Annotated in this window: 35 protein-coding genes, 1 tRNA gene and 1 pseudogene; 22 read left to right on the top strand and 15 right to left on the bottom strand. The window is 68.6% G+C overall.

Annotated features, from left to right (window positions below):
• Nucleotides 1-25: 25 nt before the first annotated feature.
• Complete coding sequence (locus SSP08S_RS01535; RefSeq protein ID WP_026178088.1) at nucleotides 26-1,498, bottom strand: NsdA family TPR-like regulatory protein; 1,473 nt, start codon at nucleotides 1,496-1,498, stop codon at nucleotides 26-28.
• A 272-nt stretch (nucleotides 1,499-1,770) separates the two neighbouring features.
• Here SSP08S_RS01535 and SSP08S_RS01530 point away from each other — a divergent pair, with 272 nt between their 5' ends.
• A complete protein-coding gene (locus SSP08S_RS01530; protein ID WP_019065810.1) occupies nucleotides 1,771-2,205 on the top strand; it encodes a hypothetical protein in 435 nt (144 codons plus the stop codon).
• A gap of 155 nt (nucleotides 2,206-2,360) precedes the next feature.
• A complete protein-coding gene (locus SSP08S_RS01525) occupies nucleotides 2,361-3,233 on the top strand; it encodes a spermidine synthase (protein WP_019065809.1) in 873 nt (290 codons plus the stop codon).
• Nucleotides 3,234-3,257: 24 nt separating this feature from the next.
• Here SSP08S_RS01525 and SSP08S_RS01520 read toward each other — a convergent pair whose 3' ends face one another.
• Nucleotides 3,258-3,800 carry a hypothetical protein gene (locus SSP08S_RS01520; protein WP_019065808.1) on the bottom strand — a complete coding sequence of 181 codons (543 nt, stop codon included), beginning with the start codon at nucleotides 3,798-3,800 and terminating at the stop codon, nucleotides 3,258-3,260.
• A 111-nt stretch (nucleotides 3,801-3,911) separates the two neighbouring features.
• Between SSP08S_RS01520 and SSP08S_RS01515 the strand changes: the two genes are divergently transcribed.
• From SSP08S_RS01515 to SSP08S_RS01475, 9 genes are all read left to right on the top strand, one after another.
• Complete coding sequence (locus tag SSP08S_RS01515; protein WP_019065807.1) at nucleotides 3,912-4,616, top strand: response regulator transcription factor; 705 nt, start codon at nucleotides 3,912-3,914, stop codon at nucleotides 4,614-4,616.
• On the top strand, nucleotides 4,613-6,016 hold the full coding sequence (locus tag SSP08S_RS01510; protein WP_019065806.1) for a HAMP domain-containing sensor histidine kinase: 1,404 nt from the start codon (nucleotides 4,613-4,615) through the stop codon (nucleotides 6,014-6,016). The genes SSP08S_RS01515 and SSP08S_RS01510 overlap by 4 nt, the downstream gene beginning before the upstream one ends.
• A 107-nt stretch (nucleotides 6,017-6,123) precedes the next feature.
• Nucleotides 6,124-7,596 (top strand): glycoside hydrolase family 18 protein, encoded by a 1,473-nt coding sequence (locus tag SSP08S_RS01505; RefSeq protein WP_019065805.1) that lies wholly within the window; start codon nucleotides 6,124-6,126, stop codon nucleotides 7,594-7,596.
• Between the two features lie 265 nt (nucleotides 7,597-7,861).
• Nucleotides 7,862-9,160: an ABC transporter substrate-binding protein gene (locus tag SSP08S_RS01500; RefSeq protein ID WP_019065804.1), complete on the top strand. Its 1,299-nt coding sequence runs from the start codon at nucleotides 7,862-7,864 to the stop codon at nucleotides 9,158-9,160.
• A complete protein-coding gene (locus SSP08S_RS01495) occupies nucleotides 9,157-10,137 on the top strand; it encodes a carbohydrate ABC transporter permease (protein WP_019065803.1) in 981 nt (326 codons plus the stop codon). The genes SSP08S_RS01500 and SSP08S_RS01495 overlap by 4 nt, the downstream gene beginning before the upstream one ends.
• Nucleotides 10,134-11,027: a carbohydrate ABC transporter permease gene (locus SSP08S_RS01490; protein ID WP_019065802.1), complete on the top strand. Its 894-nt coding sequence runs from the start codon at nucleotides 10,134-10,136 to the stop codon at nucleotides 11,025-11,027. The genes SSP08S_RS01495 and SSP08S_RS01490 overlap by 4 nt, the downstream gene beginning before the upstream one ends.
• A 41-nt stretch (nucleotides 11,028-11,068) precedes the next feature.
• The gene (locus SSP08S_RS01485; protein WP_019065801.1) at nucleotides 11,069-12,385 is read left to right on the top strand and encodes a glycoside hydrolase family 36 protein; all 1,317 of its coding nucleotides are present in this window, start codon (nucleotides 11,069-11,071) and stop codon (nucleotides 12,383-12,385) included.
• Nucleotides 12,382-14,382, top strand: coding sequence for a beta-galactosidase (locus SSP08S_RS01480; protein WP_019065800.1), 2,001 nt, complete (start codon nucleotides 12,382-12,384; stop codon nucleotides 14,380-14,382). The genes SSP08S_RS01485 and SSP08S_RS01480 overlap by 4 nt, the downstream gene beginning before the upstream one ends.
• A 487-nt stretch (nucleotides 14,383-14,869) precedes the next feature.
• A complete protein-coding gene (locus SSP08S_RS01475; RefSeq protein ID WP_158697119.1) occupies nucleotides 14,870-15,403 on the top strand; it encodes a hypothetical protein in 534 nt (177 codons plus the stop codon).
• 43 nt (nucleotides 15,404-15,446) lie between these two features.
• Here SSP08S_RS01475 and SSP08S_RS01470 read toward each other — a convergent pair whose 3' ends face one another.
• The gene (locus SSP08S_RS01470) at nucleotides 15,447-16,136 is read right to left on the bottom strand and encodes a hypothetical protein (protein ID WP_019065798.1); all 690 of its coding nucleotides are present in this window, start codon (nucleotides 16,134-16,136) and stop codon (nucleotides 15,447-15,449) included.
• A 381-nt stretch (nucleotides 16,137-16,517) separates the two neighbouring features.
• Here SSP08S_RS01470 and SSP08S_RS01465 point away from each other — a divergent pair, with 381 nt between their 5' ends.
• The 3 genes from SSP08S_RS01465 (at nucleotide 16,518) to SSP08S_RS61555 (ending at nucleotide 28,232) form a co-directional block, all read left to right on the top strand.
• On the top strand, nucleotides 16,518-20,141 hold the full coding sequence (locus SSP08S_RS01465) for a laminin G domain-containing protein (RefSeq protein ID WP_439654568.1): 3,624 nt from the start codon (nucleotides 16,518-16,520) through the stop codon (nucleotides 20,139-20,141).
• 121 nt (nucleotides 20,142-20,262) lie between these two features.
• Complete coding sequence (locus SSP08S_RS01460; RefSeq protein WP_019065796.1) at nucleotides 20,263-27,303, top strand: polymorphic toxin-type HINT domain-containing protein; 7,041 nt, start codon at nucleotides 20,263-20,265, stop codon at nucleotides 27,301-27,303.
• On the top strand, nucleotides 27,303-28,232 hold the full coding sequence (locus SSP08S_RS61555; RefSeq protein ID WP_158697118.1) for a hypothetical protein: 930 nt from the start codon (nucleotides 27,303-27,305) through the stop codon (nucleotides 28,230-28,232). The genes SSP08S_RS01460 and SSP08S_RS61555 overlap by 1 nt, the downstream gene beginning before the upstream one ends.
• A 21-nt stretch (nucleotides 28,233-28,253) precedes the next feature.
• On the opposite strand, the pseudogene SSP08S_RS01455 reads toward SSP08S_RS61555, so the two are convergent.
• A pseudogene (locus tag SSP08S_RS01455) lies at nucleotides 28,254-28,541 on the bottom strand (IS701 family transposase); the annotation flags it as partial.
• A gap of 16 nt (nucleotides 28,542-28,557) precedes the next feature.
• Here SSP08S_RS01455 and SSP08S_RS54670 point away from each other — a divergent pair.
• The 3 genes from SSP08S_RS54670 to SSP08S_RS01440 all read left to right on the top strand — a co-directional run bounded on the left by SSP08S_RS54670 (nucleotide 28,558) and on the right by SSP08S_RS01440 (nucleotide 30,168).
• Entirely contained in the window at nucleotides 28,558-28,956 is a 399-nt protein-coding gene (locus SSP08S_RS54670; protein WP_019065794.1) for a hypothetical protein, read from the top strand.
• A gap of 130 nt (nucleotides 28,957-29,086) precedes the next feature.
• On the top strand, nucleotides 29,087-29,515 hold the full coding sequence (locus SSP08S_RS01445; protein WP_158697117.1) for a DUF2247 family protein: 429 nt from the start codon (nucleotides 29,087-29,089) through the stop codon (nucleotides 29,513-29,515).
• 170 nt (nucleotides 29,516-29,685) lie between these two features.
• A complete protein-coding gene (locus SSP08S_RS01440) occupies nucleotides 29,686-30,168 on the top strand; it encodes a hypothetical protein (protein WP_245607813.1) in 483 nt (160 codons plus the stop codon).
• A 46-nt stretch (nucleotides 30,169-30,214) separates the two neighbouring features.
• Here SSP08S_RS01440 and SSP08S_RS01435 read toward each other — a convergent pair whose 3' ends face one another.
• The gene (locus SSP08S_RS01435) at nucleotides 30,215-31,747 is read right to left on the bottom strand and encodes an HAL/PAL/TAL family ammonia-lyase (RefSeq protein WP_019065791.1); all 1,533 of its coding nucleotides are present in this window, start codon (nucleotides 31,745-31,747) and stop codon (nucleotides 30,215-30,217) included.
• A 50-nt stretch (nucleotides 31,748-31,797) separates the two neighbouring features.
• The gene (locus SSP08S_RS58055) at nucleotides 31,798-32,367 is read right to left on the bottom strand and encodes a DUF397 domain-containing protein (protein WP_245607815.1); all 570 of its coding nucleotides are present in this window, start codon (nucleotides 32,365-32,367) and stop codon (nucleotides 31,798-31,800) included.
• On the opposite strand from SSP08S_RS58055, the gene SSP08S_RS58940 reads away from it, so the two are divergent.
• Nucleotides 32,325-32,855 (top strand): ATP-binding protein, encoded by a 531-nt coding sequence (locus SSP08S_RS58940; protein WP_245607812.1) that lies wholly within the window; start codon nucleotides 32,325-32,327, stop codon nucleotides 32,853-32,855. The genes SSP08S_RS58055 and SSP08S_RS58940 overlap by 43 nt on opposite strands.
• On the opposite strand, the gene SSP08S_RS01425 is transcribed toward SSP08S_RS58940, so the two are convergent.
• The 4 genes from SSP08S_RS01425 to SSP08S_RS01410 all read right to left on the bottom strand — a co-directional run bounded on the left by SSP08S_RS01425 (nucleotide 32,762) and on the right by SSP08S_RS01410 (nucleotide 37,527).
• The gene (locus SSP08S_RS01425; protein WP_026178085.1) at nucleotides 32,762-34,189 is read right to left on the bottom strand and encodes a GH1 family beta-glucosidase; all 1,428 of its coding nucleotides are present in this window, start codon (nucleotides 34,187-34,189) and stop codon (nucleotides 32,762-32,764) included. The genes SSP08S_RS58940 and SSP08S_RS01425 overlap by 94 nt on opposite strands.
• Before the next feature lie 91 nt (nucleotides 34,190-34,280).
• Nucleotides 34,281-35,186, bottom strand: a complete 906-nt coding sequence (locus tag SSP08S_RS01420; RefSeq protein ID WP_019065788.1) for a carbohydrate ABC transporter permease — start codon at nucleotides 35,184-35,186, stop codon at nucleotides 34,281-34,283.
• Nucleotides 35,183-36,211: a carbohydrate ABC transporter permease gene (locus SSP08S_RS01415; RefSeq protein ID WP_019065787.1), complete on the bottom strand. Its 1,029-nt coding sequence runs from the start codon at nucleotides 36,209-36,211 to the stop codon at nucleotides 35,183-35,185. The genes SSP08S_RS01420 and SSP08S_RS01415 overlap by 4 nt, the downstream gene beginning before the upstream one ends.
• Nucleotides 36,208-37,527 carry an ABC transporter substrate-binding protein gene (locus SSP08S_RS01410; protein ID WP_019065786.1) on the bottom strand — a complete coding sequence of 440 codons (1,320 nt, stop codon included), beginning with the start codon at nucleotides 37,525-37,527 and terminating at the stop codon, nucleotides 36,208-36,210. Before SSP08S_RS01410 ends, SSP08S_RS01415 begins: the two co-directional genes overlap by 4 nt.
• Before the next feature lie 330 nt (nucleotides 37,528-37,857).
• Between SSP08S_RS01410 and SSP08S_RS01405 the strand changes: the two genes are divergently transcribed.
• Nucleotides 37,858-38,913, top strand: a complete 1,056-nt coding sequence (locus SSP08S_RS01405) for a LacI family DNA-binding transcriptional regulator (protein WP_019065785.1) — start codon at nucleotides 37,858-37,860, stop codon at nucleotides 38,911-38,913.
• 24 nt (nucleotides 38,914-38,937) lie between these two features.
• Nucleotides 38,938-39,717, top strand: a complete 780-nt coding sequence (locus SSP08S_RS01400) for a serine/threonine-protein kinase (protein WP_019065784.1) — start codon at nucleotides 38,938-38,940, stop codon at nucleotides 39,715-39,717.
• Between the two features lie 134 nt (nucleotides 39,718-39,851).
• Here SSP08S_RS01400 and SSP08S_RS01395 read toward each other — a convergent pair whose 3' ends face one another.
• The 5 genes from SSP08S_RS01395 to SSP08S_RS01375 all read right to left on the bottom strand — a co-directional run bounded on the left by SSP08S_RS01395 (nucleotide 39,852) and on the right by SSP08S_RS01375 (nucleotide 43,553).
• On the bottom strand, nucleotides 39,852-40,472 hold the full coding sequence (locus tag SSP08S_RS01395; protein ID WP_019065783.1) for a restriction endonuclease: 621 nt from the start codon (nucleotides 40,470-40,472) through the stop codon (nucleotides 39,852-39,854).
• Nucleotides 40,473-40,639: 167 nt separating this feature from the next.
• Nucleotides 40,640-40,712: transfer RNA gene (locus SSP08S_RS01390), tRNA-His, on the bottom strand.
• Nucleotides 40,713-40,794: 82 nt separating this feature from the next.
• On the bottom strand, nucleotides 40,795-41,397 hold the full coding sequence (gene orn / locus SSP08S_RS01385) for an oligoribonuclease (protein WP_043259216.1): 603 nt from the start codon (nucleotides 41,395-41,397) through the stop codon (nucleotides 40,795-40,797).
• Nucleotides 41,398-41,586: 189 nt separating this feature from the next.
• Nucleotides 41,587-42,855: a GlxA family transcriptional regulator gene (locus SSP08S_RS01380; RefSeq protein ID WP_019065781.1), complete on the bottom strand. Its 1,269-nt coding sequence runs from the start codon at nucleotides 42,853-42,855 to the stop codon at nucleotides 41,587-41,589.
• 377 nt (nucleotides 42,856-43,232) lie between these two features.
• A complete protein-coding gene (locus SSP08S_RS01375) occupies nucleotides 43,233-43,553 on the bottom strand; it encodes a hypothetical protein (protein WP_019065780.1) in 321 nt (106 codons plus the stop codon).
• A 313-nt stretch (nucleotides 43,554-43,866) separates the two neighbouring features.
• Between SSP08S_RS01375 and SSP08S_RS01370 the strand changes: the two genes are divergently transcribed.
• Nucleotides 43,867-44,394 (top strand): universal stress protein, encoded by a 528-nt coding sequence (locus SSP08S_RS01370; protein WP_019065779.1) that lies wholly within the window; start codon nucleotides 43,867-43,869, stop codon nucleotides 44,392-44,394.
• 120 nt (nucleotides 44,395-44,514) lie between these two features.
• Nucleotides 44,515-45,087, top strand: coding sequence for a GPR1/FUN34/YaaH family transporter (locus SSP08S_RS01365; protein ID WP_019065778.1), 573 nt, complete (start codon nucleotides 44,515-44,517; stop codon nucleotides 45,085-45,087).
• Nucleotides 45,088-45,175: the final 88 nt, after the last annotated feature.

Below are 45,175 nucleotides of genomic sequence, written 5' to 3'. Positions count from 1 at the left end.
CCCCCACCGGCCGCCGGTAAAAAGACTACGCAGCCGTCCGAGGCAGACTGGAGTGCCTCTCCAAAAACGCAGACACCCCCGAAGCCCGCCGATGAGGCAACAGCACCCGCGCAGTCCCCGCCAACATCGTCTGAATCCGCGACGACTGCACCAGGTCCAAAAGATCAAGCACCCGCATCCCCGCAGTCGCCGCCTCGTCGGGCCGCCCCCCGCGCGCGAGATCATCGGCAAGCTCAGCCGTGTACAGCGCGATGTTCCGCGTGAAGTGCGGATCCTGAAGCTGGGCGGCACGCCGAGCGTGCCGCGAAGCCCGCGGCCAGTCGCCCAGCGTCGACCAGCACTGCGCCTCGAGCCCCTCCAGCTCGGCCTCTCCGTAGAAGCTCATCCACTCGGGGTCGGCCTCCGACTGGCCCCGCTCGTAGAGGGCCTGCGCGCGGGCCAGCGCCTGTTCGCAGCCGGTGCGGTCGGCGAGCCCCGCCCAGCCGCCCGCCTCGCGCAGCGCGAGCAGCGACATCAGACGGGCCGAGCCGAGGGGGCGGGCGACGCGCTGCGCGGCCTGTGCGGCGCGCACCGCCTCGCGCGGGCGTCCGGCGTCCCGCGCGAGGAACGCCGTATTGCAGAAGGCGTGTGCTTCGAGGCCCGCGTCGCCGGTCACCCGGGCCGTGGCGAGGGCTTCCGCGTAGTGCGAGCGGGCGTCGTCGAAGCGGCCGGAGTCGTGGGCCAGCCAGCCCACGGAGATGGCGAGTTCACCGGCTCCGGAGTGCAGTCGCTCGGCGACGGACTGCCGGGTGGTGCCCGCGTCGAGCAGGGCGTAGGCGGCGCGCAGCGGGGCCGCCGCGCGCCGGTAGAGGCCGTCGGCGCCGTGCCGGTCGTCGAGCAGCCGGATTCTGCGGACGGCCTCTTCCAGGGCGCCCGCCTCGCTCGTACCGGGACGGCGGACGGAACGTTCCGCTGCCACGGCGTCCAGTGTGAGCCCGAGCGGGCCCAGCGTGCCGGCGGCCACCGTGACGGTGCCGCCCCTCATGAATGCGCGACGCAGCACGTCGCTCTCCTCGTGGTTCTCGTGGTTCTCGTGCGTGTCGTACGGGTCCGGTGTGTCATACGGCTCGTACGCCCCTCGCGTCTCATCCGGCCCACCCGTCTCGCCCTGGGTGTATGCCGGGCTCGTGAGGTGTGCGGGGGGCGCGTCCTCGGCGGTGCGCGCCCCGCGTCCGCGTACGGACGAGCGGGGCGCGAAGCCGAGGTCGGCGAGCGTGCGGCCGGGGAACATGTGCAGGAACACCCGTTCGTACGCGTAGTTGGGGCAACGGATCTCACCGGCTTCGACGCGGCCTACGTAGCGCGCGTCGCAGCTGACCCGCTCGCCGATCTCGCGGGCGGACCGGCGTACGGCCGCGGCGAACTCCGCCGGTGAGCGCTGTCCGCGCAGCCGCCGGAAGGCGAGATTGGGTCTCGGTGGTTGGGGGGACTGGGGCGGGGTCACCATTGACGACGCCATGGCCGGGTCCTCTCGTGCGAACCGTCGAACCATGCCGGATTCAGGGTGACTTGTGTGAGTGACGCCCTGTTTCCAGCGGGCAAGAACGTACCTGCTGTGCACGACCCGCCACGCAGGGTTTGGCTACAAACCGGATATCTCATCCGGGATCTGCCATGAACTGCCATCCTTTGCGGCGGACTTGTGCCGTAGCCGTTGACGCTTCGACGCGTTGAACTCCATGGATCCGGGAGCCACCCGACTCCCGACCCGCTCGTCCAAGGAGGGGTTCCGTGGTGGAGACCGGGATGGAGACCAGTCAGAGCGTCGATCCTCGAATGCCGAGCGCGGAGTGCAGTGCGCCACCTTTCGCGGACTCCGCCTGCGATCTGGTGACCGTGCCGACGCGGCAGGGCCTGGAGGCCGTCGACATCCTGCGGCGCGGGGCGGGCGACGGGGTCGGCCCCGTGCTGCACGACGACGGCGGCGACACCCTCGGCTTCCTGGTCCCGCCGGGCACGGCGGCGGCCTGGGACGTCCCGGGCAGCACCTGTACGGAGACCCACGGCCGGGGCCTGCGTCTGGCCCCCGACCCCGAGCCCCCGGTCGAGGGCTCCGACTGGCTGCTGCCCCCCGGGGACGCGGACCTCGCGACCGACCCGGCGGTCCTGCGGGCCGCGCTGGACGAGGCGGCCCGGTTGATCGAGGCGGCGGACGGCTGTCGCTGAGCGCGGGGCGCTCCGCTGGGAGCGTGGTGATCAGTCTGCGGGCCGGTGGGGGGCTGGTCGCGCCCAGGCGGCGGAGCCGCATATCGACACAGCCCCGCGCCCCCATGGGGCGAGGATGCCGCGCAGTACCGTTCCCGCCCGCCGATAATGGGCCAATGGGAAAGTCCAGGAACACCCGGCGAGGTGGTGCCGGCTCCGCCGAAGCCGTCGTCGAGGCCGTCGACGGCGGGCTCGCCGAGCTGATACCCGACCGGGACCGCGCGCGGGCCTGGACCCTGTTGATCGACGGGGCGCCGCAGTCCTACGTCGACCTCGGCGACCCCGCGTATCTCTCCTTCGAGTACCAGCGCCGCCTCGGCCACGTCATCGACCTCGCCGCACCGGCGGGCAAGCCGATCCAGGCCGTGCACCTGGGCGGAGGCGCCCTCACGCTCGCCCGGTACGTCGCCGCCACCCGCCCCCGATCCACCCAGCAGGTCGTCGAGTTCGACGCGGCACTCGTCCAACTGGTCCGCCGCGAGCTGCCGTTGGACCCGAACGCGCGGATCCGGGTGCGCTCCACCGACGCCCGCGCGGGACTCGCGAAGCTCCCCGAGGGCTGGGCGGACCTGGTCGTCGCGGACGTCTTCAGCGGCGCCCGGACCCCCGCCCACCTCACCTCCACCGAGTTCCTCGACGAGGTACGCCGCGCGCTCAGACCCGGCGGGATCTACGCCGCCAACCTCGCCGACGGCCCCCCGCTCGCCCACCTGCGGGGCCAGATCGCCACCGTGGCCGCCCGGTTCACGGAACTCGCGCTGATCGCCGACCCGACCGTGCTGCGCGGCAAACGGTTCGGCAACGCCGTCCTCGTCGCCTCCGACCATCCGCTGCCCCTCGCCGAACTCACCCGGCGCGCCGCCTCCGACCCCCACCCCGGCCGGCTCCAACACGGCCGCGAACTCACCGACTTCACGGGCGGCGCCGTACCGGTGACGGACGCCGCGGCGGTCGCCTCACCGGCACCGCCGCCGTCGGTGTTCCGCTAGGCGGCGCAAAGCGCCTCAAAAACCTCAGTAGTTGCCCACATCCACCCGCGGCGCCCCGTCGTGCCACGTGCAGATCACCGACACCTTGCCCGTGCCCTTGGTGAACTCCACCCGGAGCCACGAGTCCGTCTTCCACACCTGCATCGACCAGCCCGTACCCGGCGTCGCCGACACGAGCGTCACATAGGCCGGATCGGTGTCGAGTTCGAGCACCACCCGCCCGCCGTCGGTGTCGTAGCTCTTGACCTGACCGGAGGTGGAGACGGAGGGGGACGGGCTCGCCGTCGGCGTCTTGGTGGGGGTCGGACTCGGGGTGCGGGTCGGTGTCGGGGTGCTCGACGGGGTCGGGGCCGCCTCGGCCCGTACCGTCGGTTCGGCGGGCGGTGTCGCCTCCTGAGCGGTCGCGCCGGCCGCCGTGATGGGCAGGGCGCGCGGTGGGTCGTAGGCCGTGCCCGTCATGACCGTGTGGACGCCCCACCAGGACAGCGTGACCGCCGCGCCGGTGGCGAGCGACCAGGCCAGCACGTGCATGAATCCGTTGACGAGTCCTCTGGGCATCGCGGCCATACTGCCTCACGCGCCCCACGGGTGTCGCGGTGATGGCCATCGCTTTGTCCACAGGGGGGAGTTGTCCACAGGCCCGGATACGGTTCGCCCGCATGGGCTACGGTGCGGCGCATGGCAAGTGTGCTCGTGGTCGAGGACGACCAGTTCGTACGCTCGGCCCTCATCCGGCATCTGACCGATGCCGCGCACACGGTGCGCAGTGTCGGTACGGCACTTGAGGCGCTGCGCGAGGTCGCCCATTTCCGTTTCGACGTGGTCATCCTGGACCTCGGACTGCCCGACCTGGACGGGTCCGAGGCACTGAAGATGCTGCGCGGAATCACCGACGTACCGGTGATCATCGCCACCGCCCGGGACGACGAGACGGAGATCGTCCGCTTGCTCAACGCGGGCGCGGACGACTACCTCACCAAGCCCTTCTCCGTCGACCATCTGTCCGCCCGCATGTCCGCCGTTCTACGGCGCTCCCGCGCCACCACCGGCGAGGCGCCCCCGTCCTCGGTCCTCCGCGTCGGCGGACTGACCGTCGACCCGCTGCGCCGCCAGGCCGACCTGGACGGCGTCCGACTCGACCTCACCCGCCGCGAGTTCGACCTCCTCGCCTTCCTGGCCGGCCGCCCCGGTGTGGTCGTCCCGCGCAAGGAACTCCTCGCCGAGGTGTGGCAGCAGTCCTACGGCGACGACCAGACGATCGACGTCCATCTGTCCTGGCTGCGCCGGAAGTTGGGGGAGACGGCGGCCCGGCCGCGCTATCTGCACACCCTGCGGGGTGTCGGCGTGAAGCTGGAGCCACCGGGAGCGGAGTCGCTGCGATGAGGTGGGCACTGGTCAGGGTCTGTCTGGCGATCGCGGCCATGGTCGTCGTCGCCTTCGCGGTCCCGCTCGGGCTCGTCATCAAGGAGATGGCCCGCGACCGCGCGTTCTCCAACGCCGAGCGGGAGGCCGCCGCCGTCGCCCCCGCGCTGTCCATCACCACCGACCGGGACCAGCTGGAGAAGGTCGTCGCCTCGGCGGGAGCGGACTCCGGGATGGCCGTCCACATACCGGCGGGGGAGGGAAAGGCCGCCCTCGACATCGGCCGGCAGCGCGCCGTCGGTAAAGACATCGCGACCGTACGGAAGCTGGGCCGCGCCTCCACCACCGAGGTGCCCGGCGGCTCCGTCCTGCTCCAGCCGGTCGCGCTCAGCTCCGGCGAGATATCCGTCGTCGAGGTGTTCGTCCCGGAGTCGGAGGTCAGCAACGGCGTCGGTACGGCCTGGGCGGTGCTCGCAGGGGTCGGCATCGCGCTGATCGTCGGTTCCGTCGCGGTCGCCGACCGGCTGGGCGTACGGATGGTGCAGCCCGCGCAGCGCCTGGTCGAGGGCGCGCACGAACTGGGGGAGGGGAAGCTGGGGGCGCGGGTGCCCGAGGAGGGGCCGACCGAACTGCGGCTGGCGGCGGTCGCGTTCAACTCCATGGCCGACCAGGTCGTACAACTGCTCGCGAACGAAAGGGAGTTGGCGGCCGACCTGTCGCACCGCCTCCGAACCCCCCTCACCGTGCTGCGGCTCAACGCGGCCTCGCTCGGGGACGGTCCGGCCGCCGAGCAGACGCGGACCGCCGTCGCGCAGCTGGAGCGGGAGGTCGACACCATCATCCGGACCGCGCGCGAGGCCAAGCCGCAGACCGTGGCGGCCGGGCCCGGCGCGGGGTGCGACGCGGCCGAGGTGGTGCGTGAGCGGATGCGGTTCTGGTCCGCGCTCGCCGAGGACGAGGGCCGCAAGGTACGGGTGGCCGGGGTGGAGCGTCCGGTGCGGATACCCGTGGCCCGCGCCGACCTGGTCGCCGCTCTCGACGCCCTGCTGGGCAATGTGTTCCGGCACACGCCCGAGGGCACGGCCTTCGCGGTCGACGTGCACAACAGCGAGGACGCGGTGATCGTGCTCGTCTCGGACGCGGGCTCCGGCATACGCGACCCCGAGGCGGCGATGGCCCGCGGGCGCGGCTCCGGCAGCGACGGCTCGACCGGGCTCGGCCTGGACATCGTGCGCAGACTCGCCGAGTCGACGGGCGGGGACGTCCGGATCGGCTCCTCGATGCTCGGCGGCACGGAGGTGCGGATCTGGATCCAGCTGGACGGGCGGGTGCCGGAGCGCAAGGGGCACCGCGGGGCCGTACGACGGCGTCGGCGGGGCAGATTGGTCTCTACCTTTAACCGTTCCCGATCCCTCCCTTAAGCGCGCCCTAAGATCGCCAACCCCTGCCCGGATCAGGCGCTTTGCCCGATTCCGGATCGCTAGCGTGCTGCCGCACCCCACCCCCGTACGGCGAAGGCAGGCACGCGATGAGCACCCACCGGCGCAGGATCAGCAAGAGAAACAAGGTGATCGGCGGAGCGGTCGCCGCCGCGGTGGTCGGCGGCGGCGCGATCCTGCTGACCGGCGTCGCCCAGGCGGCGAGCGTCGGCGCGGCCTACACCAGGACCAGCGAGTGGTCGACCGGGTACACCGCCCAGTACGTCGTCACCAACACCACCGGTGCCAGGAAGGCGGACTGGACGCTGCAGTTCGACCTGCCGTCCGGTTCGAAGCTCAGCTCGCTGTGGAACGCCGAGTCGAGCGTGAGCGGGCAGCACGTCACCGTGAAGCCGCCGAAGTGGGACACGGACGGGCTCGCGGCCGGCGAGTCGGTCACGGTCGGCTTCGTGGTCAACGGCACCGGCCAGCCCACGAGTTGTCTCATCGACAACGCCAAGTGCTCGGCCGACGGCACCGCGACCCCCGAGCCGACCGGCCGCCCGACGGGGACCCCCACGCCGACGCCGACGCCCACCGCCACCGTCAAGCCGACGCCCACGCCCACGCCGACTCCGACGGCCACGCCCACCCCCACTCCGACCCCGACCCCGAGCGGCGGCACCACGGCCGCCGGAGGCTTCGCCCCCTATGTCGACACCTCCCTCTACCCGGCCTTCGACCTGCTCGGGAACGTCACCGCGACCGGAGTGAAGAACTACAACCTCGCCTTCGTCCTGGACGGCGGCGGCTGCACCCCCAAGTGGGGCGGGGTGACGGACCTCGCGAGCGACGGCGTGGCCTCCCAGATCGGCGCGCTGCGCGCCAAGGGCGGCGACGTACGGGTCTCCTTCGGCGGCGCGGCCGGCTCCGAGCTGGCGACGACGTGCGGTTCGGTGAGCGCGCTGGCGAGCGCCTACGGCAAGGTCGTGGACACGTATGGCCTCACCAAGGTCGACTTCGACATCGAGGGCGCCGCGCTGCCCAACACGGCGGCGAACACGATCCGCGCCCAGGCGATAGCCAAACTCCAGCAGCAGCACCCGAATCTGGACGTCTCCTTCACCCTCCCGGTGATGCCCGAGGGCCTTACTCAGGACGGTGTGAACCTGCTCTCCAACGCCAAGTCCAACGGCGTGAAAATCGGCACGGTCAACATCATGGCGATGGATTACGGACCGGCCTACAGCGGAGATATGGGAACGTACTCAGAGCAAGCGGCTACAGCGACTCAGGCCCAAGTCAAGAGTGTTCTCGGGCTCTCTGAAAGCGCTGCATGGAAAGCGATTTCTGTCACTCCGATGATCGGTGTGAACGACGTGTCATCGGAGGTCTTCAAGGTCGACGACGCGACCCAGCTCGTCGCTTTCGCCAAGGCGAAGGGGCTCGGCGGCGTCTCGATGTGGTCCGGGGCCCGCGACAAGCAGTGCGCGGGAGGGGCCAAGCCCACCGCCGACGCGACCTGCAGTTCGATCGTGCAGGCCCCGTCCGCCTTCTCCAAGGCCTTCTCCGCCTTGCAGTAGTCGCCCCATGTGCCCCGGGAGCCCCTCGCGGCTCCCGGGGCCCCAGTCGCCCCGCAGCGGACGTATGGCCACTCGGCTGTACGTCCGCTTCTCTTGCTGGTGCGTGTCGATTACGTTTCGACAAATGAAGGCGGCGGGTGTTGACGCATGACCAGACATGGGACTGTTATTACGCCACCGTGTTTGGTCGCGTTGGTTTCTGGTCGGTTACGACGACCTGGGGCGTGGCGCATTCCGGCCGAACCCTGTCCGTCAGGAGCCGTTCATGCCCGACTTCTCCCTCCCCGCCGCGAGCCGCCGTTCCGTCCTGCGCGGCATAGGCGGCGCCGCCGTCCTCGGAGCCGGTATCCCCCTGCTGAGCGCCTGTGGCAGCAGTGGCAGCGGGTCCGACTCGAAGACCGTGACGCTCGGGTCCAACGCGTCCGACGCCGTGCCGAAGAAGGCGTTCGCGAGCGTCTACGCGGACTTCAAGAAGACCTCCGGCATTACCGTCAAGGTCAACACGAAGGACCACAACACCTTCCAGGAGCAGATCAACTCCTACCTCCAGGGCACGCCGGACGACGTGTTCAACTGGTTCGCCGGGTACCGCATGCAGTTCTTCGCGGCCAAGAAGCTCGCCACCCCGATCGACGACGTGTGGGCGAAGATCGGGGACAACTTCCCCGACGCCATGAAGAAGCTCAGCAAGGGCGAGGACGGCAAGTACTACTTCGTGCCGCTGACCACGTACCCGTGGGCGATCTTCTACCGCAAGAGCGTCTTCGCGGCGAAGGGCTACACCGTCCCCACCACCTGGGACCAGCTGGTCGCGCTCTGCAAGCAGATGAAGAAGGACGGCCTCGTCCCGATCGCCTTCGGCGACAAGGACCAGTGGCCGGCGATGGGCACCTTCGACCAGATCAACTTCCGCCTCAACGGCTACGACTTCCACAAGGCGCTGATGGCGGGCACCGAGTCGTGGACCGACCCCAAGGTCAAGGCGGTCTTCGACCACTGGTCCGAGCTGCTCCCGTACCACCAGGAGGGCTTCATGGGCCGCACCTGGCAGGACGCGGCACAGGGCATCGTGTCGAAGAAGTCCGGCATGTACCTGCTGGGCTCCTTCGTGGCGCAGCAGTTCACCAACAAGGCCGACCTCGACGACCTCGACTTCTTCCCCTTCCCGGAGGTCAACTCCGCGTACGGCCAGGACACCGTCGAGGCGCCCACCGACGGCTTCATGGTCAGCAAGGCCCCGAAGAACCACGACGGTGTCGTGAAGCTCATGGAGTACCTGGGCACCCCGGCCGCCGAGGAGCTCTACCTCAAGACCGACCCGAGCGTGGTCGCCGCCTCCAGCAAGGCCTCCACCGCCGCGTACTCGCCGCTCCAGAAGAAGGCGTTCGACATGATCGGCGCCGCCAAGAGCCTCACCCAGTTCATGGACCGTGACTCCCGCCCGGACTTCACCTCGACGGTGATGCAGCCCGGACTGCAGAAGTTCCTCCAGAACCCCAAGGGCGTCGACAGTCTGCTGTCCTCGATCGAGCGCCAGAAGAAGACGATCTTCGCCTCCTCATGATCTCCGAGACGACTACGACGAGCCCGGAGGCGGAAGCCGTTCCGCCTCCGGGCCCCGCGCCTGCCAAGAAGCGGGTCCCGAAGGGCGCCAAGCGCCTGCTGACCCGCCGTGACCGCATCACGCTCGCCTTCATGGCGGGCGTGCCGACGGTCCTGCACGTGGCCCTGGTCTGGGTCACCGCCCTCGCCTCGATCGCCCTGGCCTTCACCAGCTGGGACGGCATCGGCTTCGACTCGATCAAGTGGGTCGGGCTGGACAACTTCAAGCAGTTGTTCACCGACAACCCGCAGTTCTGGCCCGCCCTCGAGCACAACATCATCTGGTTCGTCGTGCTCATCCTGCTGCCGACGCCCTTCGGCCTGTTCCTGGCCGTGCAGCTGGACAAGAAGATCCGCTTCAGCCGCGTCTACCAGACCGCGTTCTTCCTGCCGGTCGTCATGTCCCTGGCGGTCACCGGCTTCGTCTGGCAGCTGATCTACAACCCGGACACCGGCCTGATCAACAGCCTCATCGGGGCCAACAAGCCCGGCCACTACATCGACTGGATCGGCGACCCCAAGCTCAACCTGTGGGCCGTCCTGATCGCCGCCTCCTGGCGGCACGCCGGCTACATGATGATCCTGTACCTGGCCGGCCTCAAGGGCGTCGACCCGTCCCTGCGGGAGGCCTCCGCACTGGACGGCGCGAACGAGTGGCAGACGTTCAAGAACGTCATCTTCCCGACGCTGCGCCCCACCAACACGGTCGTCCTGGTCGTCACGATCATCGAGTCGCTGCGCGCCTTCGACCTGGTCTTCGTCTTCAACAAGGGCGCCCAGGGCACCGAGCTGCTGTCGATCCTGATCACCAACAACATCATCGGCGAGTCCAGCCGGATCGGTTACGGCTCCGCGATCGCCGTCGTCCTGCTGGTCATCTCCCTCGCGGTCATCATTCCGTACCTGATCGCGACCTTCCGGAAGGAGCGGCGCGCATGACCACCCCCACCGCCGCGCTCGGCGTGAAGCAGCGCACCCCGCTCCGCCCCGCCCGGGTCCTGCTGCACACGTTCCTCGTCGTCACCTCGCTGGCCTGGCTCGCCCCGCTGCTGTGGGCGGTCTACGCGGCCCTGCGCCCGTACGCGGAGACCAGCAACAAGGGTTACGTCTCCTGGCCGGACACGCTGAACCTCGACAACTTCAAGAACGCGTTCCAGCAGTCCGACATGACGCACTACTTCGTCAACACACTGATCATCGCGGTCCCGGCCGTGCTGCTCACGCTGCTGCTGGCGTCGATGGTCGCGTTCTACGTCAGCCGGTTCGACTTCCGCTTCAACATCGCCCTGCTGCTGGTGTTCACGGCCGGCAACCTGCTGCCGCAGCAGGTCATCATCACCCCGCTGTACCGCCTGTACCTGCTGATCGACCTGCCCGGCATCACGATGAGCGGCAAGCTCTACGACTCCGCGCTGGGCCTCGTCCTCATCCATGTGGCGTTCCAGTCCGGCTTCTGCGCCTTCGTGCTCAGCAACTACATGCGGATGCTGCCGACCGAGCTGACCGAGGCGGCCCTGGTGGACGGCGCGTCCGTGTGGCGCCAGTACTGGCAGATCGTGCTGCCGCTGTGCAAGCCGGCGATGGCGGCCCTGGCCACCCTGCTCTCCATCTGGATCTACAACGACTTCTTCTGGGCGATCGTGCTGATCTCGACCGGCGAGAACATGCCGATCACCTCCGCCCTGAACAACCTCTCCGGCCAGTACTTCACCGACCCCAACCTGGTCGCGGCCGGCGCCCTGCTCACCGCGATCCCGACCCTGATCGTGTACTTCGCGCTCCAGCGCCAGTTCGTCAGCGGTCTCACGCTGGGCGCCAACAAGGGCTGACGCCACTCCGGTCCGGCCCTTCCCGTTGAAAGAGAACCACCGTGCACGACCACCCCTTCACCGCGCTCGCCTCCGTCCCCGTGAATCCGCGCACCGCCCGGGTCCACGAGGAGGGCTGGCAGTCCTGGAGCCCGAGCGGCGCCTACCCCCTCGGGGCGCGCCCGCACCGGCCAGCCAACGCCAACTGGGCGACGGTGTGCTACCGCCCAGGCGCCACCGTCCCGGCCGAAGTCTTCCAGGGCGAGGGTCTGCTCGCCCTCGACCCCGGCGACGGCTCACCGGCCCGCCTGTGGGCGGCGGTCGACCCCACCGGATCGGTCCCGTCGATCCGGCTGTCGGTCCGGGACGGGGTGGCTGAGCTCGCCGCCGACGGTCCGGTGAAGGAGTGGACGGGGACCGGCATCCAGTCGGTGCTGGGGGACTGGGCCGACAGCCTGGCCCTGCCGTCCCCCCGCCCCGCGCCCACGGTCTGGTGCTCCTGGTACGAGTACTTCACCGCCGTCACCGAGGAGGACATCCACGAGAACCTCCGCGCGATGGACACCCTCGACCTCCCGATCGACGTCGTCCAGATCGACGACGGCTACCAGAAGGCCCTGGGCGACTGGCTGACCCTCTCCGGCCGCTTCCGCTCCCGGGCCGGCATGGCCGACACGATCCGCGCGCGTGGCCGCAGGGCGGGCATCTGGACGGCCCCCTTCCTGGTCGACCCGGCGAGCGACCTGGCCGCCGAACACCCCGAGTGGCTGGTGCGCGACCCGGCCGGCGGCTTCGCCCACGCCGGCCGCAACTGGGGCCACGACCTCTGCGTCCTGGACCCCACCCACCCCGGCGCGGCGGCCTACCTGACCGAGGTCTACGCCACCCTGCGCACCGAGGGCTACGACTACTTCAAGGCCGACTTCCTCTACGCCGGCGCCCTGGACGGCGTACGCCACAAGGAAGTCGACGCCATCGAGGCCTACCGGGCCGGGATCGCCCTGATCCGCGAGGCGATCGGCCCGGACGCCTACCTCCTGGGCTGCGGCGCGCCGATCCTCCCCTCCCTCGGCCTCTTCGACGCGATGCGGATCAGCCCCGACACGGCACCGCACCGCCGCCCCGAGGCCGACGACTACTCCCAACCCGGCCAGGACTCCGCCGAGTTCACTGGATTCGCCCGCCAGTGGCAGCACGGCCGCCTCTGGACCAACGACCCCGACTGCCTGATGGCCCGCCCGGCCGTGGAGACCCGCGAACGCTGGGCCGCCCATGTCGAGGCCACCGGCGGCCTGATGGCGTCGAGCGACCGCCTGCTGTCGCTCGACCAGTGGGGCGTGGCGACAACCCGCCGCCTCCTGACGGGAGTTGAACGATGACCATTGCCTACGGCGGCGACTACAACCCCGAGCAGTGGCCCGAGGAGGTCTGGGCCGAGGACATGCGCCTGATGCGCGAGGCCGGGGTGACCATGGTCAGCATCGGCATCTTCTCGTGGGCACTGCTCGAACCGGCCGAGGGCGTCTACGACTTCACCCTCCTGGACAAGGTCCTGGACCTGCTCCAGCAGAACGGCATAGCCGCCGACCTGGCGACCCCGACGGCGGCACCCCCGGCCTGGTTCTTCCGCGCCCACCCGGAGGCCCTGCCGGTGGACCGCGACGGCCGGAGACTGTCGTACGGCAGCCGCCAGACGTTCTGCCCCTCAAGTCCCGCGTACCGTACGGCCGCCCTGCGCATCGCGGGCGAACTGGCGCGCCGCTACGCCGACCATCCCGCGGTCGCGATGTGGCACATCCACAACGAGTACGGCTGCCACAACCCGGCCTGCTACTGCGACGAGAGCGCCGAGGCGTTCCGGGTGTGGCTGCGCGCGAAGTACGGCGACAGCCTGCCGGCGCTCAACGACGCCTGGGGCACGGCCTTTTGGAGCCAGTGGTACTACGACTGGGCGGAGGTCCTGCCCCCGCGCGCGACGGGCGCGGTCCCCAACCCCACCCACCAGCTGGACTGGCGCCGCTTCTGCAGCGACGCGCTGCTGGCCCTGTACAAGGCCGAACGGGACGTACTGCGGGAGTCGGCCCCCGCGATCCCCGCCACCACCAACTTCATGGTGATGTTCAACTTCGACGCGCTGGACTACTGGCGCTGGGCACCGGAGTTGGACGTCGTCTCGAACGACCACTACCTCCGCTCCACGGACCCCGAGTCGGAGATCGACATCGCGATGAGCGGCGACCTGGTCCGCTCGCTGGCCGGTGGCCGTCCGTGGCTGCTGATGGAGCACTCCACGGGCGCGGTGAACTGGCAGCCGGTCAACAGGGCCAAGAACCCCGGTGAGTTGAGACGCAACGCGCTCGCCCATGTCGCGCACGGCGCGGACGGCATCGCCTACTTCCAGTGGCGGGCGGCGAAGGCGGGCGCCGAACAGTGGCACTCGGCGATGCTGCCGCACGCGGGCACGGACAGCCGGATCTGGCAGGACGTCGTCCAACTGGGCGCGGACCTGCGGGCGTTGGCGGAGGTGCAGGGCAGCACAGGCACGGCTGAGGTGGCTGTCGTCTGGGACTGGAACGCCCGCTGGGCCCTGGAACTCCCGTCCCAGCCGAGCGAGGAGGTCCGCTATCTGGACCAAGTCCGTTCCTGGTACGAGCCGTTGTGGCGCTCGGGCATCGCGGTGGACTTCGTCCGCCCCGATGCGGACCTGTCGCCGTACCGCCTGGTCCTGGCCCCCAGCCTGTACCTGGTGGACGACGCCGGCGCGGCCAACCTCTCCGACTTCGCGTCGTCCGGCGGCACACTCGCGGTGGGCTTCCACAGCGGGGCCGTGGACGAGAACTGCCATGTGCGGCTGGGGGGTTACCCCGGGGCGTTCCGAGAGACGCTGGGCGTTCGCTCGGACGAACTGTTCCCGCTCCTGCCAGACGAGTCGCTCGCGCTGAGTGGCGGCGGTACGGCGTCCCTGTGGTCGGAGCGGGTGGCGCTGGCGGGCGCCGACGCGATCACGTCGTACGCGGAGGGCCCGTTGACCGGAATCCCGGCGGTGACGCGGAACGCGTACGGCACGGGCACGACCTGGTACCTGGCCACGCACCCCGACCCGGCGACCCTCGCAGGACTCCTGGACCTCATCCGCCGCGAGGCGGGCGTGGAGCCGGTACGGGTGACTCCGGAGGGCGTGGAGGCGGTACTGCGGCGCGGTGCGGACGCGGACTATCTGTTCCTCATCGACCACGCGGGGACGGGCGCGGAGGTGCCGGTCGCGGCCGGGGCGGTCGAACTCCTCTCCGGGGAGCGGGTGTCGGGTGGCTCGGTGCGGATTCCGCCGGGCGGTGTGGTGGTGGTCCGGGAGAACAACCGGCCTTCGCTCACCTGACCGAATTCTCTTGCGTCTCCTTTTCAACTCCCTTGTCAAAAACCCGATTCGGCTGTCTGGCCGGTTCTTATGCCTGGCAATATGGGTGCCTTGAATCACGGGGGACGGGGAGATCATGGCTGTGGTTCCGCCTGGGCCGGGAGGTCCCATATCCGGTGGGCACAAAGCGGTGTGGATCAGCGCCGGGGCCGTGGTGTGTGCCGCGGTCATCGGAGCGACCGCGACCATTGTCTCCACGCGAAATCAGAACCCTGATCGCGGATTCACGGGTGCCGTGTCCACGCCCTCCAGCCCGGCCTCTTCTTCCCATACTCCATCCCCCTCTCATGCTTCGGCCTCTTCTCAGGCTCCGCCGGCTCCGCATGATCCGACCGCCGCGATGGTCACCCCGAGCGCATCCCCGAAGGAGGCCAAGTGCCATGCCCCGGGGGCCGTTTCGGTCAGTCCGCGCATCGTCACGGCCGATTCCGGGGCCGTACGGAGGGAGGTGGCCGGGGGTACCTACCGGCTCACGGTGAGCGGTTACACCTGGGCGGGTGTGTTCATCCCGCTGCCCGCCTCTCTGTGCGACTACCAGGTCGACCTGGACGCCGTACTCGGTGATCCCGTCGGCTCGGGGGCCGGTGTGGGCTGGGGATACGGGCTGGGGGCCTGCGACACCTGGACCGGTGCGTCGGCCCAGGGATTCACCATTCAGTACGCGAAGTACGAGGACGGTCAGTCGCGGGTGTCGGGGAATGCCGGCTGGTTCGCCATGCCGAATGTGAACGACGGGACCAGGGTTCCGCTGAAGCCGGACAATGCCGGTCACCACTGGATCATTCATGTGGACGGCCGGAGTGTGACGGTGGGAGACAACTACCAGCACCCGATCGGCCCCTACCCGCTGACCGCCTCGGCCGGTTCCACGGGCGCCGCCGCGTCCCTGCCCAAGGACTGCGAGAACAGCGGCATTTTCCTGCGGGTCTTCAATTCCGAAGCGGATTTCTCCGGAATCACCGTGCAGGCCGTCAAGCCGTAGACGGTCTTTGGGCGGCGCCATTTACGGTTTCCGGCCGTCCGGGTCAGAATCCCCCGGGCCCGCGGAACCCCCCGAACCCACCCGGTCCACCGGGCCCGCCGCCGAACATCCCGCCGCCCGGCCCGTGATGGTGGAAACCGTCGAAGAGCGCGTCCGCGAGCAGCATGCCTCCGACTCCCGCGGCGCCTGCGACGAGGGCGGTCTTCCACCACGGGGTGGTGTACCAACCCCCGGGCATGGAACGGCCGTTGACGACCCCGCCGGGGTAGTAGTACGGCGTGTTCGCACCGGGCCGCGCGGACGCGGTGTACGTCTGCCCGCCGACCGTGGCCTGCCCGCCGGCTCCCTGCGCGGGCAACTCGGGCCCCGGGTCGAGCCCCAGCGCGCCACGGGCGGTGCGGATGTGGTGCAGCCCCTCGATGGCGGTCTGCGTCACGAGCCCGTACTGCATGGGGGAGTAGGCGACGGCGAGTTGCCCCTCGGCGGCACGGTGCCGCTCGGCCGCGTCGGCGAGGGCCTGCCGGGCGGCGGTGTTGCCACCCGCGTCCAGCGTGGACAGACTCCCGCCGAGCCGCTCCACCCAGCGCGTGGCCTCGGCGCCCGCGTCGGCGTCGTAGACCTGCTGCGCGCTCCCGGCTCCGTACCCCGAACTCCCCCCGCCCGCCTGCCGTTTGCCGTAGGCGACCGCGCCGCCGACGATCAGGGCCAGTAGCACCAACACGATGAAAAGCATGACGTCCTCCCGTCCGCGCCGGGATCGAATCACCCCGTACGAGAGTGATCAGACGCCCCCGGGCTGAGCGGTCGCTGCGGGTGATCTGAGGGGCGACTGTGAGTCGCGGTGGGTCGGGGAGGTGTTCCTTTGCTTGCCTGAAGGTGAACGAACTAATCCATTGCCATAATGCGGTTCGGTTATTGCCTTACCTTGAAAGATTCCTTGTACATCGATTGAAGTGGCCCTGCCAGGCTTCTCGATCGCCAAGTGTTTGTGATGGGTGTGTCAAAACCACGGGGGTGGGTTGTGGGGGAGTCCGGGGGCAGACGTGTGCGGTCGGTGCGCACGGCGTGGCTGGCTGCAGTTGTTCTGTTGGTTCAACCCGTCGTGGCAGCTGCCATGAATCCGGCGGTGGCCGATGTGCAGGTCGCGGGGTCCAGCGCCGTGACGCCGCTTTCCGCCGAGGCGGCCGCCTCGCAGAAGGCTGTTGCGGACGGTTCTCCGGTCGAGGTCACCGATGACCGCACGGAGTACGAGACGACGTACGCCAATCCCGACGGCACGACATTCACCCGCGACCAGTCGACCGTGCCGGTGCGGGCGCGGCAGAGCGACGGGTCGTGGACGGCGCCCGACCCGACCCTCGTGGTACGGGCCGACGGGACGGTCGGTCCGAAGGCGGCCGTGGTGGATCTGGCGTTCTCCGGTGGCGGCGACGGCTCGGGGCTCGTGGACATCACCAGGAGCGGCAAGTCGCTGCGGCTGGGGTGGCCGGGGACGTTGCCCAAGCCGGCGCTGGACGGCGCGAACGCGGTCTACGCCGACGTACTCCCGGGCGTGGACCTGCGCATGACGGCGACGACCGAGGGCTTCCGCGAACTGCTCGTCGTGAAGACCCCCGAAGCCGCCGCCAATGCGGAGCTGAAGAAGATCTCCTTCTCCCTCCGGGCCGACGGACTGACGGTCGCGCCGACGAGCGGTGGCGGGATGACCGCCGTGGACGAGGACGCGCACTCGGTGTTCACGGCCCCTCCCGCGCTCATGTGGGACTCCCAGGGCGACGGCGCCACCACGGGGACGGCGACCCAGTTGGAGCGGTCGGCCGCGATGACGACGACCGCCACCCCGTCCCCGTCGGTCACCACGGACCCTTCCACCGGCACGAAGGGCGACGGAACGGCGGGGCCGGGCGACGGCGACGCGTCGGCGGTGCTGCCCGTGCAGGTCAGTTCGGACGCGCTGGCAGTGGTGCCGGACGCGACGCTGCTGGGCAACACCGACAGCAGCGCGTTCCCGGTCTACATCGACCCCAGCGTCGGCCTGGACCAGACGGCCCACACCTATCTGCGCTCGGACGGTGTCTCCGACTTCAACTGGAGCAACGGCAGCGACAACGAGGGCAAGGGCACGGGGCACTGCTCCTCGTGGAACGGGTACTACTGCGGTCCCGGCTACACCGAGCGGCTGTACTTCCAGTTCTCGCCGAGCGGACTGGCGGGCAAGAAGGTGCTGTCCGCGACGTTCAGGGCCACCGAGAGCTGGTCGTTCACCTGCGATGCGCGCTGGGTCGACCTGGAGCGCACCAGCAACATCTCGTCGTCCACCACTTGGGCCACCCGCCCCAACAACCTGGGGACGATGGCGACCGCCGACGTCTCGGCGGGCCGGAGCTCACTGTGCGATCCCTCGCAGCCGCCGGCTCCGATCGAGTTCACCGGCTCGAGCCTCACCACGACGGTGGGGAACTTCGCGGCGGGCAAGTTCTCCCGGCTGACGCTGTTGGTGAAGGCCCGGGACGAGACGGACACCAGTGCGTGGAAGCGGTTCCGGGACGACGCCGTGCTGTCGGTGACCTATGTGGGGCTTCCCGCCGTGCCGACCAAGGCCGGCATCGTGCAGAGCGGCGGTGTCACCTGTGAGGACGACTCCACCACCCCTGACGTGATCGGCAGTCCCACCCCCAGCCTGACCGCGAGGGTGTGGACCGCGACGGGCGGCGGCAGCGGGGCAAGCCTGCGCGCCCACTTCTACATCCAGCAGCAGAGCAGTGCCGGTGCCTGGTCGGTGGCGACCGAGCCGGTACGGCCCACCAGCGGCTACGTCGGCAATGGCGTCGTGCTCACCTACCCCTCGCCGATCGCGCTGACCGAGGGAACCCTGTACCGGTTCGCGGTGTTCAGCCGCTCGTACTACGACAGCGGCGACAGCTATCTGGAGTCGCACAGCACGGTGACCACGCAGGACTGGTGCTACTTCAAGGTGGACACCACCGGCCCGAAGGAACCCACGGTGTCCTTCGCGAGCGGAAGCCCCTACTCCGCGTGCACCGCCAACGCGTGTGCTCCAGGGGGCGGCCCGGGCGTACAGGGGCAGTTCACCTTCTCCCCGGCTTCCGGTGACACCAACACCGCCTACGAGTACAAGCTGGCGAGCTCCACCGTCTGGTCGAAGCCGATCTCCGGGAACGCTCCCACCGCGGGGATCACTCCCCAGGTGGCGGGCACGCAGCAACTGCAGGTGAAGGCGGAGGACAGTGCCGGGCGTTGGGGTCCGGCGGCGATCGTGAAGTTCAACGTCGCCGAGGGTAAACCGGCGATCGGCCGTTGGCACTTCGACGACGCGGCCCCGGGCTCCGGTGCGACCACCGCCGCGGACACGGCGACGGAGGGAACCAGGCACCCGGCCACGCTGTACAACACGGGCTCGGGCTGGTCCTCGCTGGCCCGCAGTGGCGACGGCGACCGGTCCCTGTGGCTGAACGACACCTCCGACGCCACACGCCAGACCGGGTACGCGGCCACCGCCACTCCGGTGGTCAACACGCAGTCGTCGTTCACCGTCTCGGCCTGGGCCTACCTGTCGGACACCTCCGACTACCGCACGGTCCTGTCGGAGACCGGCAGCGACGGATCCGGGTTCGCGCTGTACTACTCGCCGGGCGTCCAACGGTGGGTGTTCCTGTGGAACTGGTACGAGGGCGAGGGCGCGAGCAGGGTCCGTAAGTATCTGGGTGCGAACGCCGACGTCGCCGGTGTGCCGCTGAAGTCGTGGACGCATCTGACAGGCGTCTACAACTCCGATGCGCGCACCATCTCCTTGTACGTCAACGGCCGTTTGCAAGGTTCCCCGGTGCAGCTGCCCGTCACCTCGGACGCCAAGGCCTCCGATGGCACCCTGCAGTTCGGCCGGGCCAACTTCAGTGCGGTGACGCCCAGCTATGTGAACTACTGGCACGGCCGGATCGACGAAGTGGCCGTCTGGCAGCGGGACTTGACGGAGGAAGAGAACGGGATCGCCACCGAGGACCGGCTCCTGGACTCCGACGGCAAGGCGAGCACAGAGCTGATGGGAGCGTGGAACCCCGACGGTGCCACGGGCACGACACTGGCGGACTCCACCTCCGGATACGGCCGCACGCTCACGCTGTCCGGCGGGGCCTCCCTCGACGGCAAGGGGATCGTCCTGAACGGAACGGGAGGCGCGGCCACCGCCCCGGGGCCGGTCATCGACGACACGGCCTCTTTCACCGCCACCACCTTGGTCGACGTGGACAGCGACGCCCTGTTGACCAAGCCTGTCGGCTACACGGCCCAGGTCGTCGGCCAACGGGGCGCGGACGGATCCGCTTGGGGGTTCTGGTACCAGCTGACCAGGTTCGGCACCGATCTGGACACCGGCGCGGCGATCCCGGTCGGCAAGTGGTACTTCGGCCGACTGAACAGCGACGGCAGTTTCACCGGCGTGGTCTCCGACGAGAACGCCGAACTCGGCAGCCCGGTACGGATGACCGGCACGTACGACGCCCCGTCCGGCACGGTCCACTTCTATCTCGGCCCCGACGAGAACGACGGCGACACCACCCATCCCTATACGGCGGTGGCCGGATCCGGCGACTTCGCGGCCGGTGAGGGATACGTCGGCGGGGCGTGGGCCCACTACCTGCCAGGAAAGATCACCGACATCAGGCTCTGGGCCGGCGCCATGGCCGACCAGCAGCAAATCGTCGACACCGTCGGGGACTGATCCACTCAAGTCCCCTTGTTTCCACACGATTTGGCGTCCACGGGTGGCCCGCACAGCGGGTCCCGGGACGCGTACTCGGCACGTGTCGTCCCACCCGGCTTGATCGCATGGAGGTCCCGTCATGAGTTCCGGCATGAAAGCCCGCTGGATCCGCAGCGCCCTGATCCGCGGTGTGCTGACGCCACGGCGTGCCCAGGCACGGGGGCGGAGCGCACAACGCGGCCGGATCCCGGTGGTCGCGGCGTTGTCCATGGCACTGATGGCCTCGGCCGGGCTGGCGGCGCCGGTTGCCCAGGCCGCAAGTACCGGTCTGGGCAAGCCGGTTGTGCCCAAGCAACGGGTCGACAAGGTACGGACGAACTCCGATCCGGGCGCGAAGCAGGCCCGCGCCCGGATCGCGAGAACCAAGGCCGCCAACGCGGCCCAGGCCAAGCGAGCACGCACCCCACAGCACATCGCATGGCCCACCGCCGCCGCGACGACCAGGCAGATATCCGGGCAGGGCACGGCGGCGAAGCTGACGGCTGGAGGACTCCCGGTCACGGTCGCCCCGGCCAAGGGGACCGACACCGCGACCGGCCAGGTCCAGGTACGGGTCTTCGGCCAGCAACAGGCCAAGGACGCCGGCGTCAAGGGTGTACTGCTGACCGCGGCGGCCACCGAGCCGGGTTCCGCCCAACTGACCGTCGACTACTCGGCGTTCGCCGCAGCCTACGGCGGCGACTGGGCGGGCCGCCTGCGCCTGGTCCAACTCCCCGCCTGCGCCCTGACCACTCCGCGCAAGGCCGGCTGCCGTACCCAGATCCCGCTCGACTCACGTAACGACACCGGCGGGCAGACCTTGACGGCCAAGGTCGGTCTGGGAGAGGTCGGCGACACGGGCCGGACATCGCAGACCTCCCTGTCGGCCGCCGCCACGGCCTCCTCGGCGACCGTGCTGGCCGCGACCGCCACCGGGGAATCGGCGTCGGGCTCCGGCAACTACGCGGCCAGCAAGCTTTCGGCGTCGTCCAGTTGGGAGGCGGGCAGCGCATCGGGAGCGTTCACCTGGTCGTACCCCCTCAGCACTCCGCCGTCGGCCGCCGGCCCGGCCCCGGACCTTTCACTGTCGTACGACTCGGGAAGCATCGACGGCAGGACGGCGTCGACGAACAACCAGGGGACGCAGGTCGGCGAGGGCTTTGAGGACGTCGGGTCCTCTTATGTCGAGCGGTCCTACGGCTCGTGCGACGACGACGGCCAGGACGGCAAGTACGACGAGTGCTGGAAGTACGACAACGCCTCGCTGGTGCTGAACGGCAAGTCGACCGAGCTGGTCAAGGACGACACCAAGGGTGTCTGGCGGCTCAAGGACGACGACGCCTCCACGGTCACCCACTCCACCGGTGCCGACAACGGCGACGAGGGAGACTCCGGCGTCGACGGTGCGGGCGAGTACTGGACGGTCACGACCGGCACGGGCACGAAGTACGTCTTCGGCCAGAACAAGCTGCCCGGCGCGGACACCCAGCGCACCAACTCCGTATGGACGGTACCGGTGTTCGGCGACGACTCCGGCGAGCCGGGATACGCCGACGGAACCTCGTTCGCGGGCCGCGCGCTGAACCAGGCCTGGCGCTGGAACCTGGACTACGTCGTCGACACGCACGGCAACGCGATGTCGTACTGGTACACCCCAGAGACCAACTACTACGCCAAGAACGGCGCGACCACCGGCACCGCCCAGTACACGAGGGGCGGTTACCTCACCAAGATCCTCTACGGTCAGAACAAGGACACCCTGTTCACCGGCACCGCCTCGGACGAGGTCACCTTCGGCTACGACGAGCGGTGCACCGCGTCGGACTGCTCCTCGCTGACCTCCTCGACCGCCTCCAACTGGCCCGACGTGCCGTTCGACTCGGTCTGCGCGTCCGGAGCGGACTGCAACGCGAGCGGCCCGTCGTTCTTCACGCGTAAGCGGCTGACCAGCGTCGAGACCGACGCCTGGTCGGCAACAGACAGTCGTTACACGGCAGTTGACTCCTGGGCGCTCACCCAACAGTTCCTGGACCCCGGCGACATCGGGAAGGGCGCCGACAAGACCCTCACCCTGGCGAGCGTCCGGCACACCGGCAAGAACGGCACCGCCATCACCCTGGACCCGGTGACGTTCGCCTACCAGATGAGGCCCAACCGGGTCGACTCGTCCTCCGACAACATCCTGCCGCTGAACCGGCCCCGCATCACGGGCATCGTCTCCGAGACCGGCGCGATCACCAGCGTGACGCTGTCCGACCCGGAGTGCGTGGCGGGCTCGAACATGCCGTCGTCCGAGGACAACGACACGATGAGCTGCTACCCGACCTACTGGCACAAGAACGGCGCCACCGAAGCCACCCTGGACTGGTTCAACAAGTACCGCGTGCTGGACGTCATCACCTCCGACCCCACCGGGTACGGCCAGACGACGGAGAACCACTACAGCTACTCCGGCCCGGCCTGGCACTACTCCAACGACCCGCTGACCCCGGCCGACGAGCGCACCTGGTCCGACTGGCGCGGCTACCGCACGGTCACGTCCGTCAAGGGCGCCGCCGGCACCACCCAGTCCAAGACCGTGTCCGTCTACCTCCAGGGCATGGACGGCGACAAGAAGAAGGACGGCACGACCCGCTCGGTCTCCGTCCCGGGCGTCGGCTTCACGGGCCTGACCGTGCCGGACCAGACCGACTACGACCGTTTCTCGGGCTTCACCCGTGAGCAGATCACCTATAACGGCACCACTCCCGTGTCGGTCACGGTCAACGACCCCGGGTCCCAGCTGACCGCCAGCCAGCAGAAGTCGTACGCCAACATCGAGGCCTACTTCATCCGCACCTACAAGACCCAGACCTCGACCTACCTGACGGCGGCCTCCGCCTGGCGAACCCGCAGCGTGACGACCACGTACGACACCTACGGCATGCCCACCGCCGTCTACGACGCGGGCGACACGGCCGTCACCGGCGACGAGACCTGCACCCGCACCTGGTACGCCCGCAACGACACACTCGGCATCAACTCCCTGGTCTCCCGCACCCGGGTGGTCGGCCGCGCCTGCACCACCGCCGAGACCGACCTGAGCCTTCCCACCTCGTCTGCCGGCCGCGGGGACGTGCTCTCCGACACGGCCACGGTCTACGACAGCACCACCGCGACGGCCTGGACGGCCTCGCAGACGCCGACCCTGGGCGACGCCACCTGGACCGGACGCGCCTCCGCCTATCCGGCGACGGTCACCAGCGGCGAGCGGTACCCGACCTCCTGGCAGACGGTCTCCAAAGGCACGTACGACACTCTGGGCCGCACTCTGACCGCGACCGACGCGACAGGCGACGTCACCACCACGGCCTACACCCCGACCACCACCGGGCCGGTCACCAAGATCACGATCACCAACCCCAAGAGCCAGAAGAGCTACACGTACCTCGACTACGCCCGCGGCTCGGTAGTGATGTCCTACGACGTCAACAGCAAGTTGACCGAGTCCACGTACGACGCCCTGGGCCGAGTCACAGCCGTCTGGCTGCCCAACCGCTCCCGCGCCGACGAGTACGGCCCCAACTACACCTACGCCTACTCGGTCACCAACAGCGCCACACCGTGGGTCTCCACCTCGTCCATCCGTGCCGATGGCGTCTACAACACCAGCTACACGATCTACGATTCGTTGCTGCGCCCACTTCAGACCCAGTCCCCGACGGCGAACGGCGGCCGGCTGCTGACCGACACCCGCTACGACAGCCGAGGCCTGGCCTACGAGACGTACGCCGACGTCTTCGACTCCTCCGCCACTCCCTCCGGCGCGTACGCGCAGGCCGTCTACGGCGGGGCACCCAAGCAGACCGACATCGTCTTCGACGGAGCCGAGCGTCCGACCACCAGCACGCTGTACGTCTACGGCGTCAAGAAGTGGTCCACGACCACCAGTTACACCGGTGACTCCACCGCCACCACCGCCCTCGCGGGCGGCTCCGCGGTACGCACCATCACCGACGTCTTCGGCCGCACCACCGAACGCCGCGACTACGCGGGCACCGACCCGGCCGACACCGACTACGGCGCGGGCGTCGGCGCCGCCTCCACCAAGACGAAGTACAGCTACACCCGCGACAGCAAGCCCGACACCGTCACCGGCCCGGACAACACCAAGTGGTCATACACCTATGACCTGTTCGGCCGCCAGCTCACGGCGACGGACCCGGACGAGGGAACGACCACCACCTCGTACACCGACCTTGACCAGATCGCGACCACCACCGATTCCCGCAACTCCACGCTCCTCTACGGCTACGACGTACTCGGCCGCAAGACGGACGAGTGGCAGACGTCGAAGACCGACGCCAACAAACTCGCCCACTGGGCCTACGACACCCTGCTCAAGGGCCAGTTGGACTCATCGACCCGCTATGTGGGCGGGGTGTCCGGGACGGCCTACACCAAGAAGGTCACCGCTTACGACACCCTGAACCGGCCCACGACCACACAACTCGTCCTGCCGTCCAACGACCCGATGGTCAGTGCGGGAGCGATCGCGGCCACGACGAGTTTCTCGACGCACTACAACCTCAGCGGAACCCAGCAGTACATCTCCGAACCCGCGGCCGGCGGCCTGTCCGCGGAAACCGTCAACATCGACTACGACGCGGTCGGCCTGCCCACCGCCGTCAGCGGCACCAGCGGCTACCTCCTCGGGGCCGGCTACTCCGCCACCGGCCAGACCAACCAGCTCACCCTCGGCACCTCCTCGGCCGCCGGCACCAAGAAGGCCTACATCACCAACGCCTGGGAGGAAGGCACCGACCGCCTCAAGCAGTCGGCCGTCACCGACCAGACCCACAACTACGAACTGCAGGAACTGAACTACGCCTACGACGACGCGGGCGACGTCACCTCCATCACCGACCCCACCACCCTCGGCGGCACCGCCGCGGCCGACTACGAGTGCTTCACCTACGACGGCCACCAACGCCTGACCGAGGCATGGACCCCCGCCACGGCCGACTGCTCCGCAACGGGCCGCACCACCACGAACCTCGGCGGCGCATCCCCCTACTGGACCTCGTACAGCTATACGGACAGCGGCCTGCGCTCGACGGAGAAGACCCACACGTCAACCGGCGACAGCACCAAGAACTACTGCTACAGCAACGCCACTCATCCCCACGCGCTGACCGCCACCACGCTGTCCCCGTGCACGGGAGTCACCGCCACCTACGTCTACGACGCCACCGGCGACACCACGACCCGCCCCAACGGCACCGACACCCAGTCCCTCACCTGGACTTCCGAGGGCCAACTCGACACCCTCACCGAGAAATCCAGCACCGGCACCACGAAGAGCACCACCAGCCACGTCTACGACGCAGACGGCACCCTGCTGATCCGCCGCAACGCGAGCGGCGAGAGCGTCCTCTACCTGGACGACGGCACCGAGGTCCACCTCGACACGTCCACGTCCACCGCCAAGTACTGGGCGCAGCGGTACTACAGAGTGGGTGGCCAGACCATCGCACTCCGCACCAACAAGACCGGCACCCAGACGCTTAGTTGGCTCGCCGGCGACCAGCACGGCACCAGCAGCCTCTCCATCGACGCCACCACCCAGGCAGTCACCAAGCGCTACATGACCCCGTTCGGCGCCGCACGCACCGGTGGCACCGGTGTCTGGGCCGACGACAAGACCTTCCTCGACAAAACCACCGACGCCACCAGCGGCATCACCTACATCGGCGCCCGCGAATACGACTCCACCACTGGCCGCTTCCTCAGCGTCGACCCCGTCCTCGACACCGGCGACGCCCAATCCCTCAACGGCTACACCTACGCCGACAACAACCCCGTCACTGGCAGCGACCCCACGGGGCTGATGAATGAGGGCGGATCAAACGGCGACGGAGGGAACAAGCAGTGCCCGCCCTTCTGCAGCGCCGACGGTCAGCCGCATGGCCCCAGTACTTCCACCGGGGGCAGTAACAGGAATCCCGACGGCAGCCGCGGCGGCGGCACCGCCTCCTCGAACAGCCAGGGCAACGTCAACGGAGGTGGCGGTGGCGTCTCGGGCTGGGTCAGTGATGTCGCCAAAACCTTCGTAGGCCAGGCCAAATCGACCGTCGTCGCCATCTTCCAAGCCCCCGTTCAGCAGATCCTCACGGACAAGCACTGCTTGGTCGACGGCGACGGCTGCACAGACCTGCTCACCCAGCTGCTCATGAGCTCCAATCCGGCCCTCGCCGGCGCGGTAGCGGTGACATCGCGCGGCGAGGAGATTTACGGCGACTACGCGGCCGGCAAGAGCGCCGAAGGCACCGGAAAGCTGCTATTCGACATAGCCCTGCTCCTGGGAACGCGAGGCGTCGGCGCCGAGGCCGAGGGCGAAGTCGGCGTAAGCAAAGTCATTCCGTGCAGTTTCACCCCCTCCACTGCGGTCCTGATGGCGGACGGCAAGACCAAGCCCATCGGTGACATCAAGAGCGGCGACAAGGTCGAGGCCGCCGACCCTGCTAACGGCAAGCACCAGGGCCTCCATACGGTCACGGCCACTCACGTCAACCACGACTACGACCTCGTCGACGTCAAGATCCAACTGGTCGACGGAAAGACGGAGACCGTCCACACCACGTCCAAGCACCCCTTCTGGGACGACACCCTCCACACTTGGGTCCCCGCCGGCCAACTCCTCGCAGGCCACGCCCTCAATACCGCCGACGACCACCACGTCCACGTCACCGTCGTCACCCCACGACCCGGCGACCGCGACATGTACAACCTCACGGTCGAGGAACTGCATACGTACTATGTGCTGGCCGGGACAACACCGGTCCTGGTACACAATTGTGCGGCCCGCGGGAAGATCGGTCGGCAGCTTGATCCGGGCCAAGCGGACGATCTGGCAAAGTGGATGGGTTACGCAAAGACAGGTCAGAAGTCCGCCGGAGGGTCGATGATCTGGCGCGCGGGCAAGGGGGCGAGCGGGCCGGCATTCATTGCGGAAGACATGACAGGGCACTTGGGTGGGATCTTTAAGGGGGCCAAGAAGGCGAGTGACCTTCTCAGTTCTGGAAAAGTCCTCCGCTCGGGTACCTTTGGGATTGGCGATCTTGGGGGCGGGAAGTACGGATTGAGTTGGATTGGAGAATAGTGAAGCAGCTGATAATCCGAGTCGATGAACCAGGTGGTGAGACCGACCTCCAGGCAGGCTTCTCTTCGGTCTCTCTCTCCGGCCTCGATGGAGGCATGAGCCTGGATGAATATGCGCGCATCGAGGGGCTCTTCATTGAGTTGTTCAATCGAACCCTTGATGGAGTTGGGGCTGAAACCGTGGTTGTTGCGGAGCCTACCTTGGATGGGCCAGCGCCAGCGTGGATTCAGAAGCTCCGTAATGGCTCCGGACTTACAAGAAAGCAAGCGGAGTCTATTCTCCGAGGGATGCTTCGCGGAAACCGGGTGGGTTGCGTGATGGAAGTCAAGGAACTTCCAATGCGCATAAGTGTAGGATTTGATTTCGGTCTGACCGTCGATTTGGCTGAAGAGCTCCTCGGATTCATCGAGGAGCTGCTTCCGACCGGTCTTCACGTTGCTCTCGCGCAAGAGTTTCCGGCCGTCGGTCTGGAGACCAGGGTGGCCGATGACAAATTCTGGAGCGAAGCGTTCTCTGCTTTTCCGTCAAGCAAGATTCTTATCATTGAGAAATTTGCCTACGGGAGGTTTGGTGAGAACTGGTACTGGGCCCTTCCTGGCGACCTAAGCGCCGTCCGCGGAAGAATCGGTGAAAATTCTCTAGTGATGCTGGTGGAGTTTCCAGATTTCGAATCGTTCGTTCCTGGAAACTATTTTGACGAGCTCACCATTGAGTCCGTAAATCAGCTGGATGTGCGTTATTTTCGATTTTCCGACAACCAGCATGATTTGTCGGTCAGGCCACTGCTCTCCACTGAATTCTCTGCTGATCCCGCGCTCTGGGATGCGCGAATCTGGCTCGTCCCGGCCAATCTGGATTTTGCAGGAGAGAAGCACACGGCAGTGCTGCCTGATCGGGACGGGAGAATTCAGGCACGATGGCTCGCCTAGTACTCCAGCTGTAAATCACGATCATGCTTGGGTCGCCGCTTGGCGTTTGTAGTGGCTCAGCTGGGAACGGACTTGATGACGAGGTCTCCAGTGGGACCAGCGAAGCCAGTGGCTGGCCTCGTGGACGGGGCGGGCGATGAGGGCCATGAAGAGCCGCTGGATTTCGTTGCAGGTCATCGGAATCAGGTCGTCGGAACCGGGACGGAAACGATGCTCGTCGGGGCGGACGACGGCCAGGAAGGCATGGGCGAGCGTGGCGAGGGTGACCCAGCGGGACCAGGACGTGCAGCGGCGGAGCTGATGCTCGTCCGTCCTGATCGACGTCATGGAAGCCGGACACGACGTCATCACCGGCAGCGCCCACCAGCACTCTCCGGGATGCTCTTCCCTGGTGATGGACGGGGCGTGGCTGTGGCGCCAGGACTTCCCGCACTACGTGGAAATGCACTACGTTTCGCTGCCCGGGGCGTTCATCGAACACGTCCGCAGCCTGAACTATCAGATGCCCGCCGTCGCCGTCGCGCAGTTCGCTCCGCACTACAACGAGACGATGCCCCTGGTTGGCTGGGCCTCGGCTGTCCCTTGGCGATCGACTGCGACCACGCTCGCACCTGAACCACGAGCAGTGACCAGCAAAGCCCAGTTCGAGGCGGCGATGCTGGCCCAGGGCCGAGACCGACCGCACGGCGGTTGGGGCAGGCCACACAAACCGCGGAGAACATAGGCTCCACCTGCCAAGAGCGATCTACAGCTGGAGTACTAGTTGATCGCGGCGGGAGCGGAGACCTGATCACTCATCAAAGATTTTTAATCGGCGGATCGATGAACGGAATCCCAGACAAACCATGAACGCGATGGCCAAGTTCAATATCCCAGGCGGCTTTGTTGCGGATCGAGTGGATCTGACGACCGGGGAAGTCGCTTACGGGAAGCGTTGGGGGTGGGTGGATGATTCTGCCATCGTGCAGATCTACATGCGCAAAATGCAGGCCGGCCGCCCGCTGCTCAACGTGGAGGAAAGGTGGGCGCTCGCGCTCTCGGAGAAGATCCGGTCCGGGGATCTTCCGGACATTTCGTCTGAGGACCTGGGTGACTCCCGCGAGTTGTCCGCCGGGTGGATCTACCTGTCGCTGGCCTGGCTCTATCAAAGCGGCCTGAGCGAGCAGAAATTGTTCGACGTTATCGAGGAGTTGTATTCGGATTTTGAGTACCCTGAGGAGATGGAGGGCTTCGCGGAATATATTCCTCCCCTCCTGGCGGTAAGGGAGGCATTCCTGGAATGACCGAAAGGCTGGAGGCCTTCCTGAGGCACTCGGAGGATCTGTATCGGCAATGGTGAATGAAGTGGATCTTGCCGGATGAGCCCCACCAGCAAGGTTCCTCAGCGGCGCAGCGCCCCCTCCGCGCCCTCGATCACCCGCAATGCCTTCCCCGTGAAGAGGTCAGACGCTCAATGGAAATCTCTTTCTCGTCAAGTCCCGACTATGTTGACCAAGGGCGAGAGCGTGCGCAGGGAGGCGATCTGGCTGCTGTATCCAGAGCTGATCTGGAGTGGTACTACTTCCTCGGGCGTCTTTCGATCTCTCGCTCCGGTGTTGAGATCGGCCCCCCGTGGGGTTGGGCACCGCTGTTCTATGCAATCCACTGCGTGCGGCAGGTGATGGTTTTCGCGCAAGGGGGGAACGCGCTAGGGAAGATCGACTTCACCGAGAATGATGAATTCATAAGCTTCCACCTGGAGCAGGGCGGCCTCCGTATGGTGCCCACCTACCTGGAGTCCGAACTGTATTGTTCCGTCGATGAATTCGTGACGGCTGGCGTGAAGTTCATCCGCGAGGAGCTGGAGCGGGTGGTGACGGAATATCCCTCACTTGCAAATAACCGGCATGTGTGCGCGCTGTCGTTGGAGGCAGGTCTGGAGTTTCCGGAGGCGTAGGGAATTATTCTTACGAAACGCGAGTCCAGAGCACATGCGGGGTGCTTCAGTGACGCAGCGCCCCCACCACGCCCTCGACCACCCGCAACGCCTCCCCGCTCCGCACCAGTTCGGCGATGTGCTCGATGTCTGCGTGGAAGACCCGGTCCTCGTCGACAGTCGGGACGGTCTCGCGGATCCTCGCCCGCAGTGCCCTCGCCGCCGGTGAGGGTGTGAGCGGTGCGAGGAGGTCGAGGGCCTGGGTCGCGCACATCAGCTCGATTGCGATGACGTAGGCGAGTTTGTGGGCCGCGCGGTAGGCCTTCAGGGCGGCCAAGTAGGCGTTGCTGACGGCGTCTTCCTGGTTGGCGGAGGTGGTGATGCTGTCGGCGGATGCCGGGACTGCCATGCCCCGTAGCTCCATCGTCAGGGCGGCGGCCGTGTACTGGGCGATCATGTAGCCGCTGTTGAGGCCGGGCTTGGGGGCCAGGAAGGCGGGGAGTCCGCTGAAGTTGCTGTTGACCATGCGGTCGGTGCGGCGTTCGGAGACCTTGGCGAGGACGGTCATCGCGTTGACCATGGTGTCGGCCTGGATGCCGACGTAGGTGCTGTCGCAGTTGGCGCCGCTCAAGGCCACCCCGTCCTCGCCCTCGGGGTGGATGACAGGGTTGTCGCCCACGGAGTGCAACTCCTCGACGATGACCTCCCGGGCCTGTGCGAGCGCTCGCTTCGCTCCGCCGTGGATCTGGGGGACGGCGCGCAGGGAGAGGCTGTCCTGGAGGCGGTGGTCGAGGAACTCGGTGCTTATCGCGCTGGATGCGGTGAGTCGTCGTAGGTTCTCCGCGACCGCGGCCTGCTCGGGGTGGCGCTTGCGCTCCTGCAACCGGGCGTCGTAGGCGCGGACCGTGCCCTTGAGGGCCTGTACCGACAGGCTCGCGGCGATGTCGGCGGTGGTTGCCGCGAGGCCGGCGTCGTGGGCGGCGAGGACGGCTATCGCGGTGACGGAGTGCGTGCCGTTGGTGAGGGACAGGCCCTCCTTGCAGGCGAGCCGGGTCGGTTGTTCTCCGATGCGGGCCAACGCCTCGGCACCGGGAAGGAGTTGGCCGTCGTACGTCGCCCTGCCCTCGCCCAGGAGTACGAGGGCCATGTGGGCCTCGGGGGCCAGATAGCCTACGGAGCCCTCGCCGGGGACGTGCGGGGTGACGCCGGCGTTGAGCATGCGGCGGATCAGTTCAAGGGTCTCGAAGCGGATGCCGGAGTAGCCCTCGCCGAGGCCGACCAGTTCCATGAGGGCGATGGCTCGGACTATCTCGGTGGGCAGGGGTTCCCCTACGGACACGGCGTGCGAGCGGACGATGTTGCGCTGGAGCTGCTCCGCGTCCGCCGGGTCGATGACCTCCGTGACGTTGTCGCCGAAGCCGGTGGTGACGCCGTAGACGAGGCGGTTCTCGGCGAGGAAGCGTTCGACAAGCGCGCGGGACTTGCGCACGCGGTCGACGTAGGTCGCGTCGAACGCGACCCGCGCGCCGTGACGGGCGACCGCGACGAACTGCTCGACGGTGATCGGCTCCTTGCCCAAGGTGACAGCGGTCACGGACATCTCCCCGCGCTTGGCATGCATCCATTCACTTGCCTAGCGAATGAATCACTTTATTTGGAGCTTGGCAAGGGAGGGAGGGACTTCACCGCGTGGAGGAGGGCGGCGAGGGTGTGGGGTGCGAGCGTGGCGATGCGGTGGGGGTGGTCGCTCTCGCGGAGGTGGATGTGGGGGCCAGGTGTCGCTGCCGCCAGCTCCACGCACTCGCCCTCGCCGCCGGTGCTGCACGACGACTTCTGCCAGACGAGGTGGAGCATGGCGGGTCCTCTCAAAGGGCGTACATGACGTGTGTGTGCGGAGTAGGCGCCGGCTTCGAACGGGTAGACCTGGACGATCACGTTGGGGAGTCTGGATACCTCCATCGGCCTCACCAGTTGCCTGCGCATGACCGCCGGGCCGATGGTGTCGTTGAACTCCTCCCACCACCCTTTGCCGCTCTCCCGGGCCATCGCCATGATCCCGTCGAACAGCGGGCCGGGCGGGCAGCCGTACTCGCGCAGCAGCTTGTAGAGGCGGTTGCGTGACACGTCGATGCGGCCCGCCTCGATGTCGCTGATCCGGGTGCGGTCGGCGTCGAGCAGTGCGCCGGCCCGGTCGCCGGACAGCCCGGCGCGGTGGCGCAGCTTGCGGAGTTCCAGGCCGGGTCGCCGCCGACGTCTCCCTCGTCTTCCCGACCCACCCCGCCTGGGTCCGCACCGCCCGCGAGACGGTTCGCACGCTCCTCGCCACATCTCGCCGTCCCGAACTCATCGACACGGCCCTGCTGTTGACCTCGGAAGCCGTCACCAACGCCATCAACGCCTGCAAGCTGGAGGGCAACCTAACCCCCGTAACCCTCTACACAGGTTGGTCCAACCCACACAGCTTCCGCGTCCTGGTCCACGACGAGGCCCCGGGCCTCCCCACCTGCCGTACCCCCACCCCTCACCGACGAGGACGGTCGGGGCATACAGCCCCGCCGGGGCGCGGCACGTCCCCTAGGCGTGCCGCGCCCCGTCCCCCGGTGTCCCCCGTCGGTCAGGCCTCACCCACCGTCGGCAGTACGCCCGTCCGAGCCGCCTCCCCGTACCACCGCGCGCTCGACTTCGGGGTGCGGGCCAGCGTCGCGTAGTCGACGTACACCGCGCCGAAGCGCTTCTCGTAGCCGTACGCCCACTCGAAGTTGTCCATCAGGGACCAGAGGTAGTAGCCCCGCACGTCCGCGCCGTCCGCGATGGCCTGCCGTACGGCCGACAGGTGGCCGTGGAGGTATGCGATCCGCTCGGGGTCGTGGACCCGGCCCTCCGGGTCCGGCTTGTCGTCGTAGGCCGCGCCGTTCTCCGTGACGTACAGCGGCAGGCCCGGGGCCTCCCTCGTGTAGCGCGTGATCAGGTCGTAGAGGCCCGTCGGGTCGATCGTCCAGCCCATCTCCGTGCGCTCGCCGGGGGTTTGGAGGAACGCCACGTCGTCCGCGCCCGGCCAGGGGGAGTACGCGCTCGCGCCGTGGCCGTCCGCCCGCGGGGCCGGCCCGCTGGACTCCGCCGCCTCCACCAGCGTCGGCGTGTAGTAGTTCAACCCCAGTGCGTCCAGCGGCTGGTGAATCAGTGTCAGGTCGTTGTCGAGAACGTACGACCAGTCCGTGATCGATCGCGTCGCGTCGAACAACGACTGCGGATACGAGCCGTGCAGCATCGGGCCGTGGAACACCCCGTTGGCCAGGTCGTCGATCTTCCGGGCCGCCGCCAGGTCCGCCGGTGACTGCGAAGCGGGCCTGACCACCGACGAGTTGAGGCTCACCGCGATCGCGTTGCGGGCCGGGATCGCGGACCGGAGGGCCGAAGTGGCCAGCCCGTGCGCCAAGTTCAAGTGGTGGGCCGCCTTCAGTGAAGCCGCCGCGTCCGTGCGGCCCGGCGCGTGCACCCCGGAGCCGTAGCCCAGAAAAGCGCTGCACCACGGCTCGTTGAGCGTGATCCACTGCTCCACCCGGTCGCCCAGCGCCTCGCCCACGATCTGCGCGTACTCGGCGAAGCGGTACGCCGTGTCGCGCTCCGGCCAGCCGCCCGCGTCCTCCAACTCCTGCGGCAGGTCCCAGTGGTAGAGGGTGAGGGCCGGCTTGATGCCGACCGCCAGCAGCTCGTCGACCAGACGGCGGTAGAAGTCCAGGCCCACCTGGACCGCCGGTCCCCGGCCGGTCGGCTGCACCCGCGACCAGGAGACCGAGAAGCGGTACGCCGTCAGGCCCAGGTCCGCCATCAGCGCCACGTCGTCGCGGTAGCGGTGGTAGTGGTCGACAGCGATGTCACCGTGCTCACCACCGGCCGTACGGCCCGGCGTATGACTGAAGGTGTCCCAGATCGAGGGCGTACGGCCGTCCTCCCGCACCGCCCCCTCGATCTGGTACGCGGAGGTCGCGGCGCCCCAGAGGAAGGCGGGAGGAAAGGTCACGGGGGTCACGGGCTCAGGCATGGAAGCGCTCCCATAAGGGGTCGTGGAGACCATTGAGTAGGCGGAGGGGGAGGGAGGGGCCGAGCCGGCTGTGCCCGGCCCCGGGCGGGCGTCAGCCCTTGACCGCGCCCTGCATGATTCCCCCCACGATCTGCTTGCCGAAGAGCAGGAAGGCGATCAGCAGTGGCAGCGTGCCGAGCAGGGCGCCCGCCATGATCACCGACTGGTCGGGGATGTAGCCGGTGCCGAGGGAGTTCAGGGCGACCTGGACGGTGGGGTTCTGCTGGTTGAGGGCGATGATCGGCCAGAGGAAGTCGTTCCAGGCCATCACGAAGGTCAGGAGGCCGAGCACCGCCATCGCGGGGCGGGCCGCCGGGAAGACCACGTGCCAGACCACCCGCAGACTGCTCGCGCCGTCCACTCTCGCCGCCTCGATCAGCTCCGTCGGCAGCGCCTGCACCAGGTACTGGCGCATGAAGAACGTACCGAAGGCACTGACCAGGGTCGGCAGGATCACCGTCTGGAGGTGGTTCGACCAGTGCAGGTCCGCCATCCACAAGTACAGCGGTACGACGGCCAGTTGGGGCGGGATCATCATCGTGCCGATGGTCAGCAGAAGCAGGGTGCTGGAGAACTTGAACTTCAGCTTGGCGAAGGCGAAGCCCGCCAAGGTGGAGAACAGCACCGTGCCGATGGTGATCGTGCCCGCGACGACCGTGGAGTTGAACATCGCGGTGCCCATGCCGGCCTGGTCCCAGGCCGTCTGGAGGTTCTTGAACAGGTTGCCGCCGAACCACAGCGGCGGCGGAGTCTCCGCGAGCCGCGTGTTGGTGCGCGAGGCCGCGATCGCCGTCCACACCAGCGGGGCCAGCGAGACCAGCGCGAAGACCACCAGGACGACGTAGGTCAGCGGGCCCGCGTGCATCTGCTTGCCCGCGCCCATCACCCGGCGGCGCGGGGCGCGTGCCGCCGGTACGGGCACCCGGTCCTGAGGGAGTGTCAATTCGCTTGTGGTCATTGGGACTTCCTCAGCCGTCGGGTGAACAGCAGGTTGATCGCGGCGACGATCAGCAGGATCAGGAACATCGACCAGGCGATCGCGGACGCCTTGCCGAGGTTGCCGATGATCCAGCCCTGGTCGTACATGTACAGACCGAGCGTCTGGTACTGGTGCTCGGAGCCGCCCTTCGAACCGCTCACCCCGCCGAACAGCAGGGGCTCGCCGAAGAGTTGGGTCGCGCCGATGGTGGAGACGACCACCGTGAAGAGGATGGTGGGGCGGAGCTGGGGGATGGTCACGTGGCGGAACTGCTGCCAGCGGTTGGCGCCGTCGATCGCCGCCGACTCGTAGAGGTCGGCGGGGATTGCCTGCATGGCCGCCAGATAGATCAGCGCGTTGTAGCCCGTCCACCGCCAGATCACGATCGACGACACCGCGAACTGCGAACCCCACGTGGATTCACGCCAGTTGACCGGATCGACCCCGACGAAGTGCAGCAGCCAGTTGACCATCCCGCCGTCCCACGAGTACAGCAGCGTGAAGACGAGGGTCGCCGCCGCCACCGAGGTGGCGTACGGAGTGAGCATCACGACCCGCCACACGGTCGAGCCGCGCAGCCGGTAGTTGAGCAGATGCGCGATCCCGATCGCCATCAACAGCTGCGGCACGGTGGAGATCAGACCGATGGTGAACGTGTTCTTCAGGGCGTTCCAGAAGAAGTCCGAGGACAGCAGGTTCCGGTAATTGTCCAGCCCCGCCCACGACTTGTGGTCCAGCGACGACAACTGCACGTTGTGCAGCGAGTACCAGGCCGTGTAGAGCAGCGGGATGAGGCCGAAGGCCCCGAAGATGATGAAGAAGGGGGAGATGAACGCGTACGGCGACGCCTTCATGTCCCAGCGGTACAGCCGGCTCCGCCACGAACTCGGGCCGGGCGGCGGCGTACCGCGACCGCCGGCCCCGCGGGCCGCGCCCGGCTGGTGGCCGGGCGCGGCGCCGGAGCCCGGCGCGGGGTGTGCGAGGGCCTGCTTGGAGCTGCTCACTGCCCGAGCACGTCCTTGATCTCCTTGGTGGCGGCGCTCCATCCCTGGGCCGGGGTCTTGCCCTTCTGCTCCACCTGGAGGATGCCGATGTCAGTGATCGCGGTACCGATCGGCTGGTCCTTGATGCCGAAGGTCTGCACCGGGATCGTCTTCGCCGAGTCGGAGAAGATCTGCGTGATCGGCGCGTTCGAGAAGTAGGCCGTCGTGGCCGCGGCCGGCTTCAGGTTCGGGTACGCCGCCGGGGTGGACGGGAAGCTCGCCTGCTTGGCGAAGACCTTCTCCTGCTGCTCGGGCGCGGTCAGCCACTTCGCCAGCGCGACCGCGTCGGCCTGGTGCTTGGACGCCGTGGGAACACCGAGGAACGAACCGCCCCAGTTGGCCGCGGTCGGCGCCGCCGCCACGTCCCACTTGCCGCTGCCGGCGGTGCCGGACTTCTCCTGGATGTAGCCCATCATCCAGGCGGGGCAGGCCACCGTCGCGAAGCTCGCGTTGGCGAAGCCCTGGTCCCAGGTCGGGTCGAACTGCTTCAGCTTCGCCGACATGTTGCTGGTCGCGACCGCCATCGCCGCGTTCCAGGCCGCCTTCACACCGGTCGACTTGTCCCAGATGACGTTGCCGTCCTTGTCGTAGTACCGCTGGCTCTCGCCGCCGATGGCCGCGTTGTAGACGGACGACGCGGAGTCCACGAACTTGGTGCCCTTGGGCGCCTTCTTCATGTAGTCCTTGCCGACGTTGACGTACTTCGACCAGTCGCCCTTCCACAGATTGGCGAGCTGGGTGCGGTCGGTGGGCAGACCGGCCTTCTGGAAGAGGTCCTTGCGGTAGCAGATCGCCATCGGGCCGGTGTCGGTGCCGAGACCTATCTGCTTGCCGTCCTTGGTGGTGGCCTGGGCGTTCTTCCAGGGCAGCCACTGCGACTTGTCGACGTCCTTGCCGAGGTCGACGAACTTGTCGGCCTGCGTCTGCACGGCCTCGGTGATGTTGCCGACCTCGATGGCCTGGATGTCGTCGGTGCCCGCGCCGGCCTGGAGCCGGGTGAGGACCTTCGGCCAGTACACGTCGGTACGGGTGGTGACGTCCTCCTTGATGGTGATGTTCGGGTGGAGCTTCATGTACTCGTCGTACAGACCGGCCTGCTTGTAGCCGAAGACGCCGAAGGTACCGACGGTCAGCGTGGTCTTGCCCTTGCCGCTGTCGCTCGCGTTCGACGAAGTGCCGTCCGAGTCACTGGAGCAACCGGCCAGCACCCCCGTGGTCAGGGCGGCGACGGCCGCGAGGGCCATCAGCCGATGGGACCGTCGGGTACTCGTGCGCATTGCGTCCTCCTGTTGCCTGACGTGCCGACCCCCCGGCCAACTGCATTGTTGGGCCCGTTAGTTCACGCTGCGGCTCGGGCGGGGAACGTGCGGGATGTGTATGTGTCAGGTACCGTGGGAGCGCTCCCACCGGTGATGTGTTGAAGAGTCGTCGGTTCGCGCGGGGGTGTCAAGGGACCGGACGCGGAGAGATGCGTTCAGTTATTCGTCTGTTAGCTAACTGTGCGGGAGGCGGGGATTCGGCCGGAGGCGGGACCCCGCACGCCCCTCTTCCCTGATCAGGACTGTTACATTCCAGGCCAACGGGTGGGTCGACAGGAGGCGGAGCCAATGGCAAGCCACGGAGCGCGGGGCCGGAGCGGCGGCCGGCCGACCTTGGAGGAGGTCGCGGCGCGCGCCGGAGTGGGCCGCGGCACGGTCTCCCGGGTGATCAACGGTTCGCCGCGGGTCAGCGACGCGACCCGCGCGGCCGTCGAGGCGGCGGTCGCCGAACTCGGCTACGTCCCCAACACGGCCGCCCGCGCCCTCGCCGCGAACCGCACCGACGCCATCGCCCTCGTCGTCCCCGAGCCGGAGACCCGCTTCTTCGCGGAACCGTACTTCTCGGACATGCTCAAGGGCGTGGGCGCCGAACTCTCCGAGACCGAGATGCAGTTGCTGCTCATCTTCGCGGGCAGCGACCGCGAACGGCAGCGCCTGGCCCAGTACTTGGCCGCACACCGCGTGGACGGCGTCCTTCTCGTCTCCGTCCACGCGGACGACCCGCTGCCGGACTTGCTGGCGCAACTGGAAATCCCGGCGGTGATCAGCGGCCCGAGGTCGGCGGCGGAGACCTTGACGTCCGTCGACTCGGACAACTACGGCGGCGCCCGCTCCGCCGTGGAGCACTTGCTGTCCCGGGGCCGCACCCGCATCGCCCACATCACCGGCCGCCTCGACGTCTACGGCGCCCAGCGCCGCGTCGACGGCTACCGCGAGGCGCTGCTCGACGCGGGCCACGAGGTGGACGAACACCTCATCCAGCCGGGCGACTTCACGGAGGAGGGCGGCCGCCGGGCGATGAAGGAACTGCTCGCCCGCCGCCCCGACGTCGACGCGGTCTTCGCCGGCTCGGACGTCATGGCGGCCGGCGCCCGCCAGGTCCTCCGCGAGGAGGGCCGCGTCATCCCCGACGACGTCGCCCTCGTCGGCTACGACGACTCCGCCATCGCCCGCCACATGGACCCGCCCCTCACCAGCGTCCGCCAGCCCATCGAGGAGATGGGCCGCGCGATGATAGACCTCCTCCTGGCCGAGATCGCGGACCGCCGCCCGGCCACGTCCCGGGGGCTGGAGCGCCGACAGGCGGTACTGGCAACGGAGTTGGTGACGCGCGCGTCTTCATGAGGGAGCGGTCGCTCGGCCAAGCTGATGTCCGTGACTCCCCATCCCCTCCTGGCCGTCGCCGAAGTCCCCGCCGTCGAGCCCTACCTCCGCACGGTGGGCGAGGTGTTCCGCTCCTTCCGCGAACAGGACTCCGGCTGCGTCTCGTACGGCGTCCACCTCCCGGACGGCGAGCGGTGGTTCGTGAAGGAGGCGACAACCGCCGCCGCCCAGGCCTCACTTGACCGTGCCTGGGTCTTCCACCGGGCCGTGCGGCACCCGGTGATCGTCCCGCAGCTGCACCGGATCGCTGTGGCGGGCGGCCGTACGGCGACGGTCATGCCCTGGCGCCACGGGGAGTCCCTGTACGGTCCTGCCCGCGCCCGCTTCCGCGCCCTGCCCCTCGCGTCCGTCCTCCAGGCGATCGACCGCGTCCTGGACGCGCATCTCGCGGTGGAGGCGGCGGGCATGGTGGCGGTCGATCTCTACGACGGCGCGTTCCTCTACGACTTCTACGGCGACGCGCTCCACCTCATCGACCTCGACGAGTACCGCCCCGGCCCTTTCGCCCTCGACGAGGACCGCCTCCCGGGTTCGGCCCGCTTCATGGCCCCGGAGGAGTGGCACCGGGGCGCCCGCATCGACATCCGTACGACGGTCTACGCCCTCGGCCGCAGTGCCCATGTCCTCCTCGACGGGGGTGAGCGGTGCGCCTGGCGCGGTACGGCGGGTCAACTCGCCGTAGTGGAAAGGGCGACCCGTGACGATCCGGCCGAACGGTTCGCGGGCGTACGGGAGTTCACGGACGCGTGGCGCGCTGCCGTCTGAGAACCCCGTTGCACCGGGCGGCGAATGGAGGGGCGGGGGAGGACAGGACCGTGGCCATTTCCCCCGCGTGTGCCGGGCCCAGGGGGACGAGATCCAGCCGGGCGGTGGTGATGGGTTCGGCGTCTGTCGTGGGCTCACAGCATCCAGGGGGCGGGGCCGGTGCGGCTGGCCCAGGCCGCGAGGGCGTGTTGGTCGAAGAGGCGGATGCCCATGGACTGGGCGTAGTTCGTGGCGGGCTTGGTGAAGCGTGAGGTGGTGACGACGGCGGCGACCTGGGCGCCGTGGACGTTGTAGCAGGTGCCCCCGAACCGCTGGAGGTCACCGGAGCCGACGGTGGTCGTCGGGCCGTAGCGCTTGCACTGGATGACGATGCGCCGTCCGTCGGGCGCGTTCGCGACGACGTCGGCTCCGAGGTCGCCGGCGCCTCCGGTCCGGCGGGCGTCGCTGCAGCCGTCCCGGTGGCAGAGGTAGGCGATGGCGTCCTCGAACTGGCGCGGGTCCATGACGTGGTACCGGGCGATCTCGGTGGACTGCGCGGCGCGGACGCGGGCTTGCTCGGCCTCGCGGGCCTGGCGCGCGCTGCGCCGGCGGACAGTCAGGACCCCGCCGCCGACGAGTGCCAGGGCGGCGACGGGTTGCACGGCGGGTGTCGTCGCGACCCAGCCGAGCAGGGCGAACAGCAGGCCGACGCCCGCGATCCCGACGAAGACGACGACGAGGAAGGTGTCCCCGGGCTTGGCCTTGGCGCGCGGCATGGATGTCCTTCTCTGCGGGGGGACGCTCTGTGCGTACGGGCATGATGGACGCTGCGCGCGCGTCGCGAACTCGGTGTGACTGTCTTGTGACAACCGGTGGTGTTGGCAGGGTGCGGAAACGGATCAAGGGCCGACCCGTTGCTACGGGTCAGCCCTTGATCTTTGAGGGTGAGTGACGGGACTTGAACCCGCGACTTCCTGGACCACAACCAGGTGCTCTACCAGCTGAGCTACACCCACCATGCCCGGTCGTTCACTCTGCGAGTTTCCGACCGGCCGAGAAAAAGTGTACAGGGTCCGAAGGGGTGCTCGCGCACGGCTTTTACGGGGTGGGCTGGACGTGCTTCGCGGCGATCGTGCGGGCGGTGTCGGAGTCGGGGCCGGGCTGCGGGACGAAGATCGCCTCGCGGTAGTAGCGCAGCTCCGCGATGGACTCGCGGATGTCGGCGAGGGCGCGGTGGTTGCCCTTCTTCTCGGGGCTGTTGAAGTACGCCCGCGGGTACCAGCGGCGGGCCAGCTCCTTCACCGAGGACACGTCCACGATGCGGTAGTGCAGGTACTCCTCCAGGGTCGGCATGTCACGGAGGAGGAAACCGCGGTCGGTGCCGACCGAGTTGCCGCACAGCGGGGCCTTGCCCGGCTCCTTGACGTGCTCCCGGATGTAGGCCAGGACCTGCTCCTCGGCGTCGGCCAGCGTCGTACCGCCGGCCAGCTCGTCGAGCAGGCCGGACGCGGTGTGCATCTGGCGTACTACGTCCGGCATCGTCTCCAGCGCCCGGTCCGGCGGGCGGACGACGATGTCCACCCCCTCGCCGAGCACGTTCAGCTCGGAGTCGGTGACGAGGGCGGCCACCTCGATGAGAGCGTCGTCTGACAGCGAGAGGCCGGTCATCTCGCAGTCGATCCACACCATGCGATCGTTCATGTGTCTAACCCTAAGGTGCGCGCCGCTCGGCTGAGCCAACCGTGCGGTGACCTTGTGGTGCGAGGGGCGGTGACCTCGGTGGTGCGAGGGCGCGCGGAGAACCCGGGCGCGCGAAACCTCCCGGGCACGCGAGAACCCCCGGAGATCCCCTGACGGAGACCCCCGAGGGTTCGCTGCCGCTACGTCGCGTTACGTCCCGCTGCGCTGCCCGGGCAGGCTCGCCGCCGCGCGACTCGTGGCGTACGCCTCACGGCCGTTGTCCGCCGCCGAAGCGGAGGAGGCCGCGGACGCTGCCGACAGCGCGCTCGCCGCCGTACGACGGGTCTGCATCGGGACCGGGCCCTCCGGGTGGAGCGAGGGCGGCAGGCCCGCCGGGCCCAGGGACGACGGTCCGCCGGGCTGGCCCGGGGCGCCGTCGCCGTCCACCTGCTTGTCGCCCTGGGGCCTGCGGGCGCGGTACGCGGCCCGGTAGGCGGCGGGCGACGAGCCCAGCTGGCGGCGGAAATGACCGCGCAGCGCCACCGGCGAACGGAAGCCGCAGCGACCCGCGACCTCGTCCACCGAGTAGTCCGACGTCTCCAGCAGGCGCTGCGCCTGGAGCACCCGCTGCGTGATCAGCCACTGCAGGGGAGCGCTCCCCGTGAGCGAGCGGAAGCGGCGGTCGAACGTACGCCTGCTCATGTACGCGCGTGCCGCCAGCGTCTCCACGTCGAACTGTTCGTGGAGGTGCTCCAGCGCCCAGGCGACGACCTCCGCGAGCGGGTCGGCGCCGATCTCCTCTGGTAAAGACCGATCGAGGTAGCGCTCCTGACCGCCGCTTCGGCGCGGGGGGACCACCAGGCGCCGGGCGAGCGCGCCGGCCGCCTCGTTGCCGTGGTCCGTCCGCACGATGTGGAGACAGAGATCGATTCCGGCCGCCGTGCCGGCGGACGTCAGTACGTCTCCGTCGTCGACGAAGAGCTCCCTCGGATCCACGTGCACCGACGGATAGCGCTTGGCCAGCGTCGGCGCGTACATCCAGTGGGTGGTCGCGGGACGGCCGTCCAGCAGACCCGCCGCGGCCAGCACGAACGCGCCGGTGCACAGGCCTACTATGCGGGCCCCTTCTTCGTGCGCCCGGCGCAGTGCGTCGAGCGCCTCCTCCGGCGGCGGCGCGGTGATCGACCGCCAGGCGGGCACGACGACGGTGCCCGCTCGCGAGATCGCCTCCAGGCCGTGCGGCGTGGTGAGTTCCAGCCCGCCGGTGGTACGCAGCGGACCTTCCTCGCCGCCGCACACAAGAAGGCGGTAGCGCGGAACTCCGGCGTCCTGCCGGTCGATGCCGAACACCGACAGCGGTATGGAACTCTCGAAGATGGGGCCGCCGCTGAACAGCAGCACCGCGACGATCTCCTTGCGGCGTCGCCCGGAAAGCTTCCGGGCCGCGGCTTCCGGCGCGGCAGTGGAGTCGTGGCTCATACTGCTAAGCCCCCCTCGGTGGTCGCGGCTCCTCGGTTGTGTCGCTCCTGCACGTTTCCCCTCGGTCCTGCACGAGTCCCCCGCCGTAAGACGTCAAGATCGAATCTACTGTGTCCAGTGGTGCCGGGGTGACCAGTTCGGCAACCGGCACATTGTCGACATGGCAACTTGGCGTGAAGCATTCGATCACGAAGCGTTGCACTCGTGGGCCGTGCAGGGAAGTGCGCCTCCCCGTAGTGGCCAATCCCCGTAGGGTGCGCAGGGCCTCCCAGACCCTTTCGGTGCAGGTGGAACGGGGGTTGGGGGGTGGTTCGGACAACAGATGCACGGTGGCCGGAAGTTGGCTGAAAAGCGTCGGGCGCGTGCGCGGAAACCGGTCAGTCGACCGGTGTACTTCCTCCGGCGTGCCGACCGCCCCGGTGCGCCCCCGCCGCCGCCCGGTGACGGTGGCCGCGGTGCGGCGGCTCCTCCTCGTCCAGCAGCCGGGCCGTGCCCCGCTCGGAGCGGCGCAGCAGCACCCGGCAGGCGGCGGTGACGGCCGCGAGACCGAGGGCCGTACCGGCGGCGCCGGCGAGCGAGGTGCCGTACCAGAGGAGGACCAGGGGGACGAGGACACAGCTGAAGACCGCCCAGCGGACCACATCGGTGGCGGTGTCCGGGCCGGGGTGTGCCTCGGAGGTCGTACGGTGTCCGGACATGGCGTGCTCCCTGGGGCGGCGGTTCGCCCGGTTCAACGCTTGTTCGATGCGTCGGTCACTGTAGGGCAGCCCATGGGTGGTCGCGGGGATAAGTGAATCCTGTGCAAACCGCCTGTACGGGGCAGCAACCATTGCGTTACGGGCGCCCCCTCGTGCATGCTCCGGGGAACTCCGCCGGAGCGTGTGCGGGATATGGGCTAAGGAGGACTGGCGCCGTACCCTTGGGGGTATGGGGTTGGGAAGATGATTCCCGGACACAGCTCCGCCGCACACTGTTGTCCCCTCCCAAGAGGATCAAAAAGCCGAGACACCCATGGCCGGTCACGAATCTTTCGAACCCGCGGACCGCAAGCGGCCCGTCGCCGATCCCACGGCGGCCGAGCCCCTGGCGGCGGAACAGCCACGTCATTCCTGCGATCCCGCCTTCAAGCACGGCGTCGTCGTCGGTTTCGACGGCTCCACGTCCAGTGAGCGTGCCCTCGCGTACGCCATCGGCATGGCCCATCGTTCGGGCTCGGGCCTGGTCATCGTGCATGTCGCCAACCGGCTGCCCACCACGGTGTGGGCGGGCTGCGAGCCACCGGTCTTCGTCGACGTGCCGGATCACCGCACCGAGGTGCTCGGACTCGAGCTGGCGTGCGCCGAGTACCTCGCCGAAGTGCCCTGGATCCTCGTCGAGCGCGGTGGCGACATCTGCCACGAACTCGAAGAGGTGGGGCGGGAGTACGAGGCGGACGCGATCGTCGTGGGCTCGACCCACGGCATCGTCGGACGCATCTTCGGCTCCGTCGCGGGGCGGCTCGCGAAGCGGGCGCAGCGGCCGGTCGTCGTCATCCCGTAACTCGTAGGTCCAACTCGCCGGTCGGCTCCGAAGTCACTGCTGTGCAGAGGTGTTTGTGTCCTTGTGAAGGGCATATATCGGTCACACCGCACAACCGCACATGCATGAAGGGAGCCCGCCGTGGACAATGACGTCTCCGCGGGAAGCACGGGGAGCACCACCTCGATCGTCGGCCGACTCGCCCTGGGAATCACCCTGTTGGCCTTCGGGCTCGGGTACACGGATGTCATCAACGGAGTGTCGGCGGCTGACGCCGTGTCACTCGCTCACTACGTAGGCGGAGTTGCGCTCTTCGTCGCCGGGCTGTTCGCGTTCCGCGACGGCGACTCGGCCACGGGGACCGCGTTCGCGGCCTTCGGCGCACTCTGGTTCACCTGGGCCGTCAGCGCGGGCAACTCCGTGTCGGACAACGCGGCGGGGCTGTTCCTGGTCCTGTTCGCCCTGGTCGCGCTCTCGGTGACCCTCGCGGGTGGGGATCAACTCACCCAGGGGACATACGGGTTGTTCTTCGTCTCCCTTGTGCTGCTCGCCATCGCGCAGTTCGCCGGCAACGACGGGCTGGGCAAGGTCGGTGGGTGGTTCGGTGTCGCTGCGGGGGCTGTCGCCTGGTATTCGGCGACGGCGGCGTTGGCTCACTGGCCGACGGTTCTTCCGCGGCGGGCGGCTGGTCGGGGCGTGACGGCTACCAGTTGACCGGCGGCAGAAAGGCCCCCCACGTGTGTGAGGCAACACGTGGGGGGCCTTTCCGTTCGTCGGCCTCTGCGGGCCGGTGGGGGCTGGT

This window comes from Streptomyces hokutonensis, from assembly GCF_000376565.1.
Taxonomy (GTDB): Bacteria; Actinomycetota; Actinomycetes; order Streptomycetales; family Streptomycetaceae; genus Streptomyces; species Streptomyces hokutonensis.
Note: the sequence above shows the minus strand (reverse complement) of the source record. Positions and strands in the feature narration are given on the sequence as shown.

Bases quoted from the DNA above. Each gene is read 5' to 3' on its own strand.
- SSP08S_RS01535 (WP_026178088.1), bottom strand. From the start codon at position 1,498: ATGGCGTCGTCAATGGTGACCCCGCCCCAGTCCCCCCAACCACCGAGA.
- SSP08S_RS01525 (WP_019065809.1), top strand. From the start codon at position 2,361: ATGGGAAAGTCCAGGAACACCCGGCGAGGTGGTGCCGGCTCCGCCGAA.
- SSP08S_RS01520 (WP_019065808.1), bottom strand. From the start codon at position 3,800: ATGGCCGCGATGCCCAGAGGACTCGTCAACGGATTCATGCACGTGCTG.
- SSP08S_RS01515 (WP_019065807.1), top strand. From the start codon at position 3,912: ATGGCAAGTGTGCTCGTGGTCGAGGACGACCAGTTCGTACGCTCGGCC.
- SSP08S_RS01510 (WP_019065806.1), top strand. From the start codon at position 4,613: ATGAGGTGGGCACTGGTCAGGGTCTGTCTGGCGATCGCGGCCATGGTC.
- SSP08S_RS01505 (WP_019065805.1), top strand. From the start codon at position 6,124: ATGAGCACCCACCGGCGCAGGATCAGCAAGAGAAACAAGGTGATCGGC.
- SSP08S_RS01500 (WP_019065804.1), top strand. From the start codon at position 7,862: ATGCCCGACTTCTCCCTCCCCGCCGCGAGCCGCCGTTCCGTCCTGCGC.
- SSP08S_RS01495 (WP_019065803.1), top strand. From the start codon at position 9,157: ATGATCTCCGAGACGACTACGACGAGCCCGGAGGCGGAAGCCGTTCCG.
- SSP08S_RS01490 (WP_019065802.1), top strand. From the start codon at position 10,134: ATGACCACCCCCACCGCCGCGCTCGGCGTGAAGCAGCGCACCCCGCTC.
- SSP08S_RS01480 (WP_019065800.1), top strand. From the start codon at position 12,382: ATGACCATTGCCTACGGCGGCGACTACAACCCCGAGCAGTGGCCCGAG.
- SSP08S_RS01470 (WP_019065798.1), bottom strand. From the start codon at position 16,136: ATGCTTTTCATCGTGTTGGTGCTACTGGCCCTGATCGTCGGCGGCGCG.
- SSP08S_RS01465 (WP_439654568.1), top strand. From the start codon at position 16,518: ATGAATCCGGCGGTGGCCGATGTGCAGGTCGCGGGGTCCAGCGCCGTG.
- SSP08S_RS01460 (WP_019065796.1), top strand. From the start codon at position 20,263: ATGAGTTCCGGCATGAAAGCCCGCTGGATCCGCAGCGCCCTGATCCGC.
- SSP08S_RS54670 (WP_019065794.1), top strand. From the start codon at position 28,558: ATGGAAGCCGGACACGACGTCATCACCGGCAGCGCCCACCAGCACTCT.
- SSP08S_RS01445 (WP_158697117.1), top strand. From the start codon at position 29,087: ATGGCCAAGTTCAATATCCCAGGCGGCTTTGTTGCGGATCGAGTGGAT.
- SSP08S_RS01440 (WP_245607813.1), top strand. From the start codon at position 29,686: ATGGAAATCTCTTTCTCGTCAAGTCCCGACTATGTTGACCAAGGGCGA.
- SSP08S_RS01435 (WP_019065791.1), bottom strand. From the start codon at position 31,747: ATGTCCGTGACCGCTGTCACCTTGGGCAAGGAGCCGATCACCGTCGAG.
- SSP08S_RS01425 (WP_026178085.1), bottom strand. From the start codon at position 34,189: ATGCCTGAGCCCGTGACCCCCGTGACCTTTCCTCCCGCCTTCCTCTGG.
- SSP08S_RS01420 (WP_019065788.1), bottom strand. From the start codon at position 35,186: ATGACCACAAGCGAATTGACACTCCCTCAGGACCGGGTGCCCGTACCG.
- SSP08S_RS01410 (WP_019065786.1), bottom strand. From the start codon at position 37,527: ATGCGCACGAGTACCCGACGGTCCCATCGGCTGATGGCCCTCGCGGCC.
- SSP08S_RS01405 (WP_019065785.1), top strand. From the start codon at position 37,858: ATGGCAAGCCACGGAGCGCGGGGCCGGAGCGGCGGCCGGCCGACCTTG.
- SSP08S_RS01400 (WP_019065784.1), top strand. From the start codon at position 38,938: ATGTCCGTGACTCCCCATCCCCTCCTGGCCGTCGCCGAAGTCCCCGCC.
- SSP08S_RS01395 (WP_019065783.1), bottom strand. From the start codon at position 40,472: ATGCCGCGCGCCAAGGCCAAGCCCGGGGACACCTTCCTCGTCGTCGTC.
- orn (WP_043259216.1), bottom strand. From the start codon at position 41,397: ATGAACGATCGCATGGTGTGGATCGACTGCGAGATGACCGGCCTCTCG.
- SSP08S_RS01380 (WP_019065781.1), bottom strand. From the start codon at position 42,855: ATGAGCCACGACTCCACTGCCGCGCCGGAAGCCGCGGCCCGGAAGCTT.
- SSP08S_RS01375 (WP_019065780.1), bottom strand. From the start codon at position 43,553: ATGTCCGGACACCGTACGACCTCCGAGGCACACCCCGGCCCGGACACC.
- SSP08S_RS01370 (WP_019065779.1), top strand. From the start codon at position 43,867: ATGGCCGGTCACGAATCTTTCGAACCCGCGGACCGCAAGCGGCCCGTC.